Origin of the sequence: Kitasatospora sp. NPDC092286, from assembly GCF_044755565.1 — a bacterium.
Lineage (GTDB): Bacteria > Actinomycetota > Actinomycetes > Streptomycetales > Streptomycetaceae > Kitasatospora.
This window is the reverse complement of the sequence record NZ_JBIVRD010000028.1, coordinates 57447-115117: the sequence shown is the minus strand read 5'-3', so window position 1 is coordinate 115117 and position 57671 is coordinate 57447. Positions and strand designations below refer to the sequence as shown.

Here is a 57671-nt window from a genome sequence, read left to right as displayed (position 1 = left end):
CAAGGGGGCCCTAACCTCTGGCTGTGACTTTCAGCCAGACCCTCGCCTGCGCCCCGGCCCGCCCCGACCTCGCCGCACCGCCCATAGGGACCCTCAGCCCGCCCGTCCCCCACGCCGCCCTGGCCGAGGTCCTGCACCGCTACCGGGTGGGGCGGCTCCTGACCGCCGAGCCCGTCGCCGAGGGCCTGCTGAACCGGGGCTACCGGGTCACCACCGAGGCCGGGTCGTACTTCCTGAAGTGCTACGTCGACGCCGCCACCGCCAACCGCCCGGCGATCACCGCGCACCACCGCGCGATGGCCGCGCTGCACGCCCTCGGGCTGCCGGTCGCTCCCCCGCTGGCCTGTGCCGAGCGGTCCGGGACGGTGGCCGCCTTCGGCGGCCGGCTGTTCGCGCTCTTCCCCTGGATCGATGGCCGACACCGGCACGGTACCGACCACACTCTCCCGCAGTGCGCCGCACTCGGCGCGCTCCTCGGCCGAGTGCACGGCGCACTGGACGATGTGTGCGCCCCCCTGAGCCAGCCCTCCGGCTACCGCAGCGCCGACCCGCTGGACAGCGCCCGGCTCGCCGCTGACCTGCGGCGGCGGGCCCGTGAGCACCACCCGTACGGCGAGCTGGACGCGCTGGTCGAACGGCGCCTCACCGAACGGCTGAACCTGCTCGCCGAGTACGCCCACCGCCGGCCCGCCCCCCAGGCCGCCCCGCCCACCGGCTGGACCCACGGCGACTTCCACGGGCTCAATCTGCTGCACAAGGACGGCCGGATCTCGGCGGTCCTGGACTGGGACAAGCTCGGCCCCCAGCCGCGCGCCGAGGAGGCCGTCCGCGCGGCCACCCTGCTCTTCAACGACCGGACCTCCGGGGTGCTCGACCTCGTCCGGGTCCGGCACTACTCACAGGCCTACCGGGCCACCGGGGCGGCCACCGCCGAGCACCTGGCGGCGGCGGTGCACCGGGTCTGGTGGGAGCGGCTGAACGACTTCTGGATGCTCCAGTGGCGCTACCAGCGGGCCGACCACCGGGCCGACCCGCTCTACCCCGCCTCGGCGGGCCAGCTGGCGTGGTGGTGCCAGGAGTACGAGCAGGTCCTGGACGCCTTCGCCAACTGACCCGGACGGCCGGGGCCCGGACAGCCAGGAAGCCCCGGGGGGCGGGTCCGGAAGGTCCGGGCCCGCCCCCGGGGAGACCGGGGAGACCGGGGAGACCGGGGAAACCGGGGAGACCGGGGTCAGGGGCTCGGCGGCGCCGAGGCCCCCCCGGTGGCCGGCGCCGTCGGCTTGCCGCCCGAGGTCTGGGACGGCTGCGTGGACGGCGAAGGGCCGCCACCACTGGTCGGCGTACCGGTCGAGCTGGGCGTGGTGCTCGGCGACGGGGTGGACGTCGCCGACTTGGTGGTGGTGGGCGTGGGCGTCGGGGTCGGCGTGTGCTTGCCCGACGGCATGCTGGGCGCCTGGCTCATGTTGCCGCCGCCGCTGTTGTTGTTGTCGGTCGGCTGCTGCGGGCGCTTGGTGTTCTGGGCGGACGGGGCCGCGCTCGGGTTGGTGCCCGGCGTGGGGGTCACGGCTTCCGACGAACTGACCGCCGGGGCGGGCGTGGGAAGGTGCCCGTCCCGGTCCCCGGTGCCGCCGTTGCCGCCGCCGCTGAGCGCGAACGCGATGCCGACACTGGCCGCGACGACCACCGCCGCGGCGCCGGCCACCCAGCCCCACGGCCCGCGCCGCCGGCCGTGGCCGTGCCCGTCGTCGTCCCCGCCCGAACCGTCACCGCCGTAGGAACCGCCGTAGGAACCGCCGACCGCCGGATAGGGCGACGCCGGGGTCGGCGGGCCGCCGGCCTGCTGGTACGGCAGCACCGCCGTCGGCTCACCGGGAGCGGCCGCGCCGTACGGCGCCGTGACGGCCGTCTCGCCGTCCGCGCCGACCATGGGGGTGGCCCCGCTGTGGCCCTGGCCGGCGGCCGCCAGCCCGGCGGCCGCGGCGCCGGCCGCCCAGGGGGCACCGGCCCCGTGCATCTCGCGCAGGGTGTGCTGGACGTGGGCGCGGAACTCGTCGGCGTCCTGGAACCGGTCGTCCGGGTTCTTGGCGAGCGAGCGCAGCACCATCGGGTCGAGCGCCACCGATACCCGGGGGTTGGCCTGGGACGGCGGCATCGGCGGGTCCTGGACGTGCTGGTAGACCACCGAGAGCGGGGTGTCGCCGGTGAACGGCGGGCGGAGCGTCAGCAGCTCGTAGAGCATGCAGCCGGCCGCGTACAGGTCGGAGCGGTGGTCGACCGGCTTGCCGAGGGCCTGCTCGGGCGAGAGGTACTGCGGGGTGCCCATGACCATGCCGGTCTGGGTCATGGTGCTGGCGGCGCCGGTCAGCGCCCGGGCGATGCCGAAGTCCATCACCTTGACCGCGCCGGTGGTCGTGATGATCACGTTGGCGGGCTTGATGTCGCGGTGCACGATGCCGTGCCGGTGGCTGTAGGCGAGCGCCTCCAGCACCCCCGCGATGATGATCAGCGCCTGGTCGACCGGCGGCGCCTCCTCGTCCACCAGCAGCTCGCGGACGGTCCGGCCCTCGACCAGCTCCATCACGATGTACGGCGTCGACTCCTCGCCGACGTGCTCCTCGCCGGTGTCGTAGACCGCGACGATCGAGTGGTGGTTGAGCGCCGCGACGGCGTGCGCCTCGCGGGTGAAGCGCAGCCGGGCGATGTCGTCCTGGGCGAGCTCGGGGCGGAGCAGCTTGACCGCGACGGTCCGGCCGAGCCGGACGTCCTGGGCGGCGAACACCTCGGCCATGCCACCGCGGCCGAGCCGGTGGGTCAGCCGGTAGCGGCCCTCACCCACCGTGCCGAGCGGGGCCGCGCTGCCCCGGCCGGGCGTGTGCGGGCCGCCGCCGACCGGGGGGAGCGCGGTGGTGGCGGCGTCGCTACCGGGTTCGGACACCTTCGGGGCCCCGCCGGTCTCGCCGGTCGTCCAGGCGCCGTCGTCGTCGTCGTCGTCGTCCGGATGCTGCGTCTGTGCCATCGCTCCTCGCCCCGGGCCTTCGCTCGGATCGCGGTGCCCTGTCGCTTCGTGTCCCCGAACGCTACCGCCTTCGGCCTGCCCCTGTAGCACACCCGATCCCGGCGGACCGCGTCAGAGCAGGCCATTCCGGTCGGCCGGACCGTCCAGGCGCAACACGGCCGCGGTCCGCTCGGCACCGCGCGTGCCCGTGCCGGAACCGGCGTCCTTCTCCGCCCGGTTCACCACGATGGCGATGATGATGACCGCGAGCACGATCACACCGACGATGATGCCGATGATCACCAGGGCCGTGGAGCAGCCGTTGCCGCCGGACGCCGGGGCCGGCTGGAACGGCGGCGCCGGCATCGGCTGCGGGGTCTGGAACGCGGGCGGCGGCGTCTGGAAGGCCGGCGGCGGCGTCCGGTACTGCTGCGGGAACGGCTGCGGGGTCTGCGGGGCCTGCGGCTGCGGGGTCTGGAACGCGGGCGGCGGGGTCCGGTACTGCTGCTGGAACGGCTGCGGCGTCTGCGGGGCCTGCGGCGCGGCGTGCGCCGAGCGCGGACCGTCGGTGATCACCAGCGGCGTGCTCGCGGCCAGCTGGTGGCCGCCGCCGCCCTTCTCGGCCGCGATCAGCCGCTCGGCCTCGTCGCGCATCGCCGCCGCGCTCGGGAAGCGGTGCGCCGGGTCCTTGCGCAGCGCCGTCGCGACGAACGCGTCCACCGCCGGGCCGACCGAACGGTTGAGGGAGGACGGCGCCGGCGGCTCCTCCTGCACGTGCTTGTAGGCGATCGAGAAGGCCGAGTCGCCGTCGAAGACCAGTTGGCCGGTGAGCATCTCGAAGAACATCACGCCGACCGAGTAGAGGTCGGAGCGGGCGTCCACCGGCTTGCCGAGGGCCTGCTCGGGCGAGAGGTACTGCGGGGTGCCGACCACCATGCCGGTCTGGGTCATCGACGTCACACCGGACTCCAGCGCCCGGGCGATGCCGAAGTCCATCACCTTGACGACGCCCTTGCGGTCGAACATGACGTTGCCCGGCTTGATGTCACGGTGCACCAGGCCCTGGTCGTGCGAGGCCTCCAGCGCGTTCAGCACGCCGACGACGGCCTTCAGCGCGTCCTCGGTGGGCATCGCACCGTACTGCGCGACCGACTCGTTGATCACATCGCGCAGGCCCTTGCCGTCGACCAGCTGCATCACGATGAACGGCGTGGTCGAGCCGTCCGGGCCGACGTCCTCGCCGCTGTCGTAGACCCGGACGATGTTCTCGTGCTCCAGCCGGGCCACCGCCTGCGCCTCGCGGCGGAAGCGCTCCTTGAACGACGCCTCGTGGCCCAGCTCGGCGTGCATGCTCTTCAGCGCGACCTGCCGGCCCAGCACGTTGTCGTACGCGAGGTGCACGGAGGCCATGCCGCCCTCGCCCAGCAGCCGCTGCAGCACGTACCTGCCGTTGCCCAGGGAGAAGCCCTCGACCGCCGCGTTGCCGTGCTCGCTCATGGTCCTCTGCTCCCCCTCGGTGCGGCCGTGCCGCCGCGACCGTGACGTTCGGTCTCGTCCGTGCGTGGTCGGGCCCGGCCCGCTGGCCTGCCCGGCCCCCGTCGCGGCGTTCGCCGGGCCTGCGACAGGGGCCAGGGTATCGGCTCGCCACGACGGTGATCGGCACCGGGCCGACCCTCCGTCCGGGCCGCGAGCCCTTACCCATCGGTAGTGCGTGAACCGGTCCGCCCGGTGCCGCGTCGTGCCGGTACGTCCGGCACCGGGCGCCCCGGCCGACGTGCGGCGGCCGGCCTACAGGTACGGGCCGGAGCGGATGCCGCGGCCCTCGCCGGGCTCGTCGTCCTCCAGATCACCGCCGTGCAGGCCGGGCGGCAGCGCCCGCCGCATCTGCTCCAGCTGCGCCCGCGCCGCCATCTGCTGGGCGAACAGCGCGGTCTGGATGCCGTGGAACAGCCCCTCCAGCCAGCCCACCAGCTGGGCCTGCGCGATCCGCAGCTCGGCCTCGGTCGGGATGCTGTCCTCGGTGAACGGGAGCGACAGCCGCTCCAGCTCGGCGACCAGCTCGGGGGCCAGACCGAGCTCCAGCTCCTTGATGGAGCTGGCGTGGATGTCCTTCAGCCGGGCGCGGCTGGCCTCGTCGAGGGGAGCCGCCCTGACCTCCTCCAGCAGCTGCTTGATCATGCTACCGATCCGCATGACCTTGGCGGGCTGCTCCACCATCTCGGTCACCGGGAGTTCGCGCGGTCCGTCGCCGTCGTCCCCGGTCGAGGCGGTGAACCCCTGGCCCACCGGCAGCCCGTCCGGTCCGACGATCAGCACCTTCTGGCCGTCCTGCGACTGCCCGCCCGCGGACTGGTACAGCTCGTGCGACGAGCGCTCGTTCATCGGATTCGTCATGAACAACATTCTCTCTCACTGGGGTTGGTCGGGCGGAAGCCCCCGGCCGCACCACCACCGGCCGCTCCGGCCCGCCGGGCACGACGGTACGCCCGTACGCGGCGGGCCGGTATCCGTACGCGTACTCAGTCGGCGAGGCGGGCCGGCGGGAACGGCGCCCGCGGAGCCGCCCGGCCCGCCGGCCCGCGCGGGGTTCAGCCCTTGCGCAGCCGCAGGCCTATCAGGCCCAGGCCGCAGCCGATCAGGCCGAGGCCGGCGCCCAGCGGCAGCTGGAGCGTGGAGGCGTCGCCCCAGTGGGCGGGTACGGCGGCCGGGCCGACCGCGACGGGCTGTCCGGCGGCCACCGTCGCGCTGTCGAGCGCGGTGGCGCCGTCGGCCGGGGCCGGGGCGTCCGGCGTGCCGGGGTCCGCGTCCGAGGCGGGCGGAGCGGTCTCGGCGGACCGGTCCGGCACCTGCGCCCCAGGCTGCCCGGCGGGCTGCTCCGGGGCCTGTTCCGCAGCCTGTTCCAGGGCCTGTTCCGGGGCCTGTTCCGAGGTCCGGCCGGGAACGGAGCCCGGGGCGGACCCGGGAACGGAGCCCGGGGCGGACCCGGGAACGGAGCCCGGGGCGGACCCGGGAACGGCATCCGGAGCGGAGTCGGGGGCCTGCTCGGCGGCGGCCTCGGCACGCTCGGGCGCCGAGGCGGGCCGGTGCCGGTGCCCGGCCGCGTCCCGGTCGGCCCAGAACCTGCCCCCGGCCGGCCGGGGGCGCCCCGTCCCGTGCTGCGGGGGTACGGCCGCCGGCGAGGACGTGGCGCTCTGCCGCTCGGCGGGGCCGGGGTCCGGTTCCGCGCTCGCGGGCGCCGCGGCCGCCGGGGAATGCGACGCGGGGGAACGCGACATCGAAAAACGTGGCGACGACGGCGGTGTCCCCCCGGCCCGGGCCTCGGGACCGGCGCTGGTGGCCGCCCCCCGGGGTCCGACCGGGTGCGGCCAGGCAGCGGCCGCGGCGAGCGGCACGACGGCCAGCGGCAGGGCCAGCCCGAGCACCACCGCCGCCAGCAGTCGCTGCCCGCGGAGGGCGCCGCGACGGCGCGGGCGCCGGCCGGCAGAGGAGAGGGAGTAGCCGTGGGACGGTGTGGCGGGCAGCGGCCCGAGAAACGCGTTCGAAGATGCGGCCACGGTCGGAGGTCCTTCCGACGGCCGACCGCGCACAGGCGGGGTCGGCGGCGGGACAGCTCCGCACCAGCCTCACACAATCCGACCATCCGGGCATTTCGAACAGCCGTACACCAACCGCCGCACCGTCCCCGGTCCCGCTCAGGCCCGCAGGACCACCTTGCCGACCTGCTCGCCGTTCTCCAGCACCCGGTGCCCGGCGGCGGCCTCGGCCAGGGGCAGCACCCGGTCGATCACCGGCTTCACCACCCCGGCCTCGACCAGCGGCCAGACGTGCTCGCGCACCGCCGCCACGATCGCCGCCTTCTCCGCCAGCGGCCGGCCGCGCAGGTTGGTGGCGATCACCGCGCCGCGCTTGCGCAGCAGGGTGTTGAGGTTGATCTCGCCCTGCACACCGCCCTGCAGCCCGATGATCACCAGCCGGCCGTTGACCGCCAGCGCGTCCACGTTCCGCTGGAGGTACCTGGCGCCCATGATGTCCAGGATCACGTCCGCCCCGGCGCCGCCGGTGGCCTCCCGGAGCACCTCGACGAAGTCCTGCTCGCGGTAGTCGATCGCGATGTCGGCGCCCAGCTCGGTGCACCGGGCCAGCTTCGCGGCGCTGCCCGCCGTCACCGCCACCCGGGCGCCGACCGCCTTGGCCAGCTGGATCGCCAGCGTCCCGATGCCGCTGGCCCCGCCGTGCAGCAACACCGTCTCGCCCGGCCGCAGATGGGCGACCAGGAAGATGTTGGACCAGACCGTCGCGGCGACCTCCGGCAGCGCGGCGGCCTGTTCCGGGCTCAGCCCCTTCGGCACCGGCAGCAGCTGCCCGGACGGCACCGCGACCCGCTGCGCGTAGCCGCCGCCGGCCAGCAGTGCGCAGACCTCGTCGCCGACCGCCCAGCCGGCCACGCCGGGCCCGAGGGCGACGATCCGCCCCGAGCACTCCAGCCCGGGATAGGGCGAACTGCCGGGCGGCGGATCGTAGAAGCCCTGCCGCTGGAGCAGGTCGGCCCGGTTGACCGCGGTCGCCGCCACCTCGACCAGGACCTCGCCCTCGCCGGGCACCGGATCGGGCACCTCGGCCCAGACCAGCGCCTCGGGCCCGCCGGGTTCGGGAATCGTCATCGCATACATGCCCCGAAGCTACTGCGTACCGGCCCCGGTCGGGGGTGCGCCCCGCTCAGCCGGCCAGGCCCTGCAGCACCTCGGCGCCCGGAAGTCGGGCCAGCGCCCAGCCGGGCAGGATCAGCTTGCCGCGCCGCCGCCCGCTGCCCACCAGGACGTAGGGCGCCTCGGCGACCGCCGCGTCGATCAGCAGCGGCCAGCCGGCGGGCAGCCCGACCGGGGTGATGCCGCCGTACTCCATGCCGGTCTCCGCCACCGCCGCGTCCATCGGCGCGAACGAGGCCTTGCGCGCGGCCAGGTGCCTGCGGACGGCCTTGTTGACGTCCACCCGGGTGTGCGCGAGCGCCAGACAGGCGGCGAGCGCGGTCTCCCCGCCGCGCTTGGCGGCGACCACCACGCAGTTGGCGGAGGCCTCCAGCGGTGCGTCGTAGGCCTCGCAGAAGACCGCGGTGTCGGCCTTCTCCGGGTCGGTGTCCACATACAGCACGGCCCGGGCCGCCTCCCGGGCGTCCCAGTCCGCGAGGGCGGCGGCCACCGGCCCGGCGAGGAGGCCACCGGCCTCCAGCGCCGGGGCGACCGACTCGAACGTGCCGAAGGGTGCTCGTGGTTGTTCACTCATGGCACGGACTGTAGCGAAGCGCCCGGACCGGCCGGATCCACCTGCCGGCGGTGCTCACTTGATGACGATCAGCCGGTCGGTGAGCTGGAGCACGGCGGCCTCCGGCTCGGTGTAGTTGATCACCCGCCGACCGCGGACCACCGCGACCACCAGGTCCGCGCAGTCGCGCGGGCCGTGCCCGGCCTCGGCCCGGGTGACGGGGCGCTCGATCACGTCCAGGCCGTTGCCGTAGGTGAGCAGGTCCTCCATCACCGCGCCCGCGTGCGGGCTGACCATCGACATCCCGAGCAGCCGGCCCGCCGAACTGGAGCTGGTCACCACCACGTCGGCGCCGCTCTGCCGCAGCAGCGGCGCGTTCTCGTCCTCCCGCACGGCCGCCACCACGGTGGCCCCCTTGTTGAGCTGACGCGCCGTCAGAGTGACCAGGACGGCGGTGTCGTCCCGCTCCGGGGCCACCACCACCCGGGCGGCGGTGGGCAGTCCGGCGCGCAGCAGGGTGTCGGTGCGGGTGGCATCACCCACCACGCCCACCAGACCGTTCCGGGCGGCCTGGTCGATCACCTTGCGCTGCGGGTCGACGACCACGATCTCGTCCTTGGACACCCCCTGGCCGATCAGGGTGTCGACCGCGCTGCGGCCCTTGGTGCCGTACCCGATCACGACGGTGTGCTCCCGCACGGTGGACCTCCAGCGGTTCAACCGCCACTGCTGGCGGGTGCGTTCGGTGAGCACCTCGAGCGTGGTGCCGACCAGGATGATCAGGAAGAGCACGCGCAGCGGGGTGATCACGAAGATGTTGGTGAGCCGGGCGCTGTCGCTGAACGGCGTGATGTCGCCGTACCCGGTGGTGGAAAGCGTCACGGTGGCGTAGTACGCGGAGTCCAGGAAGCTCAGCCCGCCACCGGCGTTGTCGTTGTAGCCGTCCCGGTCCAGCCAGACGATCACGGTGGTGACCACCAGCACGGCGAGCGCCAGCAGCAGTCGCGAGCCGACCTGCCGGACCGCGGGCTCGGACCGCCGGGCGGGCAGGACGACACCGGCGTCCGCCCAGGGCTCGGTACCGGGGGCGGGCGCGCCCAGCCGGGACAGACGGCCGCGGCGGGTGCTCACGGGACCTCCAGGAGTTCGACGGCGGTGCCGGCCGCCACCCCGCCGGGCGGCACCACGGCGAGCGCCTCGGCGCGGGCCAGGCCGCGCAGCATCGCGGGCCCGTCGAAGGACAGCGGGACGGCGCCGCTCACGGTACGGCGGACCGGCAGCAGCCGGGTGTCCACCGGGTGACCGGCCAGATCGACGGCGGCGGGTGTGACGGCCGGTTCGCCCGCGACCCGGCCGCTGCGGGCGTACAGCAGTGGCAGGGCGAGCGTGACGACGCCGGCCACCGCGGCCAGCGGGTTGCCGGGCAGTCCCACCAGGTGGCGGCCGCCGGGGAGTTCGGCGAGCAGCATCGGGTGCCCGGGGCGGACGGCGACGCCGTCCACCAGCAGCCGGGCACCGGCCGCGGCGAGGGCCTGGTGCAGGAAGTCGACCGGACCGGCGGCGGTCCCGCCGGTGGTGACCACCACATCGGCGGTGGAGTGCCTGACGGCGTCCCGGAGCAGACCGAAGTCGTCCCGGACGGCGCGGGGTTCACCCGTCTCGGCCCCGGCCGCCCGCAGCCAGGGCGGCAACAGCGGGCCGAGCGCGTCCCGGACCCGGCCGGGCAGCGGTGGTCCGGAGTCCAGCAACTCGTCTCCCAGAACGAGCAGTTCGACCACCGGACGACTGCGGACGGCCAGCCGGTCGTGACCACAGGCGGCGGCCAGGCCCAGGACGGCCGGGCCGACCGGGGTGCCGGCGGCGAGCAACTCCTCGCCCCGGTGGCACTCCTGGCCGCGCGGACGGACGTCCTGGCCGGTCGTCAGCGATCCCGGGGTGCGGTCGTGCAGCAGCACCCCGTTCCGCTCACCGTGCTCACGGCGGAGCACCGCCGTCGCACCGGGCGGAAGCTGGGCGCCGGTGGCGATCTCGACGGCGGCGCCGTCGGCCAGCGGCAGCACGGCCGCCTGCCCGGCCAGCAGCCGGCCGGCGACCCGCCACGGACCCGGCCCGGCGACGGCCCAGCCGTCCATCGCGGAGGTGTCGAAGGCCGGCAGGTCGGTGAGCGCGGTGAGCGGTTCGGCGAGGGTGTGGCCGAGCGCCCGCCCGAGCCCGAGGCTGAGCGGCGGCAGCGGACACCGCCCGGCCCGGCGGGCGCGCTCACGGGCCTGCGGCCACGTCAGGATGCCCGGCCCGGCGGGCGAGCCGGTGCCGGAGGGCGTGCCGGCCACGATGGTCTCCTCGACGGTGTTCACGGCTGTCCCGACTCGTCCGGTGCCGTCCAGCGCCCGGCGAGCGCCGCGGTCCGCCGGGCGGCCTCGGCGACGGCCTCCGGGCCGCCGCCCTGCTGCGCGGCCGCGTAGCCGACCAGGAAGGCGGTCAGCGGTGCGGCCGGCCGGGCCACCCCGTGCGCGACCACCCGGGCGAGGTCGAGCAGTCCGGGGACGTCAACGTCCAGGTCGATGCCCAGGTCGGCCCGGACCTCGGCGATCCAGTCATCCAGCGTGCGCTCCATGGGCCCCATGCTGCCTGATCTCGGGTTTCCCCGGGATGTTTGCCCGGTGGGCGACGCGCGTCGTTTCGCTCACGCCGTCGTTCCGCCCTGAACCGGGCCGACCTCCCGCCGACGGGCCCGTTCCAGGTCCTCCCAGGTGTCGCAGTCCTCGGTGACGCCGTCCGGATCCGCCAGCCGCAGGGTGCGCAGCCCGCCGGTCAGCCGGCGCAGCGGCAGTCCGGCGGGGTCGCCGACGGCGGCCAGCGCGGTGCGCAGGGCGGCCGCGCGGTAGGCGGCGGCGAGCGGCTGGTCGCGGCCGGCCCGGTCCACCAGGACGGCCGCCCCGGTGTCCGGTCCGGCCCCGGTGAGGGCGGTGACCAGGCGGTGCACGGTCCGCCCGTCGAGGAACGGCAGGTCGGCGGCGAGCAGCAGCACCACCTCGGCCGTGGTCTCGGCGAGGCCGGCCGCGACGGCCGCGACCGGGCCGCCACCGGGCGGCTGCTCACGGGTCCAGCGCACCCCGGTGCGGGCGGTGGAGCGTGCGGGGCCGACCACCACGGTGGTACGGGCGTCCGCGCAGGCGGCGAGCACCCGGTCGAGCAGGGTGGCCGCACCGACGGTCAGGCCCGGTTTGTCGGCACCGCCGAGGCGCCGGGCGGCCCCGCCGGCCGGGACGATCGCGTCGTACGGCGTCATGCCGTCAGTATCCCGCCCTAGTCGGCCGGCTCTTCCGCTCCCCCCGGGGCGTCCGCCGCCGGCTCCTCCCCCGCCGGGTCCGCCGGGGCGCCCGCCCGGGCCGTGTTGGCGGCGGCGCTCAGCTCCAGGATGGCCGGCAGGGTCAGCTCCCCGTACCGCTCGCTCATCGCGCCGACCAGCGCCTCCGGGTCGTCCGGGTGCTCGGCCAGCAGCCGGTCGAAGTCCTGCAGGTACTCACCGGTGAAGGCGAGCACCCGGGCCGCCTCGTCGCCCTGTTCGGGCGCCCGGTGGCCGGCGATCACCCGCTCCGCGCCGAGTCCGGCGATCCGCCCGAGGTTGCCCGCCCACGCGGTCCGCTGCCCGGGGGTGGTGTCGGCGGTCCAGACATGGGTGCCGTTGTAGACGAAGTCCCCGGCGATGACCGTCCGGATGCTGGGGACGTGGACCACCGTGGAGGCGCCGCAGTCGCCCTGGCCGAGCAGCAGCACCGGGATCACCTGGCGGTCGATCATCAGCGGCTGGGGCAGCAGCGGGGCGGGCACCAGCGGATGGTCGGGGATGTCGTCGCCGTACACCGGCTTCCACTGGGCGACCTTGGCGGCGGCGGTGCGCAGGATGCCGTCCACCACCGGCGGCGCGGCCAGCAGCTGCGCCTCGGGGAAGAGCCGCAGCACCTCCTCGGCGCCGAAGTAGTGGTCGGGGTGCTGGTGGGTGATCACGATGGCGAGCAGCCGGCGGCCCTTGCCGGCCACCCACTCGGCGAGCTCCCGGCCCGCGCTGCGGGTCAGCTGGGCGTCCACCAGGATCGCCGTGCGCTCACCGAGGATCAGTGTGGAGGTGGCGAAGAAGGCCGACTCGGGGCCGGTGAAGACGGCGGTCTCCAGGGGCCGGACGGGCGGGGCCGGCACGGCGCCCGCGGCCTCGGCAGCCTCCGCGTCCGCACGCTCCGCGCCGGCGCTCTCCTCGGGCGGGGACGACGTCACTGGCTGCTCCCTCTGGTCGGCGGTCGGATTCCCTGCGCCCTACAGCATGGGAGTACGACCCGCCGAATGCGCGGAAGGCGCGCCCGGCGGGGCGCGCCTTCCCGACTGCTCGTACGGAGCGGTCAGCCCCTGCCGGTGCTCAGCGCCGGCCGGCGGTCAGCCGGGCCATCCGGTCGGCGACACCCCAGGAGGTGACGCGCCAGAGTGCCTCGATCACGATGCCGCGGCTCATCTTGGAGGCGCCCAGCTCGCGCTCGACGAAGGTGATCGGGACCTCGGCCACCTTGAAGCCGGCCTTCACCGTCCGCCAGGCCAGGTCGACCTGGAAGCAGTACCCGGCCGAGGCGACCTCGTCCATCCCCAGACCGAGCAGCGTCTCCTTGCGGAACGCCCGGTAGCCGCCGGTGACGTCCCGGATCGGCACCCCCAGCATCAGCCGCGAGTAGGTCGAGCCGCCGCGCGAGAGCAGCAGCCGTGACTTCGGCCAGTTCACCACCCGGCCGCCCGGCACCCAGCGCGAGCCCAGCACCAGGTCGGCGCCGCGCAGCGCGCCCAGCAGCCGGTCCAGCTCCTCGGGCTGGTGCGAGCCGTCCGCGTCCATCTCGACCAGGACGTCGTAGCCCTGGTCGATGCCCCAGCGGAAGCCCGCCAGGTAGGCGGCGCCCAGGCCTTCCTTGCCCTTGCGGTGCAGGACGTGCACGTGCGGGTCGTCGGCGGCCAGCTTGTCGGCCAGCTCCCCGGTGCCGTCCGGGCTGTTGTCGTCGGCCACCAGGACATGTGCCTCGGGCACGGAGGCCCGGACCCGTCCGACGATCCGCTCGACGTTCTCCGCCTCGTTGAACGTCGGAATGATCACCAGCACCCTGCCGAGATCAGCAAAACTCTGCTGGTTCACGGTCACGTACAAACCTCTCGGCCGGTGGCGGGGACCAGTCACCGTTGCCCGCACTCTGAAACGCAGCCCCGGTCGGCATCCCGCCGACGTGGCAACCACGGTGGAAACCACTGCGTCCTGGCATCCTACTACCGCGTCTCCCGACCACCGGTACGACTGCGGCACTCCCCGGGTACGCCCGTCGTTTCCCTGCTGACGGCACCGGTCGGCTAGGGTCGATGCCCAGCCTTTGCCCGGACCGCCCGCAACGCCGGGGCCGTCTCCCGGCGATCCGGCACACCCGCCACAGCAGCAGAGGAGCAGGACCGCGCGCATGGACAGGCTCGTCAACACTGTCCGCCCGTACGCCTGGGGGTCGGTCACCGCAATCCCCGCGCTGCTCGGACGGGAACCCACCGGCGAACCGCAGGCCGAGCTGTGGATGGGCGCCCACCCCGGCGCCCCCTCCCGCGCCGACCGGGGCGACGGACCCCGCCGGCTCGACGAGTTGATCGCCGCCGATCCCGAGGGCGAGCTGGGTGCGGCCACCGTCGCCCGGTTCGGCCCCACGCTGCCGTTCCTGTTCAAGGTCCTCGCCGCCGGTATCCCGCTCTCCATCCAGGCCCACCCCACCCTCGACCAGGCCCGGGCCGGGTTCGCCGCGGAGAACGCCCTCGGCCTCCCGCCGGACGCCCCGGAACGCAACTACCGCGACGCCAACCACAAGCCCGAACTCATCTGCGCGCTCGACGAGTTCGACGGCCTCTGCGGCTTCCGCCCGCCGGCCGGGGCGGCCGCCCTGCTGGCCGGGCTGAAGGTGCCCGCGCTCGACCCGCTGATCGCCCTGCTGCGCACCGGCACCGAGTCCGAGGCGCTGCGCCGGACCCTGGCCGCCGTCCTCACCATGGCCGACGCCGACGCGGCCGCCGCCGTCCGGGACACCGCCGAGGCCGTGGACAAGGCGGCCGCCGACGACCCCGCCGGGCCGTACGCGCCGTACACCCGGATCGCCCGCGACTTCCCCGGCGACCGCGGCCTGATCGCCGGCCTGCTGCTCAACCACATCCGGCTCCGCGCGGGCCAGGCGCTCTACCTCGGCGCGGGCGTTCCGCACGCCTATCTGCACGGCATCTGCGTCGAGTTGATGGCCAACTCCGACAATGTGCTGCGGGCCGGGCTCACCCCCAAGCACATCGACGTCCCCGAGCTGCTGAAGGTGGTCGGCTTCACCGCCGGCACCCCCGAGGTGCTGCGGCCGGAACCGGTCGCCGGCACCCCCGGCGAGGAGCTGTACCCCGTCCCGATCGACGAGTTCCGGCTCTCCCGCTTCGTCCTGGACGGCCGGGACCGGCTGGTCGACGGCCGTACCCCGCAGATCCTGCTCTGCACCGCCGGCACCGCCCGGCTGACCGCCGCCGACGGCACCGCGCTGGACCTCGCCCGCGGGGAGTCCGTCTTCCTCCCGGCGGACGACACCGCGACCCGGCTCACCGGGACCGCCACCGGTACCACCGTCTTCCGCGCCACCGTCACGCTCTGACGCCGGTCGCGGCCCGCCCGTCAGTCACGGCCAGCCGCCGAACGACCCGCCCCGCGCGCGGGGCCCCGTCCGGAAAACGCGGAGGGACCGGGCGGCGTGCCGCCCGGTCCCTCCGTCCGCGCACTCAGCCGAGGGGCCCCCGGCCACCGACCGGCTCTCCGCCGCCGGCTCCCGCACCCACCAGCACCGGCTGCGGCTGCGGTGCCGCCTGTTCCCTCGCCGGCGGGGCCTCGACCGGCTGGGCCGGCCAGCGCCGGTTCGTCGCCTTGGTCAGCTTGCGGCCCAGGTTCTGGAAGGGCAGTTCGACCAGGCGGTAGACCACCCAGCAGACCACCAGCAGGATGGCCAGGTACCCGAGGCTCCACGCCGTCCGCTCCAGCGGAGGCATGTCGGCCAGCTCCCGGACGTAGTCCTTCCACCCCAGCTGCCAGACCAGGAAGTGCTTCACCGGCGTGTGCAGCAGGTAGACCGAGAAGCTGACCGCGCCGAGCCAGACCAGCGGGCGCGGGAAGCGGCGCTTGCGCAGCAGCATGAAGAGGCCGAACGACGCCCAGGCGCCCAGGAACGAGTTGGTCCACGCCATCCAGGTGGAGGTCCAGGTGGCCTGGGCGTAGACGCCCTCGTTGTACATCGGGCCCACCAGGGCGCCGGCCAGGACGACGAAGCCGACGGTCAGCCAGGCCTGCACCTTCTCGATCTGCCCCTGCTCGGCACGGTAGATCACCGTGCCGGCGAACATGGTCGCGAAGATCATCCACGTCTCGTAGGCGGGCGCCCGGCTGTTGTTGATCACCAGCACCAGGCCGAACCCGGCCAGCAGCATGCCACCGGTACGGGCCAGCATCGCGTTGCCGCTGAGCATGCAGGCGATGCCCATCACCACGATCAGCACCGCGGCGACGGCGAGGTTGTCGACCGCCTGCAGGCTGGTGTTGAGCGTGTTGGGCGCGATCGAGACGCCGAGGACCAGCGCCACGGCGGCCGCACCGACCGCGATCGGCACGCTGCGGCGGTGCCAGCCGACCACGTAGAGGCCACTCACGAAGAAGTAGAAGAGCATCTCGTAGGTGAGCGTCCACATCACGCCGAGCCCGTTGACCACGCCCAGCATGTCCTGGAGCATCAGCCCGTTGGTCGCCAGCCAGAGCTTGTCGTGGTTGAACCCGTCGAAGGTCACCGCCGCGTAGATCTTCGGCAGGATAACGTGGGCCGCGACCAGGGTCAGGATCAGCGCCGGGTAGATCCGGAAGATCCGGCCGATCCAGAACCCCCGGATGTCACCCCGGCGTTCGAGCGAGGCCGGAATGATGTAGCCGCTGACAATGAAGAACGCGAAGACCCCGTAGAGGCCGAGGTCGAAGTGCAGCCAGATCTCACCGCCGAACGGGATCAGCTGCAGGAGGTCGAAGTGATGCGCCGCCACGGCCAGCGCGGCGATGCCGCGCAGCGCGTCCAGCCATCCCAACCGGCTCGACAGCGTGCGAGCGGAATCGGCACCGTTGGCTCTATGGGCCTCACGCCGAGACCGCGATCGTATTGTCATCACGCGCTGGAGGGTAGCCCATGCCGAAAACCTGTTCGGCGCCAACCCTTTACACACGATCGACCCCGGCACGCCATAAATCTCATAAAAGCTGCCAATTCCGGCACACCGCCCGGCGGCCGGCGCCCTTTCGCGCACCGGCCTGCCCCATCGCCCCCGCGGCAAAAAATGCGGAGCCGACGAGATCCACCACGCTCCGGGCGCCGGGTCAACAGGTGGTGGCCCCGACCTCCCGCGCGGCGGCAAGGTAGGCGAGAACCAGTGTCCGCCGGTCGTCCCGGCGGGCGGCCACCGCCGGCCTGGACGGGGAAATGCCCCGGACCGGCACGGCGATCACCTCGTCCCGGACGACCAGCGGGGCGTTGCCGGTGGCCAGCGGCGCCACCCCCCGGCCGCCGGCGACCACCTCGTGGGTCTCCTCGGAGCTGGCCACCACCCCGCCGATCCGCGGCGGGCGACCGTCCCGGGCGTCCAGGGCGAGCCAGTAGTCCCGCAGCGGGCCGGCCTCCGGGGGGATGGCGAGGAAGGGCTCGTCCAGCAAGTCGGTGAAGTTCACCTTTCCCTCGGGGTCGGACGCGGCCCGCGCCGCCAGGGGGTGCCCGTCCGGGAGCGCGGCCAAGGCGGCGCTGGAGCGGTTGTCGGAGGGCCTGGCAGACGAGGTGGCACTGTTCGGCGTCAAGGTGCTGATCGTGGAACCCGGCTCGTTCCGTACCAACTTGTTCGACAAGGGCGCGGCGTACTTCTCCGAGGAGGACCCCGCATACGCCGAGAAGGTCGGCGTGCCCGGCGGATGGTGCAGGGCAGCGACGGCAGGCAGCCCGGCGACCCGGCAAAGGCCGAAGCGGCAATCCGGCTGGCCCTGGACGCCGAGAGGACCCCGCTCCGCCTCGCCCTCGGCAGCGACGCGGTCGACTTCCTGACCGCGCACCTGGACTCCGTGCGGACCGAGCTCACCGAGTGGGAGAAGGTCTCCCGGGGGATGGACTTCGACACGGAGTAACGCCCGGGCGGAGGGACGAACCGGTGCTGTAGGACCGCGCGCCCGGAAACTGCTGATCTTGTCGGTGATGTGTGTCTGGTGGAGCGTCCTGGTGCGATGGACGATGCCGAAGCGACATGGCAGTCGTGGTTGTCAGGACTTGCTCCGTCGAAGCGAGCCGCGGCGGAGACGCTTCGGACTCAGTTCGAGGCTCTCCACGTGACTGATGCCCTGGATTGGACGAGGTCGGGGATCGACGAGAACCAGCCACAACTGACGCGCTTCGTGCTGACGATGGATCCCAGTGGACGAAACGGCGCGGACCCGTGGCGGTAGCTCACTAGGCCAGACCGGACAGCTGCGCCATCACAGTTGACGGCTGATCCGTCGAGCCAATCGAATGTTCTCCAGCTCCGCCTGGACAGGTTCACTCCAGACGACGTACCGCCATCCGCGGGCCTCCACCACCCTCCGATTCCAGGCGAAGGTGAACGCCACTTCTGGCTTGGCCACTCGGCTTCTCGACTTGACGTCCACAACAACCGGACCGTCATCGCTGATCAACAGATAGTCGGGGATGTGCTTGCGGACCTTGCCCTCGATGTCCGCCTTGATCAGGAAGGGCTGAGCAAGAATGTGGCGGACCCTCCACACGTTTGAGCGAACCGGGCGTCAAAAGCCTGTCCAGCCTCACGGCGATGTCGTATCCGACATCCATACGACATCGCCCGTGAGACTCCGACACAGCAGATGAGGCCCTACAACAGGTCTCCGTCAGTCCCTCGTCATGTCGACGAAGCGCGAGTAATGCCCCTGGAAGGCAACGGTGATGGTGGCGGTCGGGCCGTTTCGGTGCTTGGCGACGATCAGGTCGGCCTCGCCCGCGCGCGGGGACTCCTTCTCGTAGGCGTCCTCGCGGTGGAGCAGGATGACCATGTCGGCGTCCTGCTCGATCGAGCCGGATTCACGCAGGTCGGAGACCATCGGCCGCTTGTCGGTGCGCTGTTCGGGACCACGGTTCAGCTGGGAGAGCGCGATCACCGGCACCTCCAGCTCCTTGGCCAGCAGCTTCAGGTTTCGCGACATGTCCGAGACCTCCTGCTGGCGGTTCTCGGCCCGGCGCGAGCCACCGGACTGCATCAGCTGGAGGTAGTCGATGACCACCAGCCTGATGTCGTTGCGCTGCTTGAGCCGACGGCACTTGGCGCGGATCTCCATCATCGACAGGTTCGGCGAGTCGTCGATGAACAGCGGCGCCTCGCTGACGTCCGGCATCCGGCGGGCGACCCTGGTCCAGTCGTCGTCCGTCATGTTGCCGGAGCGCATGTGGTGCAGCGCCACCCGCGCTTCGGCCGAGAGCAGACGCATGGCGATCTCGTTGCGTCCCATTTCGAGCGAGAAGATCACGCTCGGCAGCTTGTTCTGGATCGAGCAGGCCCGGGCGAAGTCCAGTGCCAGGGTGGACTTACCCATGGCCGGGCGGGCCGCGATGACGATCATCTGGCCGGGGTGCAGGCCGTTGGTCAGCTGGTCGAAGTCGGCGAAGCCGGTCGGCACACCGGACATCTGGCCGTTGCGGGAGCCGATCGCCTCGATCTCGTCGAGGGCGCCCTCCATGATGTCGGAGAGCGGCGCGTAGTCCTCGTTGGTGCGCTGCTCGGTGACGGCGTAGATCTCCGCCTGGGCGGCGTTGACGATCTCGTCGACGTCGCCCTCGGCGGCGTAGCCCATGCCGGCGATCCGGGTACCGGCCTCGACCAGGCGGCGCAGCACCGCGCGCTCGTGGACGATCTCCGCGTAGTACTCGGCGTTGGCGGCGGTCGGAACGGAGTTGACCAGGGTGTGCAGATAGCCCGGGCCGCCGACCCGGGTCAGCTCGCCGCGCTTGGTCAGCTCGCCGGCCACGGTGATCGGGTCGGCCGGCTCGCCACGGGCGTAGAGGTCGAGGATCGCGCCGTGGATCAGCTCGTGCGCGGGCCGGTAGTAGTCGGCCGGCTTGAGCACCTCGACCACGTCGGCGATGGCGTCCTTGGAGAGCAGCATGCCGCCGAGGACGGACTGCTCGGCCGCGAGGTCCTGCGGGGGGACGCGCTCGAAGCCGTCCACGGCCTCGGAGCGCTCGCCCTCGTCCTGACGCTGCTTGCCGCCCTTCTGGAAGCCGCCACCCTGGCCGCCGCCCTGGCCGTTGCCCCGACCGCGGGAGACCGGGAGCCGGTCGCCGGGGCCGTCCGGGAAGGGCGTGTCGGCGAAGGCACCGGCCGGGAAAGGGTCGTCAGCGGTCTGCCAGTCATCCTCCGGCGGCGGGGCGTCGTGGTCGTCGTACTGGGGGCCGGTCACGCGTGTTCCCCGATCAGCGAGTGGTGCGAGTTGGAGCGGGCCTTGCCGGTGGCTGGGTGGAGCGGAGCCGCGTCCCTCTTTCTACGCCACCGGGCCGACATATCGGACGCCGGGGCGGATGGGAGTGTCGGCCGGGTGACCCACGCTAAGGCGCCGGGCTCCGTTCAGCCAAGGTGGTTATCCACAGGGGGTGTGGACGACGGGCCCCAGGCTGTGGAGAAGTGCCGCAAACCTGTGGACGCCCCTGTGGAAAGGTCTGTGGATAACCAGACAATCCATCCACCGTCAACCCGCTGACCTGGGAGTACCTCACCCCGGGGCTGTGCATGAGAAATTCTTCACACACGGCCGGGTGGCCATGGACACACACCGGCCCGACGCGGTCGCTCAAGATTTCGAGTAATAGGCCAAACCCACTGGCAGTCATTACCTGTGGATGAGTAGCCTTGGGCGCATGACCGCCCCCACCACCGACCGCCGCCGGCACGACCGGGAGATCCTCGCTCTCGCGGTCCCGGCCTTCGGCGCCCTGGTCGCCGAGCCGCTCTTCCTGATGGCCGACTCGGCGATCGTGGGCCACCTCGGCACCCCGCAGCTGGCCGGTGTCGGCGTCGCCTCGGCCGCGCTCACCACCGCCACCGGGGTGTTCGTCTTCCTCGCCTACGCCACCACCGCGGCGGTCGCCCGCCGGATCGGCGCCGGGGACCGCCGGGCCGCCGTCCAGCAGGGCATCGACGGAATCTGGCTCGCCCTGGCGCTCTCCGTGGGCGTGGTCGCCCTGACCCTGCTGCTGGCACCCTGGGTGGCCGATGTCCTGGGCGCCTCGGACACCGCGGCGCCCCATGCCGTCACGTATCTGCGCATCAGCGCGCTGGGCATCCCGGCGATGCTGATGGTGATGGCCGCCACCGGCGTGCTGCGCGGACTCCAGGACACCCGGACGCCACTGCTGGTGGCGGTCGCGGGCTTCGCCGCCAACCTCGGCCTGAACATCGGCCTGGTGTACGGCGCCGGGCTCGGCGTGGCCGGCTCGGCCTGGGGCACGGTGCTCGCGCAGACCGGGATGGCCGCCGTCTACCTGGTCGTGGTGGTGCGCGGGGCCCGTCGGGAGCAGGCCTCGCTGCGACCGGACGCGACCGGGATCCGGGCCTGCGCCCGGGCCGGCGGTCCGCTGATGGTCCGCACCCTGAGCCTGCGCGCGGTCCTGATGATCGCCACCGCGGTGGCCGCCCGGCTGGGCGACGACGAGGTGGCCGCGCACCAGATCGCCATGACGCTGTTCAGCTTCCTGGCCTTCGCGCTGGACGCGATCGCGATCGCCGGCCAGGCCATCATCGGGCGCTACCTGGGCGCCGAGGACGTACCGGGGGCGAAGGCGGCCACCCGGCGGATGGTCGAGTGGGGCGTCGGCTCCGGTCTGGTGCTCGGTCTGCTGCTGGTGGCGGCCCGGCCGCTGTACGTCCCGCTGTTCACCCCCGACCCGGCGGTGCAGGCCCAGCTGAACACCGTCCTGCTGCTGCTCGCGCTCTGCCAGCCGGTCTCCGGTCTGGTCTTCGTCCTGGACGGGGTGCTGATGGGCGCAGGGGACGGCCCGTACCTGGCCTGGGCGATGCTCGCCACCCTGGCGGTCTTCGCACCGGCGGCCCTGGCCGTACCGGCGCTCGGCGCCGGGCTGGCCGGGCTCTGGTGGGCGATGAACCTGTTCATGCTGGTCCGCGGGGTCTTCCTGGGCCGGCGCGCCCGCGGCGGCAAGTGGCTGGTCACCGGCGCCGTCCGGGCCTGAGCCGAACGGCGCCGGCCCGCGTCCGGCCGGACCAGGCCCGGAAACGACCGAGGGCCGGTCTCCCCCGGAACGGAGGAGACCGGCCCTCGGGCCACTGCTACGGAACTCAGGCAGCGACGACGGCGACGTCGAGGTTGGCCTGGACGTCGGCGTGCAGCTTGACCGAGACCTTGTGGGTGCCCACGGTCTTGATCGGCGAAGCGATCGCGACGGCGCGCTTGTCCACGGCCGGGCCGCCGGCGGCCTTGATGGCCTCGACGACGTCGGACTGGGTCACCGAGCCGAACAGACGGCCGGCCTCGCCCGAACGAACGGCCAGCTTGACCTGGACGCCCTCGAGCTTGCCCTTGACCTCGTTGGCGGCCTCGAGGGTCTGGATCTCGTGGATCTTGCGGGCGCGACGGATCGCGTCGACGTCCTTCTGGCCGCCCTTGGTCCAGCGGATGGCGTAGCCACGCGGGACCAGGTAGTTGCGGCCGTAGCCGTCCTTGACCTCGACGACCTCGCCGGCGGAGCCGAGACCCGGCACCTCGTGCGTGAGGATGATCTTCATTACTTGGTCACCCTCTCTTAGCGCGCGGTGCTGGTGTAGGGCAGCAGCGCCATCTCACGGCTGTTCTTCACGGCCGTGGCGACGTCACGCTGGTGCTGGGTGCAGTTGCCGGTGACCCGGCGGGCACGGATCTTGCCGCGGTCGGAGATGAACTTCCGCAGCAGGTTCGTGTCCTTGTAGTCAACGTAGTTGACCTTGTCCTTGCAGAAGACGCAAACCTTCTTCTTCGGCTTGCGAGCAGGCGGCTTCGCCATTGTGTGCTCCATTTGGGGTTCACGGCCCGGCGGGCGTCTCTCGACGCCCGTGGCCGGGCCGCACGAAATCTGTCAGCTCTTAGAACGGGGGCTCTTCCGAGAAGCCGCCACCGGACGGGGCTCCCCAGCTGCCGCCACCCTGGTTGCCACCAGAGGGAGCGCTGGACGCCCACGGGTCGTCGGACGGGCCGGACTGGCCGCCGCCGGAGTTTCCACCCCAGCCGCCGCCGCCCTGCTGGCCGCCACCGCCGCCCCAGTTGCCGCCCTGGCCGCCGCCCTGCTGGCCGCCGCCGAAGCCGCCGCCGCCGGGGGCACCGGACCGGTTGGCCCGGGTGACCTTCGCGGTCGCCGAACGCAGGCTCGGGCCGACCTCGTCGACCTCGACCTCGAAGACCGTCCGCTTCTCGCCTTCCTTGGTCTCGTAAGACCGCTGGCGCAGCCGGCCCTGCACGATGACCCGCATGCCGCGCTGAAGCGACTCGGCCACGTTCTCCGCCGGCTGCCGCCAGACGTTGCACGTGAGGAAGAGGCTCTCGCCGTCCTTCCACTCGTTCGTCTGACGGTCAAAGGTGCGGGGGGTGGACGCGATGCGGAACTTCGCGACCGCCGCACCCGACGGGGTGAAGCGCAGCTCGGGGTCGTCGACGAGATTGCCGACGAGGGTGATGACGGTCTCGCCTGCCATGGTGGTGATGACCTCTCGGGAAGATGTCCGTTCACCGCTGTTTCACGTGAAACAGCGGTCGCGAGCTACCCGAGACCCGAAGGCCTCAGAGGTGGCTCAGTGGGTGTCCGGGCGCAGGACCTTGGTCCGCAGAACCGACTCGCTCAGGCCAAGCTGGCGGTCGAGCTCCTTGACGACCTCAGGCGTGGCCTTCAGGTCGATGACCGAGTAGATGCCCTCGGACTGCTTGTTGATCTCGTAAGCCAGACGGCGGCGACCCCAGGTGTCGACCTTCTCCACCTTGCCGCCGCCATTGCGGACGACGGTGAGGAAGTTCTCGATCAGGGGGGAGACAGCGCGCTCCTCAACCGAGGGGTCGAGGATGACCATCAGCTCGTAGTGACGCATGTGTAACCCACCTCCTTTGGACTCAGCGGCCACGGTCTCTCCGTGGCAGGAGGGTTGTGCAGCGTCGGCACCGGTGTGGTGACGACACCGGCCCACCGTAGCGGCCGGGTCGGACAATCGGGCCCCACCGACCCGGAAGAGGGTGCAAGAGGGGCACAACTACACCAGTGCAGACGGCACAGCCTACCCGCACCCGGACGGCCGAACAAAATGCATAGGGGTTGTGATCCATGCCCAATCCCCGCAATCTGGACGGAACGGGTTTCCTGCCCGTTCGTCTCCCCGCCAGGAGGTGGGATTCATGGCTCTGTCCTTTCACCGGCTCCCCGCCCTCACCCTGAACACCGACGGCCACCGGCACCCCCGCGAGAACACCCTGGTCAGCGTCACCGCCCTGCTGGGCGTGCTGGCCTTCGCCACCTCGTTCTTCCACGATCTGCACCTGGTGAGTTCCTGGAGCGGGCTCTTCGGGATCATCACCGGCTTCTGGGGACAGTTCATCTCCGTCACCACGGCCGAGCGGTTCGTCCTGATGATCGCGCTGGTCGCCTCCGCGGTCGGCTTCTACCTGGGCATCGCCCGCGGCGGGCTCTGGGGCTAGCCCGCGAGCTCCGGGGCCGGCCCGCCCCGTCCGTCCCGGCGGTTCCGGAACCCCCGGCGCCCCCGTCGCGTATCTGGAAGAGACAGGTATGCGCCGGGGGCGCCTGCGCGCCCGCAGCCGCAGCCGCAGGAGCCGGGATCCCGGACGATAAGGTCAGCCCGAGAACCTGGGCCCACCGCAGCCCGACCGACGAGGAGCACCGAGCATGAGCCTGCGCCTGAGGACGATCACCCGCGAGGAGCACCTCGCCTTCATCAGGAGCCGCGCCTCGGCGAGCCACATGCAGGTGCCGTCCTGGGGCGATGTGAAGGCCGAGTGGCGCTCGGAGTCGATCGGCTGGTTCGACGACTCCGGCCAGATCGTCGGCGCCGGCCTGGTGCTCTACCGGCAGCTGCCGAAGCTCAAGCGGTACCTGGCCTACCTGCCCGAGGGCCCGGTCATCGACTGGTTCGACCGCGATCTGGACCGCTGGCTGTCGCCGATGCTGGCGCACCTGAAGTCGCAGGGCGCGTTCTCGGTGAAGATGGGCCCGCCGGTGGTGATCCGCCGCTGGGACGCGCCGACCATCAAGGAGGCCATCGCCGGCAAGCAGGCCAAGCGCCTGCGCGACGTCGAGGCCGACTGGTACGAGGCGCGCGCCTTCGAGGTGGCCGACCGGCTGCGCAAGGCCGGCTGGCTGCAGGGCGAGGACGGCGGCGCCGGGTTCGGCGACGTCCAGCCGCGCTACGTCTTCCAGGTGCCACTGGCCAACCGCTCGCTGGACGACATCCAGAAGGGCTTCAACCAGCTCTGGCGCCGCAACATCAAGAAGGCCGAGAAGAGCGGCGTCGAGGTGTTCCAGGGCGGCTACGACGAGCTGCCGATCTTCCACCAGCTGTACCTGGTGACCGCCGAGCGCGACCGCTTCACCCCGCGCCCGCTGTCGTACTTCCAGCGGATGTGGAAGGCCCTCACCGCCGAGGACCCGAACCGGATGCGGCTCTACATCGCCTACCACGACGGCGAGCCGCTCGCCGCGACCACGATGCTGGTCGTCGGCGAGCACGTCTGGTACTCCTACGGCGCCTCGGCCAACCACAAGCGCGAGGTCAAGCCGTCCAACGCCATCCAGTGGCGGATGATGCGCGACTCGTACGCGCTCGGCGGCGGCGTCTACGACCTGCGCGGCATCAGTGACACGCTGGACGAGAACGACCACCTGTTCGGCCTGATCCAGTTCAAGGTCGGCACCGGCGGCCAGGCCGCCGAGTACCTCGGCGAGTGGGACTTCCCGCTCAACAAGCTGCTGCACAAGGCGCTCGACCTCTACATGTCGAGGCGCTGAGCCGCATCCGCTCCGCCGTGCCCAACACTCCCTGGGAGATGACCCGATGACGCTGTCGCTCTACCTCGACACCGACCGCTGGCGGACCCATCAGCGGTCCGTCCTGGCCGAGTTCCCCGGCCTGGTTCCGGTGGCGAAGGGCAACGGCTACGGCCTGGGCAACCACCGGCTCGCCGAGGAGGCGACGCTGCTCGGCACCGGTGTGCTGGCCGTCGGGACCGCGTACGAGGCGGCCGACGCCGCCGACTGGTACGGCGGCGAGCTGCTGGTGCTCACCCCGTACCGGGTCGGCGAGGAGGTGCTCCCGCTGCCGCACGCCCGGGTGATCCGGACGGTCGCCAACCTGGGCGCGCTGCGCGCGCTGCACGGCGCCCGGGTGGTGGTGGAGTGCATGACCACCATGCGCCGCCACGGGGTGAGCGCGGCCGACCTCACGGCGGTCGCCGCCGAACTGGACGGCGTCTCCTTCGAGGGCCTGGCGCTGCACCTGCCGATGGACCGGCCGGACGGCAGCAACCCGGTCGACGAGGTGGCGTACTGGGTGGACACCGCCCGGGCGGCCGGCGTGCCGGTGCACACCGTGTTCGTCAGCCACCTCGGCGCGGCGGGCATGGAGCAGCTGGCCCAGCGCTACCCGGACACCGTCTTCCGGGCCCGGATCGGCACCCGGCTCTGGCTGGGCGACCACGACGCGCTGGAGGTCCGGGCGACGGTCCTGGACGTCACCCCGGTCGTCAAGGGCGACCGCTACGGCTACCGCCAGCACCCGGCGCCGACCGACGGCCACCTGCTGGTGGTCGCCGGCGGCACCGCGCACGGCATCGGCCTGGAGGCGCCGAAGTACGTGCAGGGCATGTCCTCCCGGGCCAAGGGCATCGCCCGGGCCGGCCTGGCGACCGTCAACAAGACCAAGTCGCCGTACAACTGGTCCGGCAAGCAGCTCTGGTTCGCCGAGCCGCCGCACATGCAGGTCTCGCTGCTGTTCCTGGACGGCGAGACCAAGCCGCCGGCCGTCGGCGACGAGCTCGGCCTCCAGGTCCGCCACACCACCACGCACTTCGACCGCGTGGTCGACCGGTAGGGCGCGACGGACCGTGGCGCAGGACGGACGGCAGGGCGCCGGGCCGGCCGGCCGCTACTGCGGCCTGCCGCTCTCGGCCGGCTCCGGCTCCTTGAGCCACTCCTCGGGGCCGGCCGGCGCGTACGCGGCGTAGGTCTCCTCCTCGCGCAGCCGCCGGGCGGCGCCGAGGACGAAGACGTCCGGGGCCTGGTCGAGCACCCCGCCGGACGGGTCGTCGCTGCCGTCCCAGCGCACCGGGTCGGACTCCGGCTGCAGGACGTCGCGGATCACCATGCCGCACAGGTAGAGCGTGCCCAGCAGGTGCAGGACGATCGCGAAGTGGTACCAGGACTCGTTGATCCCGTGCTGCTTGGGCCCGGTGACGAAGCCCAGGTGGGACCAGATGCCCAGGGTGTAGAGCACCTCGCAGGACTGCCAGATCAGGAAGTCCCGCCAGCGCGGCCGGGCCAGCACCGCGAGCGGGAGCAGCCAGAGCACGTACTGCGGTGAGTACACCTTGTTGACCAGGACGAACGCGGCCACCACCAGAAAGGCCAGCTGGGCGAAGCGCGGGCGGCGGGGCGCCGAGAAGGCGAGCCACCCTATCCCCAGACAGCTGAGCACCATCAGCACCGCGATGAAGGTGTCGAGGTTCTCCAGGGCCACGCCCCGGCCCTGCATCAGGATCAGCCAGAAGGAGCCGTAGTCCTCCTTGCGGTGCTTGCTGAAGACGTAGAAGGTCGACCAGCCCTGCCAGTTGGCGATCATGATCGGCAGGTCGACCAGCACCCAGGCGGCGACCGCGCCGCCCAGCACCGCCCGGAAGTCGCGCCAGCGGCCGGCCCGCCAGCAGAGCACCAGCAGCGGGCCGAGCAGCAGCAGCGGGTAGAGCTTGGCGGCCGTGGCCAGGCCGATGAAGACGCCCGCCCAGACCGGGCGCGAGCCGGCCCACCAGGCCATCGCGACGGCGGCCAGCGCGACCGCCAGCAGGTCCCAGTTGACCGTGGAGTTCAGCAGCAGGCAGGGGGCGAGCGCGAACAGCAGGGCGTCCCAGGGGCGTCGGCGATGGGTGCGCGACAGCGCCACCACCGCGATCACCGCGCAGGCCATCAGCAGGCCCGCGTTGATCGCCCAGAACCACTGTTCCTGCTGCTGGCTGCTGCCGCCGCCGGGCGTCAGCCAGGCCGAGATCTGCATGAACAGGCCGGTCAGCACCGGGTATTCGAGGTACTGCAGATCACCGGAGGTGCCCGGGATCCGGTCCACGTACGGGTGCAGTCCGGCCGCGAAGCCGCGCCCGGAGAACAGGTGCGGGATGTCGCTGTAGCAGGCGTGGATGTACTGCGGCGAACCCGGCTGGAACCAGGCCTCGTTGTAGCAGGGCAGCTTCTGCACCATGCCGAGCGCCGAGACCACGATCACCAGCAGCGCCAGGAAGCGCGCCGGGATCCACCAGGAGACGCCCAGCAGGGCGCGCCGGCCGGGCGGGCCGCCGATCACCTCGCTGCCGGCCGCCGCCACCGGGTCCTCGTCCGCCGGGACGACCACGGTGTTGGCCGGCGGGGCGGCCGGAGCCGACGGGGCCGCCACGGCGGGCCGGTCGCTCCGAGCGGCTGCCGCGGCCGCCGCGGCGGGGTCCGTCGGGGATGGCCCGGCGGCCTCTTCGGGCCCGGTCCGGCCGACGGTTTCGTCAGGAGCGCTCGACGTCATGCGGGACATCCTGCCGCACCTGTCCCGGCTGGACGAGGAGGCCCCCGCAACGGCCCGGCAGGCGCCCCGCCACGGCCGTGACGAATCGCGCCGAATACGGCGAAACGGCGGTGGCGGCCCTCCGGAGAGGGCCGCCACCGCCGTTGATCACACCGTCAGCCTGCTAGGGAATCGGATTTCCCGATGTACCGCCGGTCGGCGTGGCCGAGGTGCTCGGCCTGCCGGACGGCTTGCCGCCGCCGGTGCCGCCGCCGTTGCCGCCACCCGGGTCCGTGGAGGTCGGGGTCGGCGTCGTACACCCGATGTTCCCGATGATGCAGGTCGGCGAGGCTCCGCCACCGCCGCCACCACCACCGGTCGGGTGCGTCCTGGTCGTCGTCGGGCTCGGCACCGTGCCCGGGCAGTCCACGCCGGGGACGCAGGCCGGGCCCTGGGTGGTGGTCGGCTGCGGCGGCAGCGGGACTCCCGGCTCCGGGGCGGTGGTCGGCACGGTCTCGGTCGACGAGGGAGAGGTCGTGGCGGTCGCGGTGCTCGGGGCGCCGAAGGAGTCCACCTGGCTGCCGATCGGCTGCGGGGCCGGGAAGTCCATCTTCTTCTCGCTGGCCAGGGCGGCCTTCATGTACCGGGTGAAGATGTCCGTCGGGGTGTCACCACCGTGCACCGAGTCCTTGCCGCCGGTTCCCTTGAGCGACAGCCGCTCGTGCTTGACCGGGTCCTCGCGCCACATCGCGACGCTGGTGGCCAGCTGCGGGGTGTAGCCGACCCACCAGGCCGACTTGTTCTCGTCGGTGGTACCGGTCTTGCCGGCCACCGGGCGGCCGAGCGTGTTGGTCTTGGAACCGGTACCGTTCTTCGCCACGTTCACCAGCACGTCGGTGACGTTGTCCGCGACGGCCGTCTCCAGCGCCTGGTTCAGCGCGGGCTTGGCGAACCCGGGGCGCTCCCTGCCGCTCCACTCGACCTTGGTCACCGAGTAGGGGTCGGCCTCCTTGCCGCTGGCGGCGAGGGTCGCGTACGCCGTCGCCATCCGGATCGGACTGACGGTGGAGGTACCGAGCGCGAAGGTCGGGGTCTTGGGGTCGACGAAGCTCTCCTTGCGCACGCCCATCGCCTCCGCGATGTTGGCCACGTTCTGGCCGCCGACATCCTGGTTGAGCTGGACGAACGGAACGTTGTACGAATTCTGCATGGCCTGCCGCAGCGAAACGTAGCCGCGCTTGCCGGGGTCCTCGTTCCGCTGCCGGTACGGCTTGCCGTCGTCGCCGATCACCAGCGAGCCGTCCGGCTTGTGGATCTCGGACATGTCGTCGGAGAGGTAGCGGCTGTCCGCGTTGATCCGCTTCGGCTTGCCCTTGTCGTCGGTCTCGGTCTGCACCCCGATCTGCATCGCCGCGGCCAGCACGAACGGCTTGAAGGTCGAGCCGACCTGGACGCCCTTGGCGTCGGCGTTGTTGTCGAAGTGCTGGTTCTCCACACCGTCGCCGCCGTAGAGGGCGACGATCGCGCCGTCACCGGGCCGGACGGAGGCGGCGCCGAACTGGACCCACTTGTCCTGCTCGGGGCGCTTCTGCAGGTTGAGCGTCTCGCCCTTGACCTCGTCGACGGCCGCCTTCAGGGCGTCGACCTTGTCCTTCTCGAAGGTCGTGTAGATCTTCAGACCGCCCTTGTCGATCACCTGCTGGGTGATCTGGGGGTCCTTGCTCATGACGAACTTGTTGGCGGTGTCGACCAGGTAGCTGATCTCGCCGTTCATGTTGGCCGAGGGCTTGCGCGGGATCGGCTCGGGGAACGCGGTGCACTTGGCCCGTTCCTCGGCCGTGGCGTTCTTGGTGGTGACCATCCGCTCCAGGATCCACTTCCAGCGGCCCTCCGCGCGGTCGTGGTTGGCCGGGTTGGTGGGGTCGTACAGGGTGGCGCCCTTGAGCAGGCCGGCCAGCATGGCGCTCTGGCAGATGTCGAGGTCCTTGGCGTCGACCCCGTAGTACGCCTGGGCGGCGGCCTGGATGCCGGTGGCACCGCGACCGAACCAGCTGATGTTCAGATAGTCCCTCAGGATGTCGTTCTTCTCCATGTCCTGATTGACCTTCAGGGTGATGAAGAACTCCTTCGCCTTGCGGCTGAGGGTCTGCTCCTGGCTGAGGTAGGCGTTCTTGACGTACTGCTGGGTGATCGTCGAGGCGCCCTGGGTCTCGCCGCCGGTCGCCATGTTGTAGACGGCGCGGAGCATGCCCTTGGGGTCGATGCCGCTGTCGGTGCGGAAAGTCTCGTTCTCCGCCGCGATCACCGCGTTCTGCAGGGAGGGGCTGATCTCCGAGAGCTCGACGATCTGCCGGTTGGTCTCGCCCTTGCGGGTCATCTCCGTGCCGTCGGCCCAGTAGTAGATGTTGTTCTGGTCCTTGACCAGGTCGTGGATCTTCGGGATCTCGGTGTTGGCGTACGCGTACCAGACCCCGCCGACGCAGGTCGCGAAGACCACCAGGAAGCCGGTGAGCCACTGCTTCCAGGACGGCAGCCAGCGGCGGACGCCCTGCTTGCCGAAGCGCGGGTAGTCGATGAACCGCTTCTTGCCCGGCTTGCCGGGACCGCCGGGCTTTCCGCCCCGTCCGGCCGGCGGCTCTGCCGCGGCACCACCGCGCCTGCCGCCCTTCTGGGCGGCCTTGCGCAGCTCGGCACGGGTCATCCGGGGCTGCTGCGCGGTCTCCCTGACGCCCGGGGGGCGCCGCCGGCCGGAACCTTCCGGGCCGGGCTCATCGGGTCCGGCTCCGCTCGGGCGGCCGTTGCCGCCCGGGGGCTGCCCACCGCCGCCGTTCGGCGACCTCCGCCGTCGTTCGCTCATGTTTCCAGCTACTCCTCGCCAGGCGGTCGAGCCTGAAGGCAGGGTTCACGTCCGATGCCCGCAACCGCCCTGACCCCGGAGGTTGGTCCTCGTGCACACGCGACAGCGTACGCAGCCGAGATATACAACTAATCGGGCATCAGTTACGTATGACCGCAAAACGGCAGTAGATCATTACACGCCCGTTGCCAAGCCCGCCCGCGCGTCGCCTTGTGATCACATTCACGCGCGCCCCCCTTGCCCCTTCGGAGACCCCGGTTTACTGTTCTCGATATATCGAGCCGATACATCGGAGCGACATACCGCCGGACACGGCGGCCGGAAAACGGCCGGAGGGAAGGAGGACGACAGCAATGGGCAGGCGCTCAGGAGTGCTGGAGTTCGCCGTTCTCGGTCTGCTCCATGACGCCCCGATGCACGGGTACGAGCTGCGCAAGCGGCTCAACGTCCTCCTCGGAACGTTGCGCGCGTTCTCCTACGGAACGCTCTACCCCTGTCTGAAGAGCCTGGTGGCCCAGGGCTTCCTGGTCGAGGACAACCCGGACGTCGAGTACGTCCCGGCCACCGCGCTCAACGGCAAGCGGTCCAAGATCGTCTACCGGCTCTCCCCCGAGGGCAAGCAGCGGTTCGAGGAACTGCTCGCCGACTCCGGCCCCGACGCCTGGGAGGACGAGCACTTCGGCGTCCACTTCGCGTTCTTCGGCCAGACCGACCGCGCGGTACGGATGCGCGTCCTGGAGGGACGCCGCAGCCGGCTGGAGGAGCGCCTGGAGCGCATGCGCAACTCGCTCGCCCGGGCCCGGGAGCGGTTCGACGACTACACCGTCGAGCTGCAGCGGCACGGACTGGAATCGGTGGAGCGCGAGGTCCGGTGGCTCAACGAGCTCATCGAGACCGAGCGGGCCAACCGCACCGGCCGGACCGGGCCGTCCACCGGCGGGCCGAACACCGCAGTATCCGAACAGACTTCGGACGGCCGTGGCCAGGAGGACGGGTCCTCGGACCCGCCCGGGCCACCGTACGACCGCCCGGGGCGCTCCGCCCAGGAGCGCTGACACCGCGTCAGCCCTGTGCCACGCGGCAGGAGTGGGCGCCTCGCGCCCGTCAAGCAGTCATCGAAGAAGCAGGACGAGTGCCGCCGAGCCCCGGCGGCTCTCATGAGATCACAGGGAGCAACCGGAATGGGTTCGGTTCGCGTAGCCATCGTGGGCGTGGGCAACTGCGCCGCGTCGCTGGTGCAGGGTGTCGAGTACTACAAGGACGCCGACCCGGCCGGCAGGGTCCCCGGGCTGATGCACGTCCAGTTCGGTGACTACCACGTCCGTGACGTGGAGTTCGTCGCCGCCTTCGACGTCGATGCCAAGAAGGTCGGCTTCGACCTGGCCGACGCCATCGGCAACAGCGAGAACAACACCATCAAGATCTGCGACGTGCCGCCCACCGGCGTCACCGTCCAGCGTGGTCACACCCTCGACGGCCTGGGCAAGTACTACCTGGAGACCATCGAGGAGTCCGACGAGACCCCGGTCGACGTCGTCCAGGTGCTCAAGGAGCAGCAGGTCGACGTCCTGGTCTGCTACCTGCCGGTCGGCTCCGAGGACGCGGCCAAGTTCTACGCCCAGTGCGCCATCGACGCCAAGGTCGCCTTCGTGAACGCCCTGCCGGTGTTCATCGCGGGCACCAAGGAGTGGGCGGACAAGTTCACCGAGGCCGGCGTGCCGATCGTCGGTGACGACATCAAGTCCCAGGTCGGCGCCACCATCACGCACCGCGTGATGGCCAAGCTGTTCGAGGACCGCGGTGTGATCCTCGAGCGCACCATGCAGCTGAACGTCGGCGGCAACATGGACTTCAAGAACATGCTCGAGCGTGAGCGCCTGGAGTCCAAGAAGATCTCCAAGACCCAGGCCGTCACCTCGCAGATCCGCGACCGCGAGATGGGCGCCAAGAACGTCCACATCGGCCCGTCGGACTACGTGGCCTGGCTGGACGACCGCAAGTGGGCCTACGTCCGCCTCGAGGGCCGCGCGTTCGGCGACGTCCCGCTGAACCTGGAGTACAAGCTCGAGGTCTGGGACTCCCCGAACTCCGCCGGCGTCATCATCGACGCCGTGCGCGCCGCGAAGATCGCCAAGGACCGCGGCATCGGCGGCCCGATCCTGTCGGCGTCCTCGTACTTCATGAAGTCCCCGCCGGTCCAGTACTTCGACGACGAGGCCCGCGAGAACGTCGAGAAGTTCATCCGCGGCGAGGTCGAGCGCTGACCGGCCTCCGGCGCCGCGGGGTTCACGCCCGCTGAGCACTTCACGCCCGCCTGGTGCCGGGGCCCTGGGCCCCGGCACCAGGCGACGGCGGTGCACCACCTCCGTGGAGGGCCCGCGATCGGACGATCGCGGGCCCTCCGGCGTTTCCGGCGAATGTTTCACGTGAAACACCGGCCGGTTCCATGGCAGTCTGGGCGGGTGGCGATCACGGAGAACAGCAGCACCCACCAGTCCGCGCAACGCGCCACACTTCTCGATCTGCTGCGCGGCCGCGACTTCCGCCGGCTGCTGACCGCCCGGGTGCTCTCCCAGCTCTCCGACGGCGTCTTCCAGGTCTCGCTCGCCGCCTATGTGGTGTTCTCCCCGGAGAAGCAGTCCTCTCCCGCCGACATCGCCTCGGTGCTGGCGGTGATGCTGCTGCCGTTCTCGGTGATCGGCCCGTTCGCCGGTGTGCTGCTGGACCGCTGGCGCCGCCGCCAGGTGCTGTACTACGGCAACCTCGCCCGGTTCGGGCTCGGCCTGCTCACCGGCGCCCTCCTCCTGGCCGAGGCCCCGAGTTGGCTGTTCTTCGCCTCCGCGCTGCTGGTCACCGCACTCAACCGGTTCATCCTGGCCGGTCTCTCGGCCGCGCTGCCCCGGGTGGTGCGGCAGGACCAGCTGGTCACCGCCAACGCGCTCTCCCCCACCCTCGGTACGGTCGCGGCGGCCTCCGGCGGCGGCATGGGCTTCCTGCTGCACCAGGTGATGTCCCCCGGGCCGACGGCCGACGCGGCCCTGGTGACCGTCGCCGCGCTGCTCTACCTCTCGGCGGCGCTGGCCGCCCGCCGGATGGACCCCGACCTGCTCGGCCCCGAGCAGCACGCCGGCCACCCGCCGCTCGGCCAGGCCCTGGTCCGGGCCGCCCGCGGGCTGAACTCGGCCCTCCGGCACCTGGTCCGGGACTGCCGGCCCGCGGTGCACGCGCTGACCGCCGTCACCGCGGCCCGGTTCTGCTACGGCGTGCTGATCGTCGTGCTGGTGATGCTCGCCCGCTACACCTTCAACGATCCGGCCGACAGCGCGGCCGGGCTGGTCACCCTGGGGCAGGCGGTCGGCCTCTCCGCCGCCGGGTTCTTCATCGCGGCGGTGATCAGCCCCTGGTGCACCCGCCGGCTCGGGCTGGCCGGCTGGATGACGGCCTGTCTGGCGGCGCCGGTGGTCTTCGTGCCCGCGCTCGGCCTGGGCTTCTCACTGGTGCCCTGCCTGATCGCCGCGCTGCTGCTCGGGGTGGTCACCCAGGGCACCAAGATCTGCGCGGACACCATGGTCCAGGAATCGGTCGAGGACGAGTACCGAGGCCGGGTCTTCGCCATCTACGACGTGCTGTTCAACGTCGCCTTCGTCGCCGCCGCGCTGGTGACGGCGCTGGTGCTGCCGCTCTCCGGCCGGTCGGCCGCGGTGGTCTCGGGTGTCGCCCTGGTGTACGCGCTCACCGCCGTCTTCTACCTCCGGGCGGCCCGGCGGACCGGCCCGCTCCCCGGTGACCGGTCCTCCTGAGACCCCGTGCCCCTCAGAACCGGTCGCGTCCGGGCGAGGCGCCAAGGGTCGCTAAGGTACGTCAGAACTGTCGGAGCGACAGCACCCGGTCTCGAGGGACAACCTGATGAGCACTCCACCCCAGCACCCTGGGCAGCCGCCGCAGTTCGGCCCGCCGCAGGGGCCGCCAGGGGCGCAGCCGGTGCCTCCGCAGCACGGTGCTCCGGCTCCGCAGTTCGGCCCGCCACCGGCGTACGGCTATCCCGGCGCGCCCCAGCCCGCCCAGCCCGCGCCCCCGTACGGTCAGCAGCCGTACGGACAGCAGCCGCCGACGTACGGCCCACCGCCCCAGTACGGCTCTCCGACGTACGGCCCGCCGCCCGACCCGGTGCCCGCCGAGCCGGCGCCGGGGACCGGCCGGAAGGCCAAGCTGAAGATCGTCGGTGCCGTGCTGGGCGGCCTCGCTCTGATCGTCGGCTACTTCGTCAGCGGGCCGAGCGGCAGCAGCGCCAAGGTCGGCGACTGTGTGAAGGCGACCGGTACGCGCGACGTCGAAATCGTCAAGTGCACTGATTCCCAAGCGAATTACAAGGTCGTGGCGAAGTACAACGACACCACCGACACCGCCCGCTGCCGACAGACGACGGGGTCCACCAGCGCGGTCTCGGGCAAGAGCGGCCGGCGCTGGAACAAGAAGCGGTACGTCCTCTGCCTCGGCCCGCTGACCACCGGCACCGGCGTCCCGCCCGTCAAGAAGTCCTGACCTTCTCAAGCCGCCCACAGCCGACCCGACGCGCTGCGGCGATCGCAGGGGGGGTGGCCCCGGAATCCCTCCGGAGCCACCCCCTTTCGCCTGCCCGTCCTCATCGCAGCAGCTCGTCAAGCTCCTCCGGCTCGGCTCCCTCGTCCAGCGCCCGCAGCAGGCGCAGCCGCCGCCGGGCCGCCGCCTTCTCGTCGTCGTCCAGCACGATCCGCTCCAGCCGGTCGACCCGGTCGCCCAGGGCGTCGAGCTTGTGGCTGTTGCGGCCGACCTCGGCCACCAGGGTGTTCAGCAGCGGGGTGACGGAGGTGGCGACGACCTGGCGGACGACCGACTCGGCGATCCGCACCACCGCCGCGTCGATGCTCCCCTCCGGCGGCAGAGGCCCGTCGTCCACAGGCCGGTCGACCGGGTTCTCCACCGGCCCCGGCCGGGCGACCCGCTCGGCGTCCAGCAGGTAGGACCGCACCTGACGTGCGGTTTCGCTGTCCCGCAGGAGCATCGCGACGTTCAGCACGGTGCGCCGGGTGAACAGCGCGAGGGACTTGGCCCGGGTCTTGATTCCACAGACCTCCTTCAAGGAGGCCAGTCGGGCCCCGGTCGCCACCGAGTACCCGTTCATCACCAGCTCGGCGCGGTGATCGATGACGAGCGAGTACACCGCCTTCTCACCCACCCCGAAGTACCGCGCGACGCCCTCCGTCGTCACGTGCACGCCGTCCGGCAGCAGGCTCAGTGCCCGCACCCGGTCCAGCGTCTCCACCCGGTCCGCCACGCTCGCGCGCATCGTGGGGGACTCCAACAGCACCGCTTCGATGGCCATGGCCTCGTCGCTCCTTCCGGAGGGGTACGTCCCCTCCCTCGGACGGAGCAACGAGGCCCTCACCCGAATGCCACGGCCACCCAGGCCGAACCACATCTTCGAGTGAATGTGCTAACGGATGCCTGACGGTTCGAGGCCCGGCCGAACCCGACCTCAGCCCTGCTGGACGTCCCACCAGGCACGGAGCGCGGCGACGGCCTCGTCGTGCTCCATCGGGCCGTGTTCGAGGCGGAGCTCCAGCATGTGCTTGTAGGCCTTGCCGACCTGGGGGCCCGGCTTCAGCCCGAGCAGTTCCATGATCTGGTTGCCGTCCAGGGCGGGGCGGACGGCGTCCAGCTCCTCCCGGGCCCTCAGCTCGTCGATCCGCGTCTCCAGCCCGTCGTAGGTGCGGGAGAGCGCGGTGGCCTTCTTGCGGTTGCGGGTGGTGCAGTCGGAGCGGGTGAGCTTGTGCAGGCGCTCCAGCAGCGGCCCGGCGTCGGTGACGTAGCGGCGCACCGCGGAGTCGGTCCACTCGCCGCCGCCGTAACCGTGGAAGCGCAGGTGCAGCTCGACCAGGCGGGAGACGTCCTCGGTGAGCTCCTTGGAGTACTTCAGCTCGCACATCCGCTTGCGGGTCATCTTGGCGCCTACCACCTCGTGGTGGTGGAAGGAGACCCGGCCGTCCGACTCGAACCGGCGGGTGCGCGGCTTGCCGATGTCGTGCAGCACCGCCGCCAGCCGCAGGGTGAGGTCCGGGCCGTCCTGCTCCAGGTCGATGGCCTGCTCCAGGACGGTCAGCGAGTGCTCGTAGACGTCCTTGTGCCGGTGGTGCTCGTCACGCTCCAGCCGCAGCGCCGGCAGCTCGGGCAGCACGTGGTCGGCGAGCCCGGTGTCGACGAGCAGCCGCAGGCCCTTCACCGGATGGTCGGCGAGCAGCAGCTTGTTGAGCTCGGCCTGGACCCGCTCGGCGGAGACGATCGAGATCCGGTCGGCCATCGCGGTCATCGCGGCGACGACCTCGGGGGCGGGCTCGAAGTCGAGCTGGGCGGCGAAGCGGGCGGCGCGCATCATCCGCAGCGGGTCGTCGGAGAAGGACTCCTCCGGGGTGGCCGGGGTGCGCAGTACCCGCGCCTCCAGGTCCTCCAGTCCGTGGTGCGGGTCGACGAAGCCGCGGCCGGGCAGGTCGACGGCCATCGCGTTGACCGTGAAGTCGCGGCGGACCAGGTCCTGCTCGATGGTGTCGCCGTAGCTGACCTCGGGCTTGCGCGAGGTCCGGTCGTACGCCTCGGAGCGGTAGGTGGTGATCTCGATCAGGAAGGAGCCCTGCGGGGTGTCCTTGCGTGCGCCCACGGTGCCGAAGGCGATGCCGACGTCCCAGACGGCGTCCGCCCAGCCCTTGACCAGCTTGAGCACCTGGTGCGGACGGGCGTCGGTGGTGAAGTCCAGGTCGTTGCCGAGCCGGCCCAGCAGGGCGTCCCGGACGGAGCCGCCGACCAGCGCCAGCCGGTGACCGGCCGCCTCGAAACGGCGGGCGATCTCGTCGGCGACCGGAGAGACCCGCAGCAGTTCTTGCAGCCCGAGGGTCTGCGCCTCGCTCAGGCCTGGGACGACCTGGGTGGCGGTGCTGGAATGATGGGCGCCGGACTCGTGGGCAGTGGGCTCATTGACAGTGGACACGGCTCACAAGGGTACGTGCCCGGGCGGCTCAACCGCCCGCGCGTTTTCGGCGTCTCAGCTCAAGGGCCGCAACACCGCACCCCTGGCAGCATCGTTACCATGCCGGTGGAGCGGGTCGCGGGCACCGGGAAGCGGTTGCCGTGCCGCGTGCCGTCACGGCCGACCGGACGGCGGACGGCCGCGTTCCTCACGGCTACTCCTCACGGCCGCGCGTATCGGCCGGCGGAGCATCCGCAGCACCAAGCAGCGACAGCATCAAGCAGCGAGCGATCGAGAACGGCGAGGGCGAAGCGCGTGGGCGAGCCGGCACGGCACTCGGGCCTGGAGGCGTACGGACAGCCTGGACGGACCGGGCATGCCGCCGACCGGGGGGAGCCGGGGCGCCGCGCGGCGCGCACGGCCCGGCGGTTCGCGGCCGCCGTCGGCGCGGCGCTGGCGCTGCTGTCGGCCGCGCCGGCCGGCGCGCTGCCGAACGGCGGCAACCTCCCGGCCGCCGACTCCACCGTCTCCGCGGAGTACCCGGTGGTGATGACCATCGAGACGATGACCCCCATGGTCACCGCGCAGAACGGCACCGTGACGATCACCGGCCAGGTCACCAACGGTGGCAAGTCGGTGCTCAAGTCCGCGCACGCCGCGGTGCGCAAGCCCTGGTCGGGCAAGCCGCTGACGGCCCGCAGCGAGCTCTTGAACGTGGCCGGCCGGACCAGCCCGACCGGCTCGGACGGCGTCGAGCTGGACAGCCCGCAGTACGCGCTCAACGAGCTGGGACCGGGCCAGACCCAGCAGTACACCCTGGGGGTCGCGGTGAACGACCTCCAGCTCTCCGGAGAGGGCGTGTACGAGCTGGCGGTGGACGTCTGGGGTTCGACCGCGGACAACCAGCGCGACCGGCCGCTCGGCATCGCCCGGACGTTCCTGCCGTACAGCCCGACGCCGGCCGACGCGCAGCCGTCCAAGGTCGCCATCCTGTGGCCGCTGGTGCACGCGCCGGTGCTGGCCGCGCAGACCATCTCCGAGAACGAGCAGACCGTCTCGGTGCTGCGCGACGACAGCCTGGCCGCCGACTTCTCCCCCGGCGGTCGGCTGTACGAGCTGGTGGACACCGGATCCAAGCTGCCGGGGCTGACCTGGGTGGTCGACCCGGACCTGCTGGACACCGCGTTCGCGATGACCAGGCCGTACCGGGTGCAGAAGCCGGGCACCGAGCATCAGGCGGCGAAGGAGGACAACACCGTCCAGGGCACCGGCCAGGCCGCCGCGACGGCCTGGCTGGAGAAGCTGCGCACGGCCGTCGCCAAGCCGACCAGCCAGGTGGTGTCGCTGCCGTACGCCGACCCGGACCTCGCCTCCATCGCGCACAACGGCGCCGACCTGCAGGGCATGGACGCCGCGCTGGGCAAGGCGGCCACGGCGGGCCGGCTGACCGTCGAGGGCCGGCTGGCGGTGGACACCCGCTCCGATGTGGCCTGGCCGTACCAGGGGTATCTGGACCAGCAGATCGCGGGCGTGGCCCAGCGTGCGGGCGCCGGCCTGGTGCTGGTGAACGGGGCGAGCCTGCCGGAGTCGGACGCGCTGAAGTACACGCCGACCGCGGTACGCCCGATCGGCAACGGGCAGACCGGGGTGGTGGCCGACGAGACGATCGCCGGTCTGTTCCAGTCGGACCTGAACACCCCGCAGGCCCAGACCCTGGCGGTGCAGCGCTTCCTGGCCGAGACCTTCGTGATCAGCCGCCAGGAGCCGCAGAACCCCCGTGGCCTGCTGGTGATGCCGCCGCGCGAGCTGACCGCCGACACCGCCAAGGTGCTGGCCACGGCCCTGCAGACGGCGCAGACCGGCAAGTGGGTGGAGCAGGTCAAGCTGGACGTGGTGGCCCAGAGCGCCCCCGACCCGAAGGCGAACGGCTCCGTCCCGGCCGCCGCCGACTACCCGGCCCACGCACGCTCCTCGGAACTGCCGTCCTCGGACCTGACCGGCACCATCAAGATCCAGAGCGATCTGGACCTGCTGATGCGCGTCCTGACCCTGCCGCAGCGGGTGCGCGGTCCGTTCAGCGCGGCCATGGTCCGCTCGATGTCGACGGAGTGGCGGACCCAGGCGCCGGCCGGCAGCACCTACCGCGACGGGGTGTCGACCTACCTCGGCGATCTGACCAAAGCGGTGAAGGTGCCGCAGAAGAACGTCATCACCCTCGCCGGGGACACCGGGGTCCTGCAGGTCAGCGTCCGCAACGACCTCACCCAGCCGGTCACCAATCTCAAGCTGGTGCTGCGCCCGACCCAGCCCAACCGGCTCCGGGTCAGCGATCCGGAGGAGCTGGTCCTGCCCGCCTCGCAGAGCGTCACGCTGCGGTTCCAGGCCGAGGCGCAGAACAACGGGCCGGTCCAGATGACCGCCCAGCTCTGGACCACCGGCCCGGACTCCCGGCCGTACGGCGACGAACAGCGGTTCACCGTGGAGGTCACCTCGGTGACCAACGGCGTGCTGTACGTCTTCGGCGGCGGCCTGGTGCTGCTGCTGCTGGCGGCGCTGCGCTTCTTCCGCCAGCGCAAGCGGCGGGGGGCCGACACCGAGGACCCCGACGCACCGCTCTCCGAAGAGCCCGCCCCGGCCGGGGACGCGGGCGACGGGGAGGGGCCCGAACGTGGAGGAGCCGCGCAGACACCGCGCGGCAGCGCCGCAGATGGCCGGGATCAGGCCACCAGTGATGAGAAGGTTGGTCCTTGATACCGCCGACACCCCCCGATTCCGGGGCGGCCTCCCCCACGACAGCGAAGAGGTGACATGACCGGGCGCAGCGAGGAGCGGCCGCCGGGCCGCGGTGAGGGCCGGCCGGCCGCGGAGTCGCCGTCCGGCGACTGGTACGTGGCCGACACCTACGCCCAGGACCCGTACGCGGCCAACGCGTACCAGGGTCACCAGGACGGTCAGGACCCGTACGGTCTGGGGGCCGCCCGGCCCGCCGCGCCGCAGCAGCAGGCCGCCGCCTACGACGTGCCGCCGCAGCTGCCGCCGCAGGGGGGCGGCTACCCGACGCCGGTTCCGCCGGTGCAGCCCGGCTGGGACGCCCCGGCCCAGGCGGGCTGGCAGGAGAACCGGCCCGGCTGGGAGCAGCCGGCCCAGGCCGACAGCCAGTCCGGCGCCCAGTGGGGCGGCCAGTGGGGCGGCCAGCCGCAGTGGCAGCCCGGCCCGGCGCACTCGGCGTGGGACTCCGAGACCACCGAGTACGTCGGGGTGGACGCGCTGTTCGGCGGCGGCCATGCCGCGGCGGCCCAGCCCCAGCCGCCGCTGGTCCAGCCCCCCGGGCCCCAGGCCTACGCGGCCCAGCCGCCGATGCCCCAGCCGCCGCTGGTCCAGCCGTTCATGGGACAGCCCCCGCTGGGCCCGCCGCCCGTCGCACCCGCGCCGTTCCCCCCGGGCGGCGGGTACCCGGGACAGCACGGACACCCGCACGACCCGGACGGGCAGCGCCCGTTCGTCCCGCCGATCGAGTTCGACCCGCCGCTCTCCGAGGAGGAGGCCACCAGGCAGGTGGCGGCGGTGCAGCTGCCGCCCGCGGTGGAGCCCCTGGAGGAGCTCGCCGCCGAGGAACGCACCGCCCCGGCGCCCGCGGCCGGTGGCGGCGGCAAGGTCACGAGCCTGCTCAACTCCAGCGCGATCATGGCGGCCGGCACCCTGGTCTCCCGGGGCACCGGCTTCCTGCGCACCATGGTGATCACCAGCGCGATCGGCATCGCCGTGATGGGTGACTCCTACAACGCGGCCTACACCCTGCCGACCCTGCTCTACATCCTGATCGGCGGCGGCGCGCTGAACGCGGTCTTCGTGCCGCAGCTGGTGCGCAGCATGAAGAACGACGAGGACGGCGGAACCGCCTACGCCAGCCGGCTGCTCACCCTGGTGATGGTCGGGCTCGGCGCCGTGGTGCTGCTGGCCGTGGTCGGGGCGCCCCTGCTGGTCCAGCTGATCTCGCACCCGATGATGGAGAACCCGACCCGGGCCGCGACCACCGTGGCGCTGGCGCGGTACTGCCTGCCGACCATCTTCTTCATGGGTATCCATGTGGTGATGGGGCAGATCCTCAACGCCCGCGGCCGCTTCGGCGCGATGATGTGGACCCCGGTCCTCAACAACATCGTGGTGATCTTCACCTTCTCCGCGTACATCTGGGTCTACGGCAGCTTCGGCAGCACCGAGGTCACCCCGGAGACCGTCTCGCCCGAGGGCGTCCGGCTGCTCGGCATCGGCACCATGGTCGGCCTGGTGGTCCAGGCGCTGGCGATGATCCCGTACCTGCGGGCGGCCGGTTTCCGCTTCCGGCCGCGCTTCGACTGGCGTGGCCACGGTCTGGGCAAGGCCGGCCGGCTGGCCAAGTGGACCTTCTTCTTCGTGCTCGCCAACCAGGCCGGCTTCCTGGTCATCACCCAGCTGGCCACCGCCGCCGGCAGCGCCGCCGAGAAGACCGGCCACCGCGGTGTGGGCCTCGCCGCGTTCTCCAACGCGCTGCTGATCTGGCAGCTGCCGCAGGCCGTGATCACCGTCTCGATCATGAGCGCGGTACTTCCCCGGCTCTCCCGGGCCGCCGCCGACGAGGACGCCGGCGCGGTCCGCGACGACCTCTCGCACGGTCTGCGCACCACCGCGGTGGCGGTCGTCCCGGCCGCGTTCCTGTTCCTGGCCCTCGGCCCGGCGATCGGCCGCGCGATCTACGCGGTGGGCGGCGACCGGACCGTCCTGCTCAGCGCCACCAACGTCGGTCTGATGCTCTCCGCCTTCGCACTGGGCCTGATCCCTTACTCGGCGCAGTACGTGATGCTGCGCGGCTTCTACGCCTACGAGGACACCCGCACGCCGTTCTCCAACACCGTCTGGGTGGCGGCCTGCCAGGCCGTCTTCTCGGTGCTCTGCTGGTTCGTGCTGCCGCCCGAGTGGACGGTGACGGGCATGGCGTTCGGGTACGGTCTGGCGTACGCCATCGGAGTGATGGTGGCCGTACCGAAGCTGAAGCGGAAGATCGGCGGCCTGGACACCAAGCGGATCGGCAGGACCTACAGCCGGCTGGCGGCCGCCTGTGTGCCCGCCGCCGTGGTCGGCCTGGCCGTCAGCCTGGCGGTCCAGCGCGTTCTCGGCGGCTGGCCGGGCAGCGTGCTCTCGGTCGTCCTGGCCGGCGGGCTCCAGCTGGCCGTCTTCGTGCTGATCGCGAAGCGGCTGCGGATCGAGGAACTGAACGCCATGCTGGGGATGGTCCGCGGCCGACTGGGCCGCTGACCACACGTACCAACCGGCCGCACCGGCCGCCGCCCTGACCGGGCGTCAACCGGACGGACGGGGTTCTCCGCCCCACCGGGGCGGGCACTGGGCCGCCATCGGCTCCCGGGTCGTCCCGGGCTCCGCGATGGCGGCCCAGTGCCGGATCCGCACCACATCTCTCCACCACCGCGCAACCGCCCGGACCTTTCAGCGGTCGTACCCGGTGGAGAAGAGTGGGCACAATTGTCCTGGAGCGCTGGGCCTGCCCGCCCGCGTGCTCCAGCGACTCTCTCAGGCCGGGGCGACACAAGGGGAGGCAGGACCACGGTGGCTGATGGCACCAAGGCGGTCGTCGACACGTCAGCGGCTGACGGGACGACGGACGAGGCCGCGCTGGCCGCCGCGATCGACGAGCTCGCGGTCGACACGGCCGCCGGGACGGACGACGCCGACGACACCGCCGACCGCTCCCCCGAAACCGCCTCCAGCGGCGAGGAGACCTCGGAGATCACCGCACCGCTGTCGGCCGACGAGATCGCCGCCGAGCTGGCCGCGGGCGCCGCGCGCGCCGCCGCCGCGGACCGGCGCCGAACGGGCCAGGGGGCGGCGAAGCCGTCCGCGGGTGCGCCCTCGGGACACCCCGCCGGCCGCCCTCCGCAGGACCCGCAGCCCACCGTCGACCCCCGCGCCACCGGCACCCTCCCGCGTACCCTGCCGGCCCCCCTGCGGCACAGCGGCGACAAGATCGGCAACCGGTACCGGCTGGAGGAGTGCATCTCCCAGACCGAGACCTTCAGCAGCTGGCGGGCGGTCGACGAGAAGCTGCGCCGGGCCGTCGGCGTCCATCTGATGGCCTCCGGGCACCAGCGGGCCCGCGCCGTCCTGGCCGCCGCCAAGTCCGCCGCGCTGCTCGGCGACCCGCGCTTCGTCCAGGTCCTGGACGCCGTCCAGGAGGGCGAGCTGGTCTACGTCGTGCGGGAGTGGCTGCCGCACGCCTCCGACCTCGCCAAGCTGCTCGCCGACGGCCCGATGGAGCCGCACGAGGCCTACCAGATGGTCCGCCAGGTCACCGATGCCGTGGCCGCCGCCCACCAGCGCGGCCAGGCCCATCTGCGGCTCACCCCGCGCTGTGTGCTGCGCACCGACAGCGGCCAGTACCGGATCAACGGCATCGCGGTGGACGCCGCCCTGCGCGGCCTGCCCGCCGAGGACACCGCCGAGGACACCGCCGAGGACACCGAGCGCACCGACACCCGGGCCATCGGCGCCCTGCTGTACGCCGCGCTCACCCACCGCTGGCCGTTCCCCGAGGACCGCTACGACCTCCAGGGGCTGCCGAAGAACCTCCGCGAGGTGCCGCCGGACCAGGTCAGGGCCGGGGTCCACAAGGGTCTGTCCGAGCTGGCCGCCCGCGCCTTCTTCGACCACCCGCCGCACCACGCCGAGCCGATCACCACCCCCGAGCAGCTGGCCAGGGCCATCGCGCTGATGCCCCGCATCCGCCAGCCCGAGCCGGAGCTGCCGGCCTTCACCGCCCCGCCCCGGCACAACACGCACGCGCTGCCCACCGCGCCCAACCCGACCCGGGTGGTCGCCGCCCCCGGCATCGCCCAGCCGCCGGCCGGTCCCCGCCCGGTCCCCGCCCGGCGCACCCGGCGGCGGCTGCGCCGGGTGCTCAAGGTGACGGCCTGGACGGTCGCCCTCGGCGCGATCGGCGTCGCCTCCTGGCAGCTGGTCGACAGCCTGCGCAACAACCAGCCCGCCGTGGCGACCTCCCCGTCCGCGACCGTCACCTCACCGACGACACACGCCACCACCCACACACCGGTGCCGATCCCGGTCAAGGACGCGCAGTCGTACAACCCGCAGGGCGATGGCCCGGAAGGCGCCTACTCGACCGCCAAGGCCTTCGACGGGGACCCGAACACCGCCTGGGTCCCGCAGTGGTACAACGACCCGTTCGGTCCCAAGCCCCTCCTCAAGGAGGGCACCGGTCTGCTGATCGACCTCGGCACGCCGCAGACGGTCAGCTCGGTGAACGTCCAGTTCCTCGGCTCCACCACGGCGGAGCTGCGGGTGCCGAACGCCCAGGCCGCCGCCGCCCCGCTGAAGGCGCAGCCGGGGGACTACACGGTGCTCGGCAAGCACAGCGGCCCCACGGCCGACTACACCCTGGAGAGCCCGGTCACCACGCGCTACCTCCTGATCTGGATCACCAGCCTGCCGAAGGATCCATCGGACGGCAGGTACCGCGGCGGGATCGCCGAGGTCAAGGTCTCCGGCTGACCGGACCGGCACGGCGGGGGCAGGGCCTGGCACACCGGAGCGCAGGACACGGGAGGGGTGGCGGTGGCGGACGGCGCGGACCGGACGGACGACGACGCGGCGCTGCTCGCCCGGCACGTCGCCGGCGACCGGGACGCCTTCGGCCTGCTGGTCAGCCGCCACCGCGACCGGCTCTGGGCGGTCGCGGTGCGCACCCTCGGCGACCGTGAGGAGGCCGCCGACGCCCTCCAGGACGCGCTGGTCTCCGCGCTCCGCTCCGCCCACACGTTCCAGGGCCGCTCGGCCGTCACCACCTGGCTGCACCGGATCGTGGTCAACGCCTGCCTGGACCGGGCCCGCCGCACCGCCACCCGCCGCACCGGACCGCTCGACGACGACCCCCGGCGGCTGGACGCCCTGGTCGGCTCCGCCGAACCGGCCGACAGCCCGGTGGTCCGCGCCGAGGTGCACCGGGAACTCACCGCCGCGCTGGCCGAGCTGCCGGTCGAGCAGCGGGCCGCCCTGGTCCTGGTCGACATGCAGGGCTATCCGGTCGCCGAGGCGGCCGAACTGCTGGGCGTGCCGGTCGGGACGGTGAAGAGCCGCTGCGCCCGGGGCCGGGCCCGGCTGCTCCCGCTGGTCCGCCATCTGCGCGGCGACGGCGGCGCACCCGCCGTTTCACGTGAAACAGCGCCCGCTCCCGGGACGACGGCACCGGCGGAACGGGGCGCCGCCGCCCCGCCGGGGAACCCCTCGGGGCCCCGTACCGTCCCAGGGACAGGCCTGGACACCGGCCGACCGATCCTGGAAGGAGACGCGAGCGCGCGATGACGGCCCCCCTCTCCTCCCCCGACCCCATCGGACCGCACCCCGACCCGGACGAGCTCGCCGACCTCGCCGAGGGGCTGGTCGAGTCCGCCGCCACCGCCGGGGCCCTGCGACGGCACCTGGACGGCTGCGCCGAGTGCCGCGAGACGGCCGACGCGCTCGCCGAGGTCCAGGCACTGCTGGGCGCCGTCGAACCGCCGCCGATGCCCGCCGACCTCGCCGGGCGGCTCGACGCCGCCCTGGCCGCCGCGGTCGCCGAGGCCGTGGAGGGCGCCCAGGAGGCCGCTGCGGCCGACGACGGGGCCGGGCCCCCGGCCCGGCCGTCCCGCCCTGCCACGGCGCCGTCCACGGCGCCCGCACCCCCACTCGCACCGCCGCCCGGCCGTCCGTCCGCGGCCACGGCGCCCGCCGGTCCCGGCGCCACCGGAGCGGGCCGCTCCCGCCCCCGCCGACGACGGGCCGGCCTGCTGCTCGGCTCGGCCGCCGCCCTGCTCGCGATCGGCCTCGGCGGCGTCCTGCTGCTGCGCCCCGCGGACCGGCAGTCCGTCGACGGCACCATGGCGAAGGCCGACGCCCCGGCCGCCGCCGCTGCCACCACCGACGGCAGGGCGGAGCACGCCGCCGGCGGCACCGTCTACCGGGACGACCGGCTCGCGGCCCAGATCCAGCAGTTGCTCGCCCGGACCACCGCCACCCCCGCTCCCCCGGCGGCCAAGCCCTCCGTCCCCTCCGGGCCCGCCGACGGAACGCCCGCCGACGGGCCGCCCGCCGACGGAACGCAGGGGCTCGGCGGTGGCGGCCGCTCCGCCCCGGCCTGCCCGGCGCCCGCCGACGGACCGCCGCTGGCCACCGACCGCGGCAGCTACGCCGGCGCCCCGGTCGAGGTCCTGGTGTACCCGGTGCCGGACCGGTCCGGGCTGCTCGACGTCTATCTGCGCTCCCCCGGCTGCGGGCCGGTCCTGCTGCACCGCACGGTCCCGGCCCGCTGACCGACTGTTCCCGAGCGATCCACGCCCAGCACGGCCCGGCGCTCCCGGACTGCGGGCACCTGGTACTGATCCGCCTGGGAATGCGAGACACTGGTCAGTCGTTGTCCCGGGCGGCGGAGCAGGACCGCCCTCCCCGCACCTAACGCGGGTCGCGATGCGAACCAGGAGATGCAGTGAGCGACGTCCGTAACGTGATCATCATCGGTTCCGGCCCGGCCGGCTACACGGCCGCGCTCTACACCGCCCGTGCCTCCCTCAAGCCTCTGGTCTTCGAGGGGGCCGTCACCGCCGGTGGCGCGCTGATGAACACCACCGAGGTGGAGAACTTCCCCGGTTTCCGGGACGGCATCATGGGTCCCGAGCTGATGGACAACATGCGGGCGCAGGCCGAGCGGTTCGGCGCCGAGCTGATCCCGGACGACATCGTCGCGGTGGACCTCACCGGCGACATCAAGACCGTCACCGACTCCGAGGGCAACGTCCACAAGGCCCGCGCGGTGATCGTCACCACCGGCTCCCAGCACCGCAAGCTGGGCCTGCCGAACGAGGACAAGCTCTCCGGTCGCGGCGTCTCCTGGTGCGCCACCTGCGACGGCTTCTTCTTCCGCGACCAGGACATCGCGGTGGTCGGCGGCGGTGACACCGCGCTGGAGGAGGCGACCTTCCTCTCCCGCTTCGCCCGCAGCGTCACGATCATCCACCGCCGTGACACCCTGCGCGCCTCCAAGGCGATGCAGGAGCGCGCCTTCGCCGACGAGAAGATCCGCTTCGAGTGGGACAGCGCGGTCGAGGCCATCCACGGGGACCCGAAGCTGACCGGCGTCACCCTGCGCGACACCACCACCGGCGAGACCCGCGAGCTGGCCGTCACCGGCCTGTTCATCGCCATCGGCCACGACCCGCGGACCGACCTCTTCACGGGCCAGCTGGACCTCGACGCCGAGGGCTACCTCAAGGTCGAGGCCCCCTCGACCCGGACCAGCATCCCCGGCGTCTTCGGCGCGGGCGACGTGGTCGACCACACCTACCGCCAGGCCATCACCGCCGCCGGCACCGGCTGCTCCGCCGCGCTGGACGCCGAGCGCTACCTGGCCGCGCTGGCCGACCTCGAGGCCCAGGCCGCCACCGTCGCGGTCTGACCTCCGCACCACCGACCGCCCCCGGCGGGGGTGTTCCACGTGAAACACCCCCGCCCCGGCCAGGCAGAAACAGAACGGGCCCGCCCGTTGTTCTTCTGGCAGCAGCCCTCTCCGTTCGATCCCGAGGAGTTCCCGTGGCCGGCGCCACCACCACCGTCACCGACGCGACGTTCAAGGCCGACGTCCTGGACAGCGACAAGCCCGTTCTGGTCGACTTCTGGGCCACCTGGTGCGGCCCGTGCCGCCAGGTCGCCCCGATCCTGGAGGAGATCGCGGCCGAGCACGGCGACAAGCTGACCATCGCCAAGCTCGACGTCGACAACAACCAGCAGACCGCGGCTCAGTACAACGTGATCTCCATCCCGACGCTGATCGTCTACAAGGGCGGCGAGCCGGTGAAGTCGATCACCGGCGCCCGTCCGAAGGCCGCGCTGCTGCGCGAGCTGGCCGAGTTCATCTAGGTCCGGCCCGACCGGCACGACGAGGGCGGGGCTCCCCCATCGGGAGCCCCGCCCTCGTCGTGTTCCTCCCCCTCGGCCCGGCTCCGGGCGAGCGGCCGGGAACGGTCGGCCGGCTCAGAACGGCCGCAGCGCCGGCTCCTTGCGAGCCCCGCCCAGGAGCCGCTCCAGAGCCCCCTCCACATCGCCCCGCCAGGACAGCGTGGTCCGCGCCTCCAGCCGCAGCCTCGGGTAGCGGGGGTGCGGACGAACGGTCTTGAAGCCGACCGCGAGCAGATGGTCGACCGGCAGCACACAGCTCGGCGGCTGCCGTCCGACCGCGCCGAAGGCCTCGACCGCCCGGACCCCGCGGCCCAGCAGATCCTTGGCCACCGTCTGCACCAGCACCCGACCGATCCCCTGCCGTTGATAGCCCGGCAGTACCCGGCTGATCATCAGCTGGACGGCGTCCGGAGAGACCGGACTGGTCGGGAACGACTGCGAGCGGGGCACATAGGCGGGCGGGGCGTAGAGCACGAACCCGGCGGGCTGGTCGTCCACATAGACGATCCGGCCGCAGGACCCCCACTCCAGCAGCACCGCGGAGATCCACGCCTCCTTCTCCTGCTCGGGCTTGCCGGACTCGACCGCCGCCCGCCCGCTGACCGGGTCCAGCTCCCAGAACACACAGGACCGGCAGGTCGTCGGCAGATCTCCGAGGTTGTCCAGCGTCAGCGGAACGATCCGGCGTCCCATACCCCGCACCTCCTCGTCCACTCCACAGTCGAGCATTCCCCCCGAACGCCGATGGGTGCATGTTTCACGTGAAACACCGCTCACGTGGAACATGCACCCATCGGGATTCGCCTTCGGCCCGGCTCAGCCCTGCGACAGCCGTAGCCCGTCCTCGCCCGGGGCCAGGCTGTCCAGGATCCGGTTCAGGTCCTCGACCGAGCCGAACTCCAGCACCACCTTGCCCTTGCCCAGCTTGCCGCCGCGCTGCGAGACCTCGACCTTGACCCGGGTGTCGAAGCGGTCCGACAGCCGGCTCGCCAGATCGTTGACGGCCGGGGAGATCAGCTTGCCCGCCTTCGGCCCGGACTGGCGCTGCGGCTTCTCCTCGTGGTTCATCACCGTGACGATCTCCTCGGTGGTCCGCACCGAGAGGCCCTCCTCGACGATCCGCCTGGCCAGCCGCTCCTGCCGCTTGCTGTCCGGCACGCCGACCAGGGCCCGGGCGTGCCCGGCGGTCAGCACCCCGGCGGCGACCCGCCGCTGGACCGGCGGCGACAGCCTCAGCAGCCGCAGGGTGTTGGAGACATGCGGACGCGAGCGGCCGATCCGGTCCGCCAGCTCGTCATGGGTGCAGGAGAAGTCCCGCAGCAGCTGATCGTAGGCGGCGGCCTCCTCCAGCGGGTTCAGCTCCGCCCGGTGCAGGTTCTCCAGCAGGGCGTCCAGCAGCAGCTTGTCGTCCTCGGTGGCCCGGATGATCGCCGGGATCTGCTCCAGCCCGGCCTCCCGGGAGGCCCGCCAACGCCGCTCGCCCATGATGAGCTCGAAGCGCTCCGGACCGACCTGGCGCACCACCACCGGCTGCAGCAGGCCCACCTCCTTGATGGAGGCGACCAGCTCGTCCAGCTTCTTCTCGTCGAAGACCTCGCGCGGCTGGCGCGGGTTGGGCGTGATCGCGTCCAGCGGCAGCTCGGCGAACCGCGCACCGGTCACCTGGGCGAGGTCCGCCCCGACGAGCTCAGCCGCCGCCTCGCGCTCCCGGACCGCCTGCTCCCGCAGGCTCTCCGCGGCGGCCTTCGCCGCCACCGTGCCGCGGCCGGTCGGCAGCACCGGCACCGCCGTCGGCGACACCGTCCCCGCGGCCACCACCGAGGCCGGGGCGGACGGGACCACCGCGGGCTCTGCCGCCGCCCCGCCGGCCCCCGGCGTGGCGGCCGGGATCAACGCCCCGAGCCCTCGTCCCAGACCCCTGCGACCACTCACCGATTGTCCTCCGTCGTACCGTGCTGTGCCGTTGGGGCGCCTTGCCCCGTACCGCCGTCGCGCTGCTGGCCCACCGTCGAGCCACCGACCCCGATGCCCACCGCGCGCAGCGCCAGCTCCCTGGCCGCCTCCAGGTAGGAGAGCGCACCCGTCGAGCCCGGGTCGTAGGTGAGCACCGTCTGGCCGTAGCTGGGTGCCTCCGAGATCCGGACCGAACGGGGGATCGCGGTGTGCAGCACCTCCTCGTGGAAGTGCGTCCGGACCTCCTCGGCCACCTGGGCGGCCAGCCTGGTCCGGGCGTCGTACATGGTGAGCAGAATGGTGGAGACGTGCAGCGTGGGGTTCAGGTGCGCCCGGACCAGCTCGACGTTGCGCAGCAGCTGGCCGAGACCCTCCAGCGCGTAGTACTCGCACTGGATCGGGATCAGCACCTCCTGACCGGCGACCAGGGCGTTGACCGTCAGCAGCCCGAGCGAGGGCGGACAGTCGATCAGGATGTAGTCCAGCGGCTGCTCGTACGCGGTGATGGCGCGCTGGAGCCGGCTCTCCCGGGCGACCAGCGAGACCAGCTCGATCTCCGCGCCGGCCAGGTCGATGGTGGCCGGGACGCAGAACAGCCCCTCGACGTCCACCACCGGCTGCACCACATCGGCCAGCGGCTTGCCCTCCACCAGGACGTCGTAGATCGACGGGACCTCCGCGTGGTGGTCGATGCCGAGTGCGGTGGAGGCGTTTCCCTGCGGGTCGAGGTCGACCACGAGGACGCGCAGTCCGTGCATGGCGAGCGAGGCGGCCATGTTGACGGTGGTGGTGGTCTTGCCCACCCCGCCCTTCTGGTTGGCCACCACGATCACCCGGGTGGCGGCGGGCCGGGGAAGGCCCTCGCCCGCTCGTCCGATCGCTCGGACCGCAGCCTGGGCAGCACGCGCGATGGGCGTGTCATCGATCTGGTCGATGGTCTCCGAGTCCTGCATGGGGGTCAGTGTTTCACGTGAAACCGGAGCGGCAACAGTTGCCGCCCGGATAAGGCCGAGCCCGCGGCGGAGCCGGAGGTCAAGACCGTCGGAGAGCAGGGAGCGACGTTTCACGTGAAACACCATGCCCGCTATGTCGGAATTCTGACGGTGCGACACTCCGTCGCGAAGCAGAACGGGCGGGCGGCCCGAAGAGGCCGCCCGCCCGTTCCCACGCGTCCGCTCAGCGGCCGCGGCGCCGTCCGCCGCGGCCCCGCTCGCCGACCCGCGAGGCGTTCGCGTTCCGCCCGGCCCGGGCCGCCTTGGCCCGCCGGGTCGCCGCCTTCACCCCGCCGGGGCTCTCCCCCGCCTTCACCTGGATCACCCGGGTGGAGGTCTCCAGGGTGCCCTCGCCCACCGAGATCACCGACCACTCCACGGCGCCCAGCTTGGTCAGCCCGGCCCGCGAGTCCGCCAGCTCCTGCTCCGCGCTGTCGCCCTTGAGCGCCAGCATCTGCCCGTGCGGGCGGAGCAGCGGCAGGCCCCAGCCGGCCAGCCGGTCCAGCGGTGCCACCGCCCGGGCGGTGACCACGTCCACCGCGAGCTTGCCGACCATCTCCTCGGCCCGCCCGCGCAGGACGGTGACGTTCTCCAGGTTCAGCTCGCGGACCACCTCCTCCAGGAAGGTGGTCCGGCGCAGCAGCGGCTCCAGCAGCGTCACCGAGACGTCCGGGCGGGCCAGGGCCACCGGGATGCCGGGCAGGCCGGCTCCGGAGCCGACGTCGCACAGGGTCGATCCGGGCGGCAGCAGCTCGGCGAGCACCGCGCAGTTCAGCACATGGCGGTCCCAGAGCCGGGGCACCTCGCGGGGGCCGATCAGCCCGCGCTGGACACCCGCCGTGGCCAGCAGCTCGGTGTACCGGACGGCGGCGTCGAAGCGGTCGCCGAAGACCTCCCGGGCCACGGCCGGCGCCTCGGTCAGCCCCTCGGCGGCCGGCCCCTCGACCGCCGGACCCTCAGCGGCCGAATTGCCGGCACCCGTCGCCGGCTCACCGGCAGCCGCGTTCTCCGTGTCCATCTCGACCTCTCCGCTCCCCGGATCCACCGACCCGCGCATCGCACCGTTTCACGTGAAACATCTCTCGCCGGGCTCTCGGCCCGGCGGCCCCGCAGAGGGACAACGACCCCGCCCGCACAAGGCGGACGGGGTCTGTCAGTCGCCATCCGGACAGTCCCGGCGCACCGGCCGTCTCGGCCGGGCACCGCTCTGCCGGTCTCAGGCCGGCAGCACGACCACACACCGCTGGGGCTCTTCGCCCTCCGACTCGCTGCGCAGACCGGCCGCGGCCACCGCGTCATGGACGACCTTGCGCTCGAACGGCGTCATCGGCCGCAGCTTGACCTGCTCCCCCGTGCTCTTCACCTGCTCCGCCGCCTCGGCGCCGAGCGCGGCCAGCTCCGACCGCTTGCGGGCCCGGAAGCCGGCAATGTCCAGCATGAGGCGGCTGCGCTCGCCGGTCTCCCGGTGGACAGCCAACCGGGTCAGCTCCTGCAGCGCCTCCAGCACCTCGCCGTCCTGGCCGACCAGGCGCTGGAGCGCACGGTCGTTGCCATCACTGACGATGGACACCAGGGCACGGTCGCCCTCCACGTCCATGTCGATGTCACCGTCGAGGTCGGCGATGTCGAGCAGACCCTCCAGGTAGTCCGCCGCGATGTCGCCCTCCTGCTCCAGGCGGGTGATGAGGCTCTCGTCGGCGCTGGCGACGGCCTCGGCCTCGATGGCGGAGGTGGTGCCTTCCGTCACTGATGGACTCCTTCGGAGATGGGGCCCAGGTGGTGGGCCGGGAACGAAGCTCTGTGCGCTGCCTTGACAGTCCGGGGGCGGGTCAGGACTTCTTCTTCGGGCGCTGGCCGCCCTGTCCGCCACCGCGCTTCGGCTGCTGCCGGGCGCCCTGCTGCCGGACGGTGCCCGGCTTGGCTCCGGCGGGCTTGGCCGCGCCCTGCTTGGCCGCGGCCGGCTGGTCGGCACCGGACTCGACGGTCTCCTCGGCCGGGGCCGGGGCGTCCTTGGTCAGGCTGGTCGTCTGACCGCCGTGCTGGCGCTGTGCCTTGGTCTGCTTGCGCGGCTGCTGGCGTCGCACCTGCACCGCGTCCTCGACGACGGCCTCGGCGGTCGTGGCCGTCTTCTTCGGGGGGAGCAGGCCCCACATACCGCCCTTGATCACCGAGCCGTCCGGGTTCAGCCGGCCCGCCTTCTTCAGCCGCACCTGGCGCTCGTCCCACGCCTTGCTGCCCGGCGTCGGGTTGTTGCGGATGACGACCAGCTGCTGGCCCATCGACCAGACGTTGGTGGTCAGCCAGTAGACCAGGACACCGACCGGGAAGTTGATGCCCATCACGGCGAACATGATCGGGAAGACGTACATCAGCATCTTCTGCTGCTGCATGAACGGCGTCTTGACCGTGAGGTCCATGTTCTTGGTCATCAGCTGGCGCTGCGTGATGAACTGCGACAGCGACATCAGGATGATCATGACCGCGACGACGATCTTGACGCTGGTCTCGGGGCTGCTCACGAAGGTCGCGGAGAGCGGGGCACCGAAGATGTGCGCCTTGCCCGCGCTGGTCAGCAGGGTGCCGTCGATGACCCCGATCGGCTCGCTCTTGGCGACCTTGGCGAGCACGCCGTAGAGCGCGGTGAAGAACGGCGCCTGCACGATGATGGGAAGGCAGCTGGAGAACGGGTTGGTACCCGCCTCCTTGTACAGCTTCATCATCTCTTCGGACTGGCGCTGCTTGTCGTTCTTGTAGCGCTCCTGGATGGCCTTCATCTTCGGCTGGATCGCCTGCATGGCCCGGGTCGCCTTGATCTGCTTCACGAAGAGCGGGATCAGGCAGATCCGGATGACGACCACCATGGACGCGATGGCCAGACCCCAGGCCCAGCCACCGTCCGGATCGAAGATGTGGCTGTACAGCGAGTGGAACTGGACGATGATCCAGGACACCGCTGTGTACAGGGGGTTCAGGAAGGAGAAGGTCACCGGTCAGGCTCCTTGGACATTGGGATTGGCCCCACAGAGCCAATGGTCGCCGGGCCCTCGGGGTCCGGACCGGCGGGGGGTGCGGTCACCGGCCGGTCGGCGGCGGACCTGCGGTTCAGCAGATCGCGCAGCCGGCGGTGCCACACCGGGTGCTTGCGCGGCGGAACATGATCGACCCCGCCGGGCGTCCACGGATTGCAGCGCAGGATGCGCCACACGGTCAGGCCGCCGCCCTTGACCGCCCCGTGCACCTTCACGGCCTCGTAGCCGTAGTGCGAGCAGGAGGGGTAATAACGGCAGACCGGACCGAGCAGTGGGCTGATGGTCCACTGGTAGACCCTGATCAGACCCATCAGCAGGTACTTCATCGACCTGCTCCCGTCGGCGCCGAGGCGGCGGGCTCCACCTTCAGCAGCCGCTTGAGCGCCGCGTCCAGGTCACGTTCGAGATCCTGGTACGAGGCGGACGCGGCCTGGGGCAGCGCACGCACCACTATCAGGCTACCGGCGGGCAGCCTGAACAGGCGATCACGGACAAGATGGCGCAGGCGGCGCTTGACCAGGTTACGGACGACCGCCGGACCGACGGCCTTGCTCACGACGAAACCCGCACGCGCCGAAGGAGTCCCCTCGGCGACGTGCGGGCGGGAGTCGCTGGTCCGGTCGGCCTGCCCCTTGGGGTCACCGTCTCTGCTGAGATGGACGACCAGAAGGGGCCGGCCGGCCCGGCGACCGCGTTTCACCGCGGTCGCGAAGTCCTGGCGCCGCCGCAGCCGATTCTCGGAGGGCAGCACAACAGACTCTGGCGCGGATCAGGCGGACAGGCTGGTGCGGCCCTTGCCACGGCGGGCGGCCAGGATGGCGCGGCCGGCGCGGGTACGCATCCGCAGCCGGAAGCCGTGGGTCTTCGCGCGACGACGGTTGTTCGGCTGGAAGGTGCGCTTGCTCACTCGGGGGCTCCTGAGGTGAATCGTAGGATGACGGGGGGTCGCTTGGCCGTCACCGTGCGTCCGCGTGATCTCCCCTGATACGGAAATCCGGCCCATCGCCCCAGTTCGGCTGGGGTCTGAGGCAATCCACGGCGCCCGTGCTGCGCGCCTTATGGAGCGGGCGGACCCGCGGACATGCGGCAGCGGCCATCGACAACTCGACCTGGTTACGGTACGCGGGACGGGGCGCGAGGGTCAAACCGGCCGTTCGCGTCCGCCCCCGCCGCGGACCTCATGCCTCCGCCGTTGCCCACAGCCTGTGGACAACGACTTGATCCGGCCCTGTTCGCTGACTACCGTTGCAGGACTTGTCTGGTTTGTTCTTCACAACCGACCCATCGATCCACAGTCTCTTGATCCACCACCCCCTGCTGGAGCCGCGGGGAACCGAGAAAGCGTGCACCAGTGGCTGATGTCAACAGCGACCTCGTCCCGGTCTGGGCGAGAGTCGTCGAGCGGCTGGTCAACGACCCGGATGTCGGGGAGATGGACAAGCAGTGGGTGCAGCGCACCCAGCCGATGTGGATGATGCACGACACCGCCCTGCTGGCGACCCCCAACGAGCGGGCCAAGCAGGTGCTGGAGGGCCGGCTGCTGCCGCAGCTGACCGAGGCCCTCAGCCGCGAGCTGAACCGGCCGGTGCGGATCGCCGTGATGGTCGACGCCAACGCCGTGCCCACCACCCCGATGCCCGCCGCACCGGCCGAGCCGTACCCGGGCCCGGGCGGCGAGGACGCCGGCGAGTACGGGGAGCCGTCGTACGAGCGCCCCTACGAGCAGGACTACGAGCGCGGCCGCTACGGCGGCTACGAGCAGCGCCCCGCGCCCTACGGTGGCCCGGGCGGAGCACCGGGCTGGCCGGGCGGCGGCGAGAGCGCCCCGTCCTGGGAGAACCACCCCGGTCACCCCGGTCACCCCGGCCACTCCGGCTACGGCGAGCAGGGCCCCGGCTACCCCGAGTCCGCGCCCGGCTACCGCGAGCCGGCCGAGCCCGACCGCCCGGCGCCGCGCGAGAACCGCCCGCTGCCCGGGCCGCCGGCGACCACCCAGGGCGACCTCTTCGGCGGCGCGTACGGCCCCGGGCCGGGCGAGCAGCCGCGGGCCGGGGCCGGCCGCCGCTCCCCCGCCCCGCGCCCGGCCCCCGGCCGCCCCGCGGAGAAGTCCGGCGCCGAGCGCGCCACCGACCGCCAGGCCGTCCCCGGTGTACCGGCCCCGCCCGGCGCTCCCCCGGCCGGCGGCTCCCGCAAGGACGAGCCGGCCGCCCGGCTGAACCCCAAGTACCTCTTCGACACCTTCGTCATCGGCGCGAGCAACCGCTTCGCGCACGCGGCGGCGGTGGCGGTCGCCGAGGCCCCGGCCAAGGCGTACAACCCGCTCTTCATCTACGGCGAGTCCGGGCTGGGCAAGACCCACCTGCTGCACGCCATCGGGCACTACTCGCGCAGCCTCTTCCCGGGCACCCGGGTGCGCTACGTGTCCTCGGAGGAGTTCACCAACGAGTTCATCAACTCGATCCGCGACGGCAAGGCGGACGCGTTCCGCAAGCGCTACCGGGACATGGACATCCTGCTCGTGGACGACGTGCAGTTCCTGGCGAGCAAGGAGTCCACGCAGGAGGAGTTCTTCCACACCTTCAACACCCTGCACAACGCGAACAAGCAGATCGTCCTCTCCTCGGACCGGCCGCCCAAGCAACTGATCACGCTGGAGGACCGGTTGCGCAACCGCTTCGAGTGGGGGCTGATCACCGACGTCACCCCGCCGGAG

48 protein-coding genes and 3 pseudogenes (1 of these 51 only partly in view) are annotated in these 57671 nt (G+C 72.4%); 19 read left to right on the top strand and 32 right to left on the bottom strand.

The window, feature by feature from the left end; genetic code table 11:
- Nucleotides 1–23: 23 nt before the first annotated feature.
- Nucleotides 24–1112 carry a phosphotransferase gene (locus ACIQIB_RS26510; RefSeq protein WP_400761079.1) on the top strand — a complete coding sequence of 363 codons (1089 nt, stop codon included), beginning with the start codon at nt 24–26 and terminating at the stop codon, nt 1110–1112.
- A 119-nt stretch (nt 1113–1231) separates the two neighbouring features.
- Here ACIQIB_RS26510 and ACIQIB_RS26505 read toward each other — a convergent pair whose 3' ends face one another.
- From ACIQIB_RS26505 to ACIQIB_RS26455, 11 genes and pseudogenes are all read right to left on the bottom strand, one after another.
- Nucleotides 1232–3016 (bottom strand): protein kinase, encoded by a 1785-nt coding sequence (locus ACIQIB_RS26505; RefSeq protein WP_400761077.1) that lies wholly within the window; start codon nt 3014–3016, stop codon nt 1232–1234.
- Nucleotides 3017–3127: 111 nt separating this feature from the next.
- Nucleotides 3128–4492 carry a protein kinase domain-containing protein gene (locus ACIQIB_RS26500; RefSeq protein ID WP_363613763.1) on the bottom strand — a complete coding sequence of 455 codons (1365 nt, stop codon included), beginning with the start codon at nt 4490–4492 and terminating at the stop codon, nt 3128–3130.
- Nucleotides 4493–4783: 291 nt separating this feature from the next.
- Entirely contained in the window at nt 4784–5389 is a 606-nt protein-coding gene (locus tag ACIQIB_RS26495) for a bacterial proteasome activator family protein (protein WP_363613765.1), read from the bottom strand.
- A 194-nt stretch (nt 5390–5583) separates the two neighbouring features.
- The gene (locus ACIQIB_RS26490) at nt 5584–6549 is read right to left on the bottom strand and encodes a hypothetical protein (RefSeq protein WP_400761075.1); all 966 of its coding nucleotides are present in this window, start codon (nt 6547–6549) and stop codon (nt 5584–5586) included.
- A 138-nt stretch (nt 6550–6687) separates the two neighbouring features.
- Nucleotides 6688–7665, bottom strand: coding sequence for an NAD(P)H-quinone oxidoreductase (locus ACIQIB_RS26485; RefSeq protein WP_363613769.1), 978 nt, complete (start codon nt 7663–7665; stop codon nt 6688–6690).
- Nucleotides 7666–7711: 46 nt separating this feature from the next.
- Nucleotides 7712–8275 carry a YbaK/EbsC family protein gene (locus ACIQIB_RS26480; RefSeq protein WP_363613771.1) on the bottom strand — a complete coding sequence of 188 codons (564 nt, stop codon included), beginning with the start codon at nt 8273–8275 and terminating at the stop codon, nt 7712–7714.
- Between the two features lie 54 nt (nt 8276–8329).
- Entirely contained in the window at nt 8330–9364 is a 1035-nt protein-coding gene (locus tag ACIQIB_RS26475; RefSeq protein ID WP_400660060.1) for a potassium channel family protein, read from the bottom strand.
- Between the two features lie 17 nt (nt 9365–9381).
- Nucleotides 9382–10608 (bottom strand): molybdopterin molybdotransferase MoeA, encoded by a 1227-nt coding sequence (locus tag ACIQIB_RS26470; protein WP_400761073.1) that lies wholly within the window; start codon nt 10606–10608, stop codon nt 9382–9384.
- Nucleotides 10605–11543 (bottom strand): annotated as a pseudogene (locus ACIQIB_RS26465) (NTP transferase domain-containing protein). The gene ACIQIB_RS26470 and the pseudogene ACIQIB_RS26465 overlap by 4 nt, the downstream one beginning before the upstream one ends.
- Before the next feature lie 17 nt (nt 11544–11560).
- The gene (locus ACIQIB_RS26460; RefSeq protein ID WP_363613773.1) at nt 11561–12526 is read right to left on the bottom strand and encodes an MBL fold metallo-hydrolase; all 966 of its coding nucleotides are present in this window, start codon (nt 12524–12526) and stop codon (nt 11561–11563) included.
- 139 nt (nt 12527–12665) lie between these two features.
- Nucleotides 12666–13427, bottom strand: a complete 762-nt coding sequence (locus ACIQIB_RS26455; RefSeq protein ID WP_363613775.1) for a polyprenol monophosphomannose synthase — start codon at nt 13425–13427, stop codon at nt 12666–12668.
- A 307-nt stretch (nt 13428–13734) separates the two neighbouring features.
- Here ACIQIB_RS26455 and manA point away from each other — a divergent pair, with 307 nt between their 5' ends.
- Nucleotides 13735–14940, top strand: a complete 1206-nt coding sequence (gene manA, locus ACIQIB_RS26450) for a mannose-6-phosphate isomerase, class I (RefSeq protein WP_400761071.1) — start codon at nt 13735–13737, stop codon at nt 14938–14940.
- A 124-nt stretch (nt 14941–15064) separates the two neighbouring features.
- Here manA and ACIQIB_RS26445 read toward each other — a convergent pair whose 3' ends face one another.
- Together ACIQIB_RS26445 and ACIQIB_RS26440 are read right to left on the bottom strand one after the other, a co-directional pair.
- A complete protein-coding gene (locus ACIQIB_RS26445) occupies nt 15065–16405 on the bottom strand; it encodes an acyltransferase family protein (RefSeq protein WP_400761069.1) in 1341 nt (446 codons plus the stop codon).
- A gap of 286 nt (nt 16406–16691) precedes the next feature.
- Nucleotides 16692–17102: pseudogene (locus tag ACIQIB_RS26440) on the bottom strand (LysR substrate-binding domain-containing protein); the annotation flags it as partial.
- On the opposite strand from ACIQIB_RS26440, the pseudogene ACIQIB_RS26435 reads away from it, so the two are divergent.
- Nucleotides 17092–17483: pseudogene (locus ACIQIB_RS26435) on the top strand (short-chain dehydrogenase/reductase); the annotation flags it as partial. The pseudogenes ACIQIB_RS26440 and ACIQIB_RS26435 sit on opposite strands and share 11 nt — an antisense overlap.
- 345 nt (nt 17484–17828) lie before the next feature.
- On the opposite strand, the gene ACIQIB_RS26430 reads toward ACIQIB_RS26435, so the two are convergent.
- Together ACIQIB_RS26430 and dnaB are read right to left on the bottom strand one after the other, a co-directional pair.
- Entirely contained in the window at nt 17829–18116 is a 288-nt protein-coding gene (locus ACIQIB_RS26430; RefSeq protein WP_400761066.1) for a TnsA endonuclease N-terminal domain-containing protein, read from the bottom strand.
- Nucleotides 18117–18236: 120 nt separating this feature from the next.
- Nucleotides 18237–19799, bottom strand: coding sequence for a replicative DNA helicase (gene dnaB / locus ACIQIB_RS26425; protein ID WP_400761063.1), 1563 nt, complete (start codon nt 19797–19799; stop codon nt 18237–18239).
- Between the two features lie 454 nt (nt 19800–20253).
- Between dnaB and ACIQIB_RS26420 the strand changes: the two genes are divergently transcribed.
- Nucleotides 20254–21582 (top strand): MATE family efflux transporter, encoded by a 1329-nt coding sequence (locus ACIQIB_RS26420; protein ID WP_363613781.1) that lies wholly within the window; start codon nt 20254–20256, stop codon nt 21580–21582.
- Between the two features lie 106 nt (nt 21583–21688).
- Here ACIQIB_RS26420 and rplI read toward each other — a convergent pair whose 3' ends face one another.
- The 4 genes from rplI to rpsF form a co-directional block, all read right to left on the bottom strand.
- Nucleotides 21689–22135, bottom strand: a complete 447-nt coding sequence (rplI, locus tag ACIQIB_RS26415) for a 50S ribosomal protein L9 (protein ID WP_363613783.1) — start codon at nt 22133–22135, stop codon at nt 21689–21691.
- Between the two features lie 17 nt (nt 22136–22152).
- On the bottom strand, nt 22153–22389 hold the full coding sequence (rpsR, locus tag ACIQIB_RS26410) for a 30S ribosomal protein S18 (protein ID WP_030304537.1): 237 nt from the start codon (nt 22387–22389) through the stop codon (nt 22153–22155).
- Nucleotides 22390–22468: 79 nt separating this feature from the next.
- A complete protein-coding gene (locus tag ACIQIB_RS26405; RefSeq protein ID WP_363613785.1) occupies nt 22469–23074 on the bottom strand; it encodes a single-stranded DNA-binding protein in 606 nt (201 codons plus the stop codon).
- A gap of 96 nt (nt 23075–23170) precedes the next feature.
- The gene (gene rpsF / locus ACIQIB_RS26400) at nt 23171–23461 is read right to left on the bottom strand and encodes a 30S ribosomal protein S6 (RefSeq protein ID WP_329488774.1); all 291 of its coding nucleotides are present in this window, start codon (nt 23459–23461) and stop codon (nt 23171–23173) included.
- Nucleotides 23462–23762: 301 nt separating this feature from the next.
- Here rpsF and ACIQIB_RS26395 point away from each other — a divergent pair, with 301 nt between their 5' ends.
- The 3 genes from ACIQIB_RS26395 (at nt 23763) to ACIQIB_RS26385 (ending at nt 26467) form a co-directional block, all read left to right on the top strand.
- Nucleotides 23763–24062 (top strand): hypothetical protein, encoded by a 300-nt coding sequence (locus ACIQIB_RS26395; protein WP_363613789.1) that lies wholly within the window; start codon nt 23763–23765, stop codon nt 24060–24062.
- A gap of 205 nt (nt 24063–24267) precedes the next feature.
- A complete protein-coding gene (locus ACIQIB_RS26390; RefSeq protein WP_363613791.1) occupies nt 24268–25386 on the top strand; it encodes a peptidoglycan bridge formation glycyltransferase FemA/FemB family protein in 1119 nt (372 codons plus the stop codon).
- A gap of 46 nt (nt 25387–25432) precedes the next feature.
- Entirely contained in the window at nt 25433–26467 is a 1035-nt protein-coding gene (locus ACIQIB_RS26385; protein WP_363613793.1) for an alanine racemase, read from the top strand.
- Between the two features lie 54 nt (nt 26468–26521).
- On the opposite strand, the gene ACIQIB_RS26380 is transcribed toward ACIQIB_RS26385, so the two are convergent.
- Nucleotides 26522–28156 (bottom strand): glycosyltransferase 87 family protein, encoded by a 1635-nt coding sequence (locus tag ACIQIB_RS26380; RefSeq protein ID WP_363613795.1) that lies wholly within the window; start codon nt 28154–28156, stop codon nt 26522–26524.
- Between the two features lie 163 nt (nt 28157–28319).
- Nucleotides 28320–30836, bottom strand: a complete 2517-nt coding sequence (locus tag ACIQIB_RS26375; protein WP_400761060.1) for a transglycosylase domain-containing protein — start codon at nt 30834–30836, stop codon at nt 28320–28322.
- A gap of 509 nt (nt 30837–31345) precedes the next feature.
- Between ACIQIB_RS26375 and ACIQIB_RS26370 the strand changes: the two genes are divergently transcribed.
- The 4 genes from ACIQIB_RS26370 to ACIQIB_RS26355 all read left to right on the top strand — a co-directional run bounded on the left by ACIQIB_RS26370 (nt 31346) and on the right by ACIQIB_RS26355 (nt 35534).
- On the top strand, nt 31346–32047 hold the full coding sequence (locus ACIQIB_RS26370) for a PadR family transcriptional regulator (RefSeq protein WP_363613799.1): 702 nt from the start codon (nt 31346–31348) through the stop codon (nt 32045–32047).
- Between the two features lie 126 nt (nt 32048–32173).
- Entirely contained in the window at nt 32174–33256 is a 1083-nt protein-coding gene (locus ACIQIB_RS26365; protein ID WP_363613801.1) for an inositol-3-phosphate synthase, read from the top strand.
- Nucleotides 33257–33454: 198 nt separating this feature from the next.
- A complete protein-coding gene (locus ACIQIB_RS26360; protein WP_400761058.1) occupies nt 33455–34792 on the top strand; it encodes an MFS transporter in 1338 nt (445 codons plus the stop codon).
- A gap of 106 nt (nt 34793–34898) precedes the next feature.
- The gene (locus ACIQIB_RS26355; RefSeq protein WP_400761055.1) at nt 34899–35534 is read left to right on the top strand and encodes a hypothetical protein; all 636 of its coding nucleotides are present in this window, start codon (nt 34899–34901) and stop codon (nt 35532–35534) included.
- Nucleotides 35535–35634: 100 nt separating this feature from the next.
- Here ACIQIB_RS26355 and ACIQIB_RS26350 read toward each other — a convergent pair whose 3' ends face one another.
- Together ACIQIB_RS26350 and ACIQIB_RS26345 are read right to left on the bottom strand one after the other, a co-directional pair.
- Entirely contained in the window at nt 35635–36354 is a 720-nt protein-coding gene (locus ACIQIB_RS26350; protein WP_363613023.1) for a restriction endonuclease, read from the bottom strand.
- Nucleotides 36355–36507: 153 nt separating this feature from the next.
- Nucleotides 36508–37932 (bottom strand): CCA tRNA nucleotidyltransferase, encoded by a 1425-nt coding sequence (locus ACIQIB_RS26345; RefSeq protein WP_363613084.1) that lies wholly within the window; start codon nt 37930–37932, stop codon nt 36508–36510.
- Nucleotides 37933–38304: 372 nt separating this feature from the next.
- On the opposite strand from ACIQIB_RS26345, the gene ACIQIB_RS26340 reads away from it, so the two are divergent.
- From ACIQIB_RS26340 to trxA, 7 genes are all read left to right on the top strand, one after another.
- Nucleotides 38305–40740, top strand: coding sequence for a DUF6049 family protein (locus ACIQIB_RS26340; protein WP_400761052.1), 2436 nt, complete (start codon nt 38305–38307; stop codon nt 40738–40740).
- A 57-nt stretch (nt 40741–40797) separates the two neighbouring features.
- Nucleotides 40798–43281 (top strand): murein biosynthesis integral membrane protein MurJ, encoded by a 2484-nt coding sequence (gene murJ, locus ACIQIB_RS26335; protein ID WP_400761050.1) that lies wholly within the window; start codon nt 40798–40800, stop codon nt 43279–43281.
- 309 nt (nt 43282–43590) lie between these two features.
- Nucleotides 43591–45549, top strand: coding sequence for a protein kinase family protein (locus ACIQIB_RS26330; RefSeq protein ID WP_400761048.1), 1959 nt, complete (start codon nt 43591–43593; stop codon nt 45547–45549).
- 63 nt (nt 45550–45612) lie between these two features.
- Nucleotides 45613–46359, top strand: a complete 747-nt coding sequence (gene sigM / locus ACIQIB_RS26325) for an RNA polymerase sigma factor SigM (protein WP_400654084.1) — start codon at nt 45613–45615, stop codon at nt 46357–46359.
- Nucleotides 46356–47345, top strand: coding sequence for a hypothetical protein (locus ACIQIB_RS26320; protein ID WP_400761045.1), 990 nt, complete (start codon nt 46356–46358; stop codon nt 47343–47345). The genes sigM and ACIQIB_RS26320 overlap by 4 nt, the downstream gene beginning before the upstream one ends.
- 173 nt (nt 47346–47518) lie before the next feature.
- Entirely contained in the window at nt 47519–48484 is a 966-nt protein-coding gene (gene trxB, locus ACIQIB_RS26315) for a thioredoxin-disulfide reductase (protein ID WP_363613035.1), read from the top strand.
- A gap of 134 nt (nt 48485–48618) precedes the next feature.
- Entirely contained in the window at nt 48619–48945 is a 327-nt protein-coding gene (trxA, locus tag ACIQIB_RS26310; RefSeq protein ID WP_363613037.1) for a thioredoxin, read from the top strand.
- A 114-nt stretch (nt 48946–49059) separates the two neighbouring features.
- On the opposite strand, the gene ACIQIB_RS26305 is transcribed toward trxA, so the two are convergent.
- The 9 genes from ACIQIB_RS26305 to rpmH form a co-directional block, all read right to left on the bottom strand.
- Nucleotides 49060–49677 (bottom strand): GNAT family N-acetyltransferase, encoded by a 618-nt coding sequence (locus ACIQIB_RS26305; protein WP_363613039.1) that lies wholly within the window; start codon nt 49675–49677, stop codon nt 49060–49062.
- A 123-nt stretch (nt 49678–49800) separates the two neighbouring features.
- Nucleotides 49801–50916, bottom strand: coding sequence for a ParB/RepB/Spo0J family partition protein (locus tag ACIQIB_RS26300; RefSeq protein WP_363613041.1), 1116 nt, complete (start codon nt 50914–50916; stop codon nt 49801–49803).
- Nucleotides 50913–51863: a ParA family protein gene (locus tag ACIQIB_RS26295; RefSeq protein ID WP_400654280.1), complete on the bottom strand. Its 951-nt coding sequence runs from the start codon at nt 51861–51863 to the stop codon at nt 50913–50915. Before ACIQIB_RS26295 ends, ACIQIB_RS26300 begins: the two co-directional genes overlap by 4 nt.
- A gap of 250 nt (nt 51864–52113) precedes the next feature.
- The gene (gene rsmG / locus ACIQIB_RS26290) at nt 52114–52947 is read right to left on the bottom strand and encodes a 16S rRNA (guanine(527)-N(7))-methyltransferase RsmG (protein ID WP_363613045.1); all 834 of its coding nucleotides are present in this window, start codon (nt 52945–52947) and stop codon (nt 52114–52116) included.
- Nucleotides 52948–53145: 198 nt separating this feature from the next.
- Complete coding sequence (locus tag ACIQIB_RS26285) at nt 53146–53676, bottom strand: R3H domain-containing nucleic acid-binding protein (protein ID WP_363613047.1); 531 nt, start codon at nt 53674–53676, stop codon at nt 53146–53148.
- Between the two features lie 82 nt (nt 53677–53758).
- The gene (gene yidC, locus ACIQIB_RS26280; protein WP_363613049.1) at nt 53759–54916 is read right to left on the bottom strand and encodes a membrane protein insertase YidC; all 1158 of its coding nucleotides are present in this window, start codon (nt 54914–54916) and stop codon (nt 53759–53761) included.
- Nucleotides 54913–55284, bottom strand: coding sequence for a membrane protein insertion efficiency factor YidD (gene yidD / locus ACIQIB_RS26275; protein ID WP_363613051.1), 372 nt, complete (start codon nt 55282–55284; stop codon nt 54913–54915). Before yidD ends, yidC begins: the two co-directional genes overlap by 4 nt.
- Complete coding sequence (gene rnpA / locus ACIQIB_RS26270) at nt 55281–55709, bottom strand: ribonuclease P protein component (RefSeq protein ID WP_363613053.1); 429 nt, start codon at nt 55707–55709, stop codon at nt 55281–55283. Before rnpA ends, yidD begins: the two co-directional genes overlap by 4 nt.
- An 18-nt stretch (nt 55710–55727) precedes the next feature.
- Nucleotides 55728–55865 carry a 50S ribosomal protein L34 gene (gene rpmH, locus ACIQIB_RS26265; protein WP_030392420.1) on the bottom strand — a complete coding sequence of 46 codons (138 nt, stop codon included), beginning with the start codon at nt 55863–55865 and terminating at the stop codon, nt 55728–55730.
- A 444-nt stretch (nt 55866–56309) separates the two neighbouring features.
- Between rpmH and dnaA the strand changes: the two genes are divergently transcribed.
- Nucleotides 56310–57671, top strand: partial view of a chromosomal replication initiator protein DnaA gene (gene dnaA / locus ACIQIB_RS26260; protein WP_400761040.1) — the 5' portion only. The gene runs 522 nt beyond the window's last position; only the first 1362 of its 1884 coding nucleotides appear in the window; the start codon lies at nt 56310–56312; the stop codon falls past the right edge of the window.

Bases quoted from the DNA above. Each gene is read 5' to 3' on its own strand.
- ACIQIB_RS26380 (WP_363613795.1), bottom strand. From the start codon at position 28,156: ATGACGTCGAGCGCTCCTGACGAAACCGTCGGCCGGACCGGGCCCGAA.
- ACIQIB_RS26405 (WP_363613785.1), bottom strand. From the start codon at position 23,074: ATGGCAGGCGAGACCGTCATCACCCTCGTCGGCAATCTCGTCGACGAC.
- ACIQIB_RS26390 (WP_363613791.1), top strand. From the start codon at position 24,268: ATGAGCCTGCGCCTGAGGACGATCACCCGCGAGGAGCACCTCGCCTTC.
- ACIQIB_RS26500 (WP_363613763.1), bottom strand. From the start codon at position 4,492: ATGAGCGAGCACGGCAACGCGGCGGTCGAGGGCTTCTCCCTGGGCAAC.
- ACIQIB_RS26365 (WP_363613801.1), top strand. From the start codon at position 32,174: ATGGGTTCGGTTCGCGTAGCCATCGTGGGCGTGGGCAACTGCGCCGCG.
- ACIQIB_RS26385 (WP_363613793.1), top strand. From the start codon at position 25,433: ATGACGCTGTCGCTCTACCTCGACACCGACCGCTGGCGGACCCATCAG.
- ACIQIB_RS26350 (WP_363613023.1), bottom strand. From the start codon at position 36,354: ATGGCCATCGAAGCGGTGCTGTTGGAGTCCCCCACGATGCGCGCGAGC.
- ACIQIB_RS26305 (WP_363613039.1), bottom strand. From the start codon at position 49,677: ATGGGACGCCGGATCGTTCCGCTGACGCTGGACAACCTCGGAGATCTG.
- rsmG (WP_363613045.1), bottom strand. From the start codon at position 52,947: ATGGACACGGAGAACGCGGCTGCCGGTGAGCCGGCGACGGGTGCCGGC.
- rpsR (WP_030304537.1), bottom strand. From the start codon at position 22,389: ATGGCGAAGCCGCCTGCTCGCAAGCCGAAGAAGAAGGTTTGCGTCTTC.
- ACIQIB_RS26480 (WP_363613771.1), bottom strand. From the start codon at position 8,275: ATGAGTGAACAACCACGAGCACCCTTCGGCACGTTCGAGTCGGTCGCC.
- ACIQIB_RS26505 (WP_400761077.1), bottom strand. From the start codon at position 3,016: ATGGCACAGACGCAGCATCCGGACGACGACGACGACGACGACGGCGCC.
- murJ (WP_400761050.1), top strand. From the start codon at position 40,798: ATGACCGGGCGCAGCGAGGAGCGGCCGCCGGGCCGCGGTGAGGGCCGG.
- ACIQIB_RS26420 (WP_363613781.1), top strand. From the start codon at position 20,254: ATGACCGCCCCCACCACCGACCGCCGCCGGCACGACCGGGAGATCCTC.
- ACIQIB_RS26320 (WP_400761045.1), top strand. From the start codon at position 46,356: ATGACGGCCCCCCTCTCCTCCCCCGACCCCATCGGACCGCACCCCGAC.
- ACIQIB_RS26485 (WP_363613769.1), bottom strand. From the start codon at position 7,665: ATGTATGCGATGACGATTCCCGAACCCGGCGGGCCCGAGGCGCTGGTC.
- ACIQIB_RS26495 (WP_363613765.1), bottom strand. From the start codon at position 5,389: ATGACGAATCCGATGAACGAGCGCTCGTCGCACGAGCTGTACCAGTCC.
- yidD (WP_363613051.1), bottom strand. From the start codon at position 55,284: ATGAAGTACCTGCTGATGGGTCTGATCAGGGTCTACCAGTGGACCATC.
- ACIQIB_RS26355 (WP_400761055.1), top strand. From the start codon at position 34,899: ATGAGCACTCCACCCCAGCACCCTGGGCAGCCGCCGCAGTTCGGCCCG.
- ACIQIB_RS26375 (WP_400761060.1), bottom strand. From the start codon at position 30,836: ATGACCCGTGCCGAGCTGCGCAAGGCCGCCCAGAAGGGCGGCAGGCGC.
- ACIQIB_RS26370 (WP_363613799.1), top strand. From the start codon at position 31,346: ATGGGCAGGCGCTCAGGAGTGCTGGAGTTCGCCGTTCTCGGTCTGCTC.
- rpsF (WP_329488774.1), bottom strand. From the start codon at position 23,461: ATGCGTCACTACGAGCTGATGGTCATCCTCGACCCCTCGGTTGAGGAG.
- rplI (WP_363613783.1), bottom strand. From the start codon at position 22,135: ATGAAGATCATCCTCACGCACGAGGTGCCGGGTCTCGGCTCCGCCGGC.
- manA (WP_400761071.1), top strand. From the start codon at position 13,735: ATGGACAGGCTCGTCAACACTGTCCGCCCGTACGCCTGGGGGTCGGTC.
- ACIQIB_RS26395 (WP_363613789.1), top strand. From the start codon at position 23,763: ATGGCTCTGTCCTTTCACCGGCTCCCCGCCCTCACCCTGAACACCGAC.